Raw genomic sequence first — 40830 nt, 5'->3', positions numbered from 1 at the left:
GCCCCGGTCTGCCCGGGAGCCTCCGCGAGCCCGTGTGCCGCGCGCACCACGACCGGGGCCGCCCTTCTGCCCGCCGTCACCACTCCGCTGAGGTTTCCGCGCCGCGTTTCGCGACTGCTCCGCTCCCGACATGCGTCCCCTCTGCGATCCTGTTCCTCGCCCGCGCCTGCCGCGTCCGCGCGATGCGGTAACCCGCCCTGGAAGAGCCTTCATTGTCCCTTACTCCGGGACCGCCGGTTCTTCCGGGTCCGCCGCCGCCAGGATGACGGGAAGGCGGGGCGGCACGCCATGGCGCTGATGAGGACGAGTCGGACGGGGCCCTTGGTTCTGGCGGGACGCCGGGGAAACGAACCCGCACCCGGCTACAGCGGCACGATGTCCGGCGCTCCCAGCCGTGCGGCGTCCGCCGTCTGGTCGTCGGGCTGGCGCTGGGACTCACGCTCCGCCTCGACCCGCTTCTCGTAGTGCTCCACCTCCCTCGCGATCTGGTCCTCGCTCCAGTCCAGGACTCTGGCCATCAGTTCTGCGCACTCGCGGGCGCAGCGGGTGCCCCGGTCGAAGGTCTCGATGGAGATACGGGTCCGGCGGGTGAGGACGTCGTCCAGATGGCGGGCGCCCTCGTGGGAGGCGGCGTACAGGACTTCGGCACGCAGATAGTCGTCCGCGCCGGTGACGGGCTCGCCGAGGCCCGGGTCCTCGGTGACCAGGTCGAGCAGCTCCTCGGTCAGGGAGCCGTACCGGTTCAGCAGGTGCTCGACCCTGGCGACGTGCAGCCCGGTCCGCGCGGCGATGCGGGCGCGGGCGTTCCACAGGGCCCGGTAGCCCTCGGCGCCCAGCAGGGGGACGTCCTCCGTGACGCAGGGAGCGACACGTGTGTCCAGCCCGTGCACGGCCTCGTCCACGGCGTCCTTCGCCATGACCCGGTAGGTCGTGTACTTGCCGCCCGCGACGACGACGAGCCCGGGGACGGGGTGCGCGACGGTGTGCTCCCGGGACAGTTTGCTGGTCGCGTCGGATTCCCCGGCCAGGAGGGGGCGCAGGCCGGCGTACACGCCCTGGACGTCGTCGCGGGTGAGGGGTACGGCGAGGACGCTGTTCACATGATCCAGCAGGTAGTCGATGTCGGCGCTGGACGCGGCCGGGTGGGCCTTGTCGAGGTCCCAGTCGGTGTCGGTGGTGCCGATGATCCAGTGGCGTCCCCAGGGGATGACGAAGAGCACGCTCTTCTCGGTGCGGAGGATCAGCCCGGTCGTGGAGTGGATGCGGTCCTTGGGCACGACCAGGTGGATGCCCTTGGAGGCGCGGACGTGGAACTGGCCGCGCTCGGCGATGAGGGCCTGGGTGTCGTCGGTCCACACACCGGTGGCGTTGACGACCTGTCGGGCGCGGACCTCGTACGTGCCGCCCGCGTCGACGTCCTGGACCCGGGCGCCGACGACCCGCTCCCCCTCACGGAGGAAACCGACCACACGGGCACGGCTCGCCACCTGCGCCCCGTAGCCCGCGGCCGTACGGACGAGGGTGGCGACATAGCGGGCGTCATCCATCTGGGCGTCGTAGTACTGCAGGGCGCCGACGAGGGCGCCCCTGCGGAGGGCGGGGGCGACGAGCAGGGCGCGGCGCCGCGACAGATGCCGGTGCACGGGCAGACCGCGGCCGTGGCCCGAGGACAGGGACATCGCGTCGTACAGGGCGACGCCGGAGCCCGCGTACAGGCGCTCCCAGGCGCGGTGCTGGAGCGGGTACAGGAACGGCACGGGTTTGACCAGGTGGGGGGCGAGCCGCTGGAGCAGCAGCCCGCGCTCCTTCAACGCCTCCCGCACGAGGGCGAAGTCGAGCATCTCCAGGTAGCGCAGGCCCCCGTGGATGAGCTTGCTGGAGCGGCTGGAGGTCCCGGACGCCCAGTCGCGCGCCTCGACGAGGCCGGTGGCGAGGCCGCGGGTGGCCGCGTCGAGAGCGGTGCCGGCGCCGACGACCCCGCCGCCGACGACCAGCACGTCCAGCTCGCGTTCGGCCATGGCCGCGAGGGACTCCGCCCGCTCCCGGGGCCCCAGTCTGGCTGTCCTCACCGCTACCTCCCGTAGCCCGTCGCCTTCAGTCGTCGTGCTTCTGCCCGTGCACCCTCCGTCGCCCTCCGTGTGGCCGGGCTCACTGACTCGATTCTGTCCCCGCTCACTCACATCGGCCACCGGCCCCGCCCGGCCTGTGGACAACTCCCGGTTCGCCACGTCCACCCAATACGACATAACGGTCATATTTACGCCTAGTCTGACATTGCGTTCGCCTGTGTCTTCTCCAGGGCGGGCGCACCTCGTCCCCTCCGGCTCCAAGGGAAGGACGGCTCACCCCCATGCCCGCAGACCTCGCCGTCATCGGCCTCGGCCACCTCGGACTGCCCCTCGCCCACGCCGCCACCGCCGCCGGTGTCGCCACCATCGGCTACGACACCGATCCCCGCCCGGTCGCGGAACTCGCCGCCGGGCGGGTCCCGGTCGACGGGGCGCTCACCCCGCCCGAGGTCCGCCGGATGCTGTCACGCGGCTTCCGTCCCACCACGAACCCCGCCGAGCTGGGGCGCGTCCGCACGGCCGTCATCTGCGCCCCCGCGCGCCCCGGCGCCGCCCGCACGGTGGATCTCTCGGCCGTCACCGACGCCGCCCACGCCCTCGCCTCACGGCTGCGTCCGTACACCACGGTGCTGCTGGAGTCTCCCGTACCGCCCGGGACCACCGAGAACATGGTGCGTCCGCTCCTGGAGGAAGGGTCGGGGCTGCGGGCCGGACGGGACTTCCACCTCGCGTACTCCCCCGCCCGCCTGGACCCGGGCAACCGCTCGTACGACCACGCCCACACCCCCAAGGTCATCGGCGGGCTCACCCCCGCCTGCACCGAGTCGGCCGCCGCGTTCTACGGACGGCTCACCGACAAGGTCGTACGCGCGCGCGGCATCCGCGAAGCGGAGATGACCCACGTCCTGGAGACCAACTACCGGCACGTCAACATCGCCCTCGTCAACGAGACGGCGGTGCTCTGCCACGAGCTGGGCGTCGACCTCTGGGACGTGATCCGCTGCGCCGAGACCAAGCCGTTCGGCTTCCAGGCGTTCCGCCCCGGCCCCGGTGTGGGCGGCCACGGCCTGCCCCTCGACACGATCGGCCCCCACCGCACACTCCGCCTGGTCGAACTGGCCGGACAGATCAACGAACGCATGCCGCAGTACGTGACCGCCCGCTGCGCCACGCTCCTCAACGAGCACGGCAAGTCCGTGCGCGGCGCGCGCGTACTGCTCCTCGGCGTCACCTACAAGCCGGACCTGGCCGACCAGGAGGGCTCACCCGCACCGGAGATCGCCCGCCGGCTGATGGGCATGGGCGCGGCGGTCAGCTACCACGACCCGTACGTCCCGGTCTGGCGGGTGGCCGACGTACCGGTTCCCCGCGCGGACTCCCTGTACGAGGCGGCCGCCGCGGCGGACCTGACTATCCTGCTCCAGCACCACCGCACGTACGACCTCCAGGGCCTGTCGGTCAAGGCCCAGCTCCTGCTGGACACCCGTGGGGCCACGCCCACGGGGGCGGCGCACAGGGTGTGAAGGGAGCGCGTGGGACAGGGCAGGGCCCAGGGCCGGTGGCACACAGCGCCACCGGTGCGGGACGAACAGGCGGAGCCCGGCAGCGGTCTCCTGGAACCCAGGCAGAGCGTCCGCCCCGCCTTCCCGGGGCGGCCGCTCACTTCCCGCAGATCCGCAAGATCCGCCTCCTCCGGCGCTTCACGGTCCGCAGGCGGATCCGGTCCCGGCGGGTGGGCCGGCGGCGACGGCCCACGGGCACGCCCCCTTCCACGACGCCATCGGCCCGGCAGGCGGTCCGTCCGGATCGGGCCGGGCCCCGGGGGCCCGGGTCCGGAACGTCTGCCTGGAAGAGGGCGGCCCGGAGAGCGGGGTCGCCGGGAAGATCGCCGGTGCCCCCGGACACGGCCCCTCACGCGTTCCGCCCGAAGGCCACCGCGCGCCCCTCCCCCGGCACGACGCGCCCCACCGGGTCCACTCGGGCGAGCCCCGGGGCACACGAAGAGGCCCGGCCCACCTCACCGGTGGCCGGGCCTCTCACCTGTTCATACCGAGCACAGCGGCTGCGCTCTCACCGCCGGTGCTGCGACTCCGCGACGGTCACCTCGACGCGCTGGAACTCCTTCAGCTCGCTGTAGCCGGTCGTGGCCATCGCGCGGCGCAGGGCGCCGAAGAAGTTCATGGAGCCGTCCGGGGTGTGCGACGGGCCGGTGAGGATCTCCTCCGTGCTGCCGACGATGCCCAGGTCGACCAGCTTGCCGCGCGGCACGTCCTCGTGGACCGCCTCCATGCCCCAGTGGTGGCCCTTGCCGGGCGCGTCCGTGGCGCGGGCCAGCGGGGAGCCCATCATCACGGCGTCGGCACCGCACGCGACGGCCTTCGGCAGGTCACCGGACCAGCCGACCCCGCCGTCCGCGATGACGTGCACGTACCGGCCGCCCGACTCGTCCAGGTAGTCCCGGCGGGCCGCCGCCACGTCCGCCACGGCCGTGGCCATCGGCACCTGGATGCCCAGCACGTTGCGGGTGGTGTGCGCGGCGCCGCCGCCGAAGCCCACGAGCACGCCCGCCGCGCCCGTCCGCATCAGGTGCAGGGCCGCCGTGTAGGTGGCGCAGCCGCCGACGATGACCGGCACGTCCAGCTCGTAGATGAACTGCTTCAGGTTCAACGGCTCCGCGGCGCCCGACACGTGCTCGGCGGACACCGTCGTGCCGCGGATGACGAACAGGTCGACACCCGCGTCCACCACGGCCTTCGAGAACTGCGCGGTGCGCTGCGGCGACAGCGCGGCGGCGGTGACCACGCCCGCGTCGCGCACCTCCTTCAGGCGCTGCCCGATCAGCTCCTCCTTGATCGGCGCCGCGTAGATCTCCTGCAGACGGCGGGTCGCGGTCTCCTCGTCCAGCTCGGTGATCTCGTCGAGCAGCGGCTGCGGGTCCTCGTGCCGGGTCCACAGGCCCTCGAGGTTCAGAACGCCCAGGCCACCCATCCGCCCGATGCGGATCGCGGTCTCCGGGGAGACCACGGAGTCCATGGGCGCGGCCAGGAACGGCAGCTCGAAGCGGTAGGCGTCGATCTGCCAGGCGATCGAGACCTCCTTCGGGTCCCGGGTGCGCCGGCTCGGTACGACGGCGATGTCGTCGAACGCGTACGCCCTGCGGCCGCGCTTGCCGCGCCCGATCTCGATCTCAGTCACGATGTGTGGCCTTTCCGGTTTACGTCTGCGCCTACCAGTATCACCGACGCATACCTGAGGGGCGGCTCGGGCGCTCGTCCGCGCCCGGGCCGCCCCCACACGCGCGTGCTACCGCTTGCTGTTGCTGTAGTTCGGCGCCTCGACCGTCATCTGGATGTCGTGCGGGTGGCTCTCCTTGAGCCCCGCGGAGGTGATGCGGACGAAGCGGCCCTTGGACTCCATCTCCTCGACGGTGGCGGCGCCCACGTAGCCCATGGTCTGGCGCAGACCGCCCACGAGCTGGTGCAGGACGTTGGCCAGCGGACCGCGGTAGGGCACCTGGCCCTCGACGCCCTCGGGCACGAGCTTGTCGTCGGAGGCGACGTCGGCCTGGAAGTAGCGGTCCTTCGAGTACGACCTGGCCTGGCCGCGGGACTGCATGGCACCGAGCGATCCCATGCCGCGGTACGACTTGAACTGCTTGCCGTTGATGAAGAGCAGCTCGCCGGGCGACTCCTCGCAGCCCGCGAGGAGGCTGCCGAGCATCACGGTGTCGGCACCGGCGGCCAGCGCCTTGCCGATGTCGCCGGAGTACTGCAGACCGCCGTCACCGATCAGCGGGACACCGGCCGGGCGGGCCGCGAGCGAGGCCTCGTAGATGGCGGTGACCTGCGGGACACCGATGCCCGCGACCACGCGGGTGGTGCAGATCGAGCCGGGACCCACGCCCACCTTGATGCCGTCCACACCGGAGTCGATCATCGCCTGCGCGCCGTCGCGGGTGGCGACGTTCCCGCCGATCACGTCGACGTTCACACTCGACTTGATCTTCGACATCCAGCTCAGGGCGTTGCTGTTGTGGCCGTGCGAGGTGTCGACGACCAGGAAGTCGACACCGGCCGCGGCGAGCGCCTGGGCGCGCTCCAGCGCCTCGGGGCTGGCACCCACGGCGGCGCCGACCAGCAGGCGCCCCTCGGTGTCCTTGGCGGCGTTCGGGTACTGCTCCGCCTTGACGAAGTCCTTGACGGTGATCAGGCCCTTGAGGATGCCCGCGTCGTCGACCAGCGGCAGCTTCTCGATCTTGTGCTTGCGCAGCAGCTCCATGGCCTCCACGCCGGAGATGCCGACCTTGCCGGTGACCAGCGGCATCGGAGTCATGACCTCGCGCACCTGGCGGCTGCGGTCGCTCTCGAAGGCCATGTCACGGTTGGTCACGATGCCCAGCAGCTTGCCGGCCGGGTCGGTGACGGGCACACCGCTGATGCGGAACTTGGCGCACAGCGCGTCGGCCTCCGCGAGCGTGGCCTCCGGGTGCACCGTGATCGGGTCGGTGACCATGCCCGACTCGGACCGCTTCACCAGGTCGACCTGGTTGACCTGGTCCTCGACGGACAGATTGCGGTGCAGGACCCCGACGCCGCCCAGTCGGGCCATGGCGATCGCCATGCGCGCCTCGGTGACCTTGTCCATGGCGGCGGACAGGAGCGGGATGTTGACCCGGACGTTCCGGGAGATGCGGGACGAGGTGTCGACCGCGTTGGGGAGCACCTCGGACGCGCCCGGCAGCAGCAGCACATCGTCGTAGGTCAGCCCGAGTGTCGCGAATTTTCCGGGCACTCCGTCGACGTTGGCAGTCATGACACCTTCCCCAATGGCCTTGATCGGTGCAGATGTCCATGCTAACGGCCCGAGGCGGTGTCTCATTCCACGAGCAAGATCACTCGCAAGCTTTGGAGCTTCACACGTATGACATCCGCCATACGCCTGCGGGGACCGGGGCGCCCGGCACACGGCTCCGGGGTCGGCCGCTACTGCTCCGCCAGCGCCCGCAGCCGGCTCAGCGCCCGGTGCTGGGCCACCCGGACCGCGCCCGGGGACATGCCGAGCATCTGGCCGGTCTCCTCCGCGGTCAGCCCCACGGCGACCCGCAGCAGCAGCAGTTCACGCTGGTTCTCCGGGAGATTGGCGAGCAGCCGCCGGGCCCATTCGGCGTCGTCGCTGAGCAGCGCGCGCTCCTCGGGCCCCAGAGAGTCGTCGGGCCGCTCCGGCATCTCGTCGGACGGTACGGCCGTGGAACCCGGGTGCCGCATGGCGGCCCGCTGCAGGTCGGCGATCTTGTGCCCGGCGATGGCGAAGACGAACGCCTCGAAGGGGCGGCCCGTGTCCTTGTAGCGGGGAAGGGCCAGCAGGACGGCGACGCAGACCTCCTGCGCGAGGTCCTCGACGAAGTGACGGGCGTCTCCCGGCAGCCGGTTGAGCCGGGTCCGGCAGTAGCGCAGCGCCAGCGGGTGCACATGAGCGAGCAGATCGTGCGTGGCCTGCTCGTCGCCCTCGACGGCAAGGTGCACGAGTGCGCCGATGGACCCCGGCCCCGGTGCGGGGGCGGGGGGTGCCGGCGTCTGGTCGTCGTGCATCGGTCCATGGTGCCTTGACCGTGTCCGCTCCGTGGCACCGCGTCCCGCCTTGTGCACCGAAGCGTTATGAGCAGGTGCGCCGGAACTCATCCCCTGCGCCCTCCCCTCCCGCTCGATCGACTCGTCCCCGAGGAACTCCACCCCTCAAGGATGCGGCATCGCGCCGGAAACAGACATCGAGCCCGCGCCACCCCGTCCGCCGTGCGGCGGACGGGGGTCTCCCCGGCCGTCACAGCCAGGGGTCGGGGCAGCGGGGAGGTCCACCGGACACGGCCTAGCGCACCAGGCCCCAGCGGAAGCCGAGCGCCACGGCGTGCGCCCGGTCCGAGGCGCCCAGCTTCTTGAACAGCCGCCTCGCATGGGTCTTGACGGTGTCCTCGGAGAGGAACAGCTCCCGGCCGATCTCCGCGTTCGAACGGCCGTGGCTCATCCCCTCCAGCACCTGGATCTCGCGGGCGGTGAGGGTGGGCGCCGCACCCATCTCGGCGGACCGCAGCCGACGCGGGGCGAGCCGCCAGGTGGGGTCGGCGAGGGCCTGGGTGACAGTGGCGCGCAGCTCGGCGCGCGAGGCGTCCTTGTGCAGATAGCCCCGGGCACCGGCGGCGACGGCGAGCGCCACGCCGTCGAGGTCCTCAGCCACGGTGAGCATGATGATGCGGGCGCCGGGGTCGGCGGAGAGCAGCCGCCGGACGGTCTCCACGCCGCCCAGTCCGGGCATGCGTACGTCCATCAGAATCAGGTCCGAGCGGTCCGCGCCCCAGCGGCGGAGGACTTCCTCGCCGTTGGCCGCGGTCGTGACGCGCTCGACACCGGGCACGGTCGCGACGGCGCGGCGGAGCGCTTCTCGGGCAAGCGGGGAGTCGTCGCAGACGAGGACGGAAGTCATGACCGCCCTCCGCAGCTGATGCGCGTCACCTTGGGCCTCCAGGCTGGTTACGAATCGTCACCTGTGCGGTTGACGCTCTCGGACACCTGCCCGAGCGCTTTGTGTTTCAACCGCCTCGACACTCTCAACGACGGTCACCCGAAAGAGTTACGGGTTCGGCCACCTCCTTCGACACGCTGCGTAAGGAAGCGCATACGGAGGAGAGCGCCGCAGGTCACCGCCGTCCCGCGACGGCCCCGCGACAGCCTCGCGACGCCCCCGCAGGGAACTCACTCAGAGCTATGCCCCATTTAGCGCCTTTTCCTTCCCTTTGCTGGTGTCTGTGGCTAGATTCGCAATGAGTCATATTTACATCTACTGCGACAAGACGTCCGCTCAACGAGCCCCTCGGCGGGCTCAGGTACCGACTCGACCGGTCACAAGGGGACATGCGCCATGGCAGATTTCTCCCGCCTTCCCGGACCCAACGCCGACCTATGGGACTGGCAGCTGCTGGCAGCCTGCCGCGGGGTCGACAGTTCACTCTTCTTCCACCCGGAGGGGGAGCGCGGCGCGGCACGGAGTGCGCGCGAGAACTCGGCGAAGGAGGTCTGCATGCGGTGCCCGGTCCGCGCGGAGTGCGCGGCCCACGCACTGGCCGTGCGGGAGCCGTACGGAGTATGGGGCGGCCTCACCGAGGACGAGCGCGAGGAGCTGATGGGGCGAGCGCGCACCCGGCTGGTCACCACGTCCGCGGCACCGGCGGGCAAGCACTGAGCACCCGTCAGGAGCGGCCGGGGCGGAGAAGACTGAAGGAACGTTTCAGCGGGAACCGGCGGCGCCCCGCCGCCCGGCCGGTGCGCCCGGCGTCACGCGCGCGCGGCGGCGGCCTCCAGCTGGTCCAGGGTGGCCGCGACGGCCGGGACCTGGGCCAGGTCCGGCAGGGTGAGCGCGACGATCTCCCGCTCCACGCGCGGCTCGACCACGACCGTCCGGGCGCCCCGGGGCCTTACGGACGCGATGGCCAGCTCCGGGAGCACGGCGACCCCCAGACCCGCGCCGACCAGGCCGACGACGGCCGGGTAGTCGTCGGTCGCGAAGTCGATACGGGGGGTGAAGCCCGCACTCTCGCACACGTCCACGAGTTGGCGGCGGCAGCGCGGGCACCCCGCGATCCACGGCTCGTCGGCCAGCTCCGCGATGGCCACGGCCCCCGCGCCCGCGAGCCGGTGCCCCTCCGGGACGAGGCCGACCAGCCGGTCGCCGAGCAGGGGCCGTACGACCAGGTCGGCCCACTCGGCCTCGGCCGCCGCCCCGTCCCCGTACCGGAAGGCGAGCGCGATGTCGCAGTCGCCCTCGCGGAGCATCTCGACCGAGCGCGGCGGCTCGGCCTCGACGAGCGAGACGCGGGTACCGGGGTGGGCGGCACGCAGGGCGGCGAGAGCGGTGGGCACCAGGGCGGAACTGCCGCTGGGGAAGGAGACCAGGCGGACGCGGCCCGCCCGCAGGCCCGCGATCGCGGCGACCTCCTCCTCGGCCGCGGTCAGCCCCGCCAGGATCCCGGCGGCGTGCCGCACAAGGGCCTCGCCCGCCTGGGTGAGCCGCATCTCGCGGCCGGTGCGGATCAGCAGCGGCGTGCCCGCGGACGCCTCCAGGGCCTTCATCTGCTGGCTGACCGCGGGCTGGGTGCAGCCGAGTTCGCGGGCCGCCGCCGAGAAGGAGCCGGTGGCGGCGACGGCGCGCAGGACGCGGAGGTGGCGGGCTTCGATCACCCTTTGAATATAAGACCATCTTGGGAAGAACACCGAATACTCGATGGCTGCTTTGAGGCGCCGGCGAGGGTTACTGTGCGCACCATGACAGACATGGGGAGCAGCGCGGGCGCGCTGGTGCTGACGGTGAACGCGGGGCGGGCGAAGCAGGCGGACTACACCGACGCGCCTGCCGGGACCGGGATCGACAAGCGCCCGGTGGACGGTCCGGTACGGGTGAGCGACCCGGGGCCCAAGGGGACGGGCGGCAGCGGGGTGGCGGGTGACACCATCTGCGAGCTGCGCCACCACGGGGGAACCGACCAGGCCGTGTACGCCTTCGCGCGCGAGGAGCTGGACTTCTGGGAGCGGGAGCTGGGGCGGCCGCTGACGAACGGCGTCTTCGGGGAGAACCTGACGACCTCGGGACTCGACGTGGACGGGGCGCTGCTCGGGGAGCGGTGGCGGGTAGGGCCCTCGCTGGTGCTGGAGGTGACCAGGGGGCGGGTGCCGTGCCGGACGTTCGCGGGGTGGCTGGGCGAGCGGGGCTGGGTGAAGCGGTTCACGCAGCGGGCGGCGCCGGGGGCGTATCTGCGGGTGATCGAGCCGGGTGAGGTGCGGGCCGGGGCTCCGGTGGAGGTGGTGCACCGGCCGGACCACGGGGTGACGGTGTCGCTGGCGTTCCAGGCGGAGACGACACGGCGGGAGCTGTTGCCGGGGATTCTGGAACTGGGGGACGCGGTGCCGCACCCGGGGCTGGTCAGGGCCGCACGCCGGTACGCGGCCCAGCAGGCGGGAGGCCGGGAGGTCTGACGGGGGCGGCAGACCGCTGCCCCCGTCGACGCGCGCTCCCTCTCCGAGCTCCTGGGGGGGGTGGGCACGCACGGCGCTCGCCCCCACGGCGCGGCCGGGGCGTGGGCGCCCACGCCCCGCCTCGGCACGGGGCACTAACGTGCCCGTATGACGAGTGCACTGATTACTGGCGCGACCGCGGGCATCGGGGCCGCGTTCGCGCGCCGCCTCGCGGCGGACGGCCACGATGTGGTCCTGGTGGCCCGCGACGCGGAACGCCTCCGGGAGCAGGCGACCGAGCTGCACGACCGGCACGGCGTGGAGGCGGAGGTGCTCTCCGCCGACCTGGCCGAGGAGGAGGGCATCGCCGCCGTCGAGGCGCGGCTGTCCCACCCGAAGCGGCCGGTCGACCTGCTGGTCAACAACGCCGGGTTCGGCAACAAGGGCCGTTTCCTGGACGTGAAGATGGCCGACGAGCTGCGCATGCTGAAGGTGCACTGCGAGGCGGTCCTGCGGCTGACCTCCGCCGCGACGGCCGCCATGCGTGAGCGCCGCCGCGGCGGGGTCGTGAACGTGGCGTCGGTCGCCGCGTTCGTGCCGCGCGGCACGTACGGCGCGTCGAAGGCGTGGGTCGTGCAGTTCACCCAGGGCGCGGCACGGGACCTGGCGGGCAGCGGGGTGCGGATGATGGCACTGTGCCCCGGCTTCGTACGGACGGAGTTCCACGAGCGGGCCGGGATGGGCACGGACAACATCCCGGGGTGGATGTGGCTGGACGCCGACAAGGTCGTGTCGGACGCGCTGGCCGACCTGGGGCGAGGACGCACCCTGTCAGTGCCGGACCCGCGCTACAAGGCGCTGATGGGCGTGGTGAAGCTGGCGCCGCGCGGGCTGCTGGGCGGGGTGACCTCGAAAGCCGGGCGCAAGTACGGCCCGAAGTGACGGCTGAGGCCCGGTGCCCCTCCAGGGGCGCCGGGCCTCAGTGCTGAACATCCGTCAGGACGTCAGGGACGTCGGTGCGTCACACCTCAGTGGGCGTGGCCGTGACCGTGGCCGTGGCCCGCCTCGGCCGGCTCCTCTTCCTTCTTCTCCACCACGAGGGTCTCGGTGGTGAGGAGGAGGGAGGCGATGGACGCGGCGTTCTCCAGGGCGGAGCGGGTGACCTTCACAGGGTCGATGACGCCGGCCTTGACCAGGTCGCCGTACTCGCCGGTGGCGGCGTTGTAGCCGCTGCCCTTCTCCAGCTCGGAGACCTTGGCGACGATGACGTAGCCCTCCAGGCCCGCGTTCTCCGCGATCCAGCGCAGCGGCTCGACGGCGGCGCGGCGGACGACGGCGACACCGGTGGCCTCGTCGCCCTCCTTGCCGAGGTTGCCCTCCAGCACCTTGACGGCGTGGACCAGGGCGGATCCACCACCGGAGACGATGCCCTCCTCGACCGCGGCGCGGGTCGCGGAGATGGCGTCCTCCAGGCGGTGCTTCTTCTCCTTCAGCTCCACCTCGGTGGCGGCGCCGACCTTGATGACGCACACGCCGCCGGCCAGCTTCGCGAGGCGCTCCTGGAGCTTCTCGCGGTCCCAGTCGGAGTCCGTGGCCTCGATCTCGGCCTTGATCTGGGCGACGCGGCCCTCGACGTCCTCGCGCTTGCCGGCGCCGTCGACGATCGTCGTGTCGTCCTTGGTGACGGTCACGCGGCGGGCGGTGCCGAGCACCTCCAGACCGGCCTGGTCGACCTTGAGGCCGACCTCTTCGGAGATGACGGTGGCGCCGGTGAGGACGGCCATGTCCTGGAGCATCGCCTTGCGGCGGTCGCCGAAGCCGGGGGCCTTCACCGCGACGGCGTTGAAGGTGCCGCGGATCTTGTTGACGACGAGGGTGGAGAGGGCCTCGCCCTCGACGTCCTCGGCGATGATCAGCAGCGGCTTGGAGCCACCGGTCTGGATGATCTTCTCCAGCAGCGGCAGCAGGTCCGCGATGGCGCCGATCTTGCCCTGGTGGATCAGGATGTACGGGTCGTCGAGGACGGCCTCCATACGCTCCTGGTCGGTCACCATGTAGGGGGACAGGTAGCCCTTGTCGAAGGCCATGCCCTCGGTGAAGTCCAGCTCCAGACCGAAGGTGTTGGACTCCTCGACGGTGATGACACCGTCCTTGCCGACCTTGTCCATGGCCTCCGCGATCAGCTCACCGACCTGCTGGTCCTGAGCGGACAGCGCGGCGACGGCGGCGATGTCGGACTTCTCCTCGATCGGGCGGGCCGTGGCGAGCAGGTCCTCGGAGACGGCGGCGACGGCGGCGTCGATGCCCTTCTTGAGGGAGGCGGGGGAGGCGCCGGCGGCGACGTTGCGCAGACCCTCCTTGACGAGGGCCTGGGCCAGCACGGTGGCGGTGGTCGTACCGTCACCCGCGATGTCGTTGGTCTTGGTCGCCACCTCCTTCACCAGCTGGGCGCCGAGGTTCTCGTACGGGTCCTCGACCTCGACCTCGCGGGCGATGGTGACACCGTCGTTGGTGATGGTGGGGGCGCCGAACTTCTTGTCGATGACGACGTTGCGGCCCTTGGGGCCGATCGTCACCTTGACCGTGTCGGCAAGCTTGTTGACGCCGCGCTCAAGGGCGCGACGGGCGTCCTCGTCGAACTTCAGGATCTTCGCCATGGGAGCGGTTCAGCCCTCTCGGAAATGGTGGAAAGAACCTGCGCCCCTGGCCGCCCGCGGAGAAACCAGGGGGTCAGGGGCGCAGCTCAAAGCATCTGGCTCAGGTGCCTTGGAGACTTACTTCTCGATGATCGCGAGGACGTCGCGAGCCGAGAGGACGAGGTACTCCTCGCCGCTGTACTTCACCTCGGTGCCGCCGTACTTGCTGTAGAGCACGACGTCGCCGACCTTGACGTCGAGCGGCAGACGCTCGCCGTTCTCGAAGCGGCCCGGGCCCACGGCCAGGACAGCGCCCTCCTGGGGCTTCTCCTTGGCGGTGTCAGGAATGACCAGGCCAGAGGCAGTGGTCTGTTCGGCGTCGAGCGGCTGGACCACAATGCGGTCCTCGAGCGGCTTGATGGCAACCTTGGAGCTGGTGGTCGTCACGATCCGACCTCCCCCTTCGGAGATCTCACGGGGTCTTCTGTCTGAGGTGGCGACCAGGTCGATCCGTCGTCGCGGGTGCCGGACCTGCCCGTCGCTGTATTGGCACTCTCCTGCGGGGAGTGCCAGAGCCGAGACTATGACCGCGATTAGCACTCGGTCAAGCGGAGTGCCAATTCCACGCCGGATGCCGTGTTGCCGCACCACCCGGACCGCACACGCGTGCGGGACAGGGGCGGGGCGGCGCCCTTAGAGTGCGTCCATGCCCGCCGACGACCCCGAACGCCCCGCCGGGACCGGAGCCCGGTACGGGTATCCGGAGTATCCGCGCCTCGGGCCCGCCGTCCGCGGGCCCCTGCTTGTGATCGTCCTGCTCGCGCTGGACGCCGGGCTGATCCGCGGCGCGCTGGCCCTGACGTTCGCCGCGGCGTTCGGGCTCCACGGCGGGGAGGTCTTCCTCGCCGCGCACGGCCTGACGGCGGGTCTGATCACTCTCAGCGCGTACGTCCTGCGGCGGCGGGGCCGGCCGTTCATCGCGGCCCTGCAGTACGCCGTGGGGGCCGGCGTGGCCGTGTGGGTGCTGTACGTCCTGTGGGCGGGGTGACGGCCGGGTTCAGTCCCTCGACGGCGGAGCCGTGAACCGGGCGGGGCCGGGAAGGCCCGGGAGAGGCCCCTCACCGGACGGGTCTAACCCACGTAGTCCTCCAGGCGGGCCACCGCGTAGCCCTTGGCGGTGATGGTGTCCATGGCGCGGCGGATCATGTCGGCCATGCTGCCGTTCCACAGGGTGCGGCCCCGGAAGTGGGTCAGCACGATGTCGCCCGGGTGCAGGTCGCGGTCCCATTCGCGCCACTCCATCCGGTCGGGGAACGCCTCCGCCGCCCACAGCGGCACGGCCTTGATGCCGCAGGACCGGGCGGCCCGCAGGGTGTCACGGTTGTAGGCGCCGTACGGCGGGCGGAACAGCGTCGGCCGCTTGCCGAACGTCCGCTCCATGGTGTCCTGCTGGCCGCAGATCTCGCGCTTCTGCGTCTCGTACGGCAGAGCCCGCAGATAACGGTGGTTGAGCGTGTGGTTGCTGAGCACCACGCCCGCGTCCCGCATCCGCTTGAAGTAGCCGTAGTCCTCCCGCACGAGATAGTCGCTGAGGAAGGCGCTGTACGGGATGTCCAGCTCGGCCATCATCCGCAGCAGTTCGGGGTCCTTCTCGGCGCCGTCGTCGATGGTGAGGAACACGACGCGGTCCTTGGTCGGGACGGTCGTGAAGACCGGCGGGAGGCTGTCGTCCCCGACCTCGAAGCCCGGCCGGAAGGTGATCTCCGGCTTCTCCTCCGGCGGTGCCGGTGCGAGCAGCGGCGTCTGCTTCAGGCCCCACTTCCTCGCCACCGCCGCCCGCACGGCCTGCGCGTGCCGGAACCGATCGACGTACGCGGCGATCGCACCCGACGGGGTCAGCTGCCGGGCCTGCTGCCCGCCCGGGCCCAGCGCGGCCTCGCCGAGCCCGCCGCCGCGGCCCGGGTCGCGCGTGCCGCAGGCCGTGACGAGCGCCGCGACGAGCAGCGCGGCGGCGACCAGCCGGACACGCATCCGCCGCGGACCGCGAGCCGCACATGACTGCGATGACCCTCTTTGTCGTACTAGCTGCATGGCGCCGCATCCTGTCAGCGCGGCGTCCCCTCGCCCGTACGACACCGCCGCGCGCCCGGCACCATCCCCCGCCCGGCCCACAGCGGCGGGCCGCGCCCCGCCCGGCACGGCCTACACGTAGTCCTCCAGACGGGCCACGGTGAAGCCCTGCTCCTGGATACGGCGGAGCATGGCCGCGGTCATCTCGGTCATCGTCGCGCCCTTGAGGTCCTTCGGGCCGCGGAAGTGGGCCAGGATGATGTCGCCGGGGCGCAGTTTCCGGTCGCCGCGCTGGTACTGCATGTCGTGGATCTGCATGGACTCGCGCCACAGCACGATCGCGTCGATCCCGCACCGGCCCGCGGCGGCGCGGGTGGCCTCGTTCCAGTTGCCGTAGGGCGGACGGAAGAGGCGGGGGGCCGTGCCGTAGGTGTCCTTGAGCCTGGCCTGCTGGCCGCAGATCTCCTTCTGCTGGGCGTCGGCGCCCAGGGTGCGGAGGTCTGGGTGGGTCAGGGTGTGGTTGGCGACACCGTTGCCGAGGGCGGCGAGCGGCTTGAAGTAGCCGTAGTCGCTCCGTATCTCGGAGTCGGTGAGGAACATCGTGAAGGGGACCTTCAGGTCTCGCATCATCGTGACGAACTCCGGGTCCTTCTCGACGCCGTCGTCGATGGTGAGGAAGACGACCTTGTCCCCGGTCGGTATCCCGCTGATGACGGGGACCTCGCCGGCGCCGGTGCGCGGCGTCCTGACCGGCTTCGTCCCGGGCGGGGCGGGCCGTTCGGGGAAGGGCCTGAGGCCCCACTTCCGGTACGCGGCCTCCGCGCGCTCCCGTTCACCGGCCGCACCGGGGGCGGGTGAGACGGGGTCAGGGGAGCGGCCCCGCGACGCGCCCCCGCCCGAGCCGGCCGCGGCCGGGGAACCTGCGGGCGCGGAGGGCTCCCCGGGGGGCGCCGCACCCGCGCCCGTACCGCCGCCCTCCCCCGCGGTACAGCCGGATATGAGCCCCGATGCGCAGAGGGCGGCCAGCGCGGCCGCCGCGACGTTCAGCGTCGTCTTCTTCACGTGTCTGAGGGATGCGCGAAAAGCTCCGTCGGTTCACCCGTCCGCGTGTGACACGGCCGTGCGTGAAGCCGCCCCGCGCCGCCACGGCAGGACCACGCCTGCGGCGCTCGCCGCCCGGACCGGCGCCGTCCGCCACAGGGGCGGCTCCAGCCCCGCGGCGGCGGCCGGCGCGGCCGGGGCCGGGGCGGCGGCCCCGGCCCAGCCCTCGGCTGGGCAGCGGACGCCCTGGAGGAGGAGGCCGGCACGCGTCCCGGGCCCTAACTCAGGCCGTGCGAGGTGAAGCGCCAGCGGTGGACGGGACGGGTGAGCAGGCCGGCCGGGGGCTCCGGCAGTTCGGGCAGGTCATCGGCGGCGTCCCCGTCCCACCAGGTCAGGACCAGGACCCGGTCCTGGTCCGCCGTGAAGGTCTCGCGGCGCAGCGGCTGGGCCGGCAGCCGCTGGGCCCGCGCCCACTCCAGCAGTTCCCCGCCCCGGCCGTGCACCGCCCGGGCCTCCCACATCAGCGTGAGCGTCACGAGTACAGGTTCCCCTTGCTGATCTCGTGCAGATGGTCGTGGTCGTGATCGCCCGGCACATGGGGATCCGTCACCGGCAGCGACGAGTCCGCCGACAGCCCCAGGTCGGACACCGGCCGGTTGCGGGCCACCATCTCCGCGCCGAGTGCCGCGACCATCGCCCCGTTGTCGGTGCACAGCCCCGGACGCGGCACCCGCAGCCGGATACCGGCCCGCTCGCAGCGCTCCTCCGCCAGGGCCCGCAGCCGCGAGTTGGCCGCGACACCGCCGCCGATCATCAGATGGTCGACGCCCGCGTCCTTGCAGGCCCGCACGGCCTTGCGGGTCAGGACGTCCACGACCGCCTCCTGGAAGGACGCCGCCACGTCCCGGACCGGCACGTCCTCACCTGCCGCGCGCTTCGCCTCCACCCAGCGGGCGACGGCCGTCTTCAGCCCGGAGAAGGAGAAGTCGTACGCCGCGTCGCGCGGTCCCGTCAGTCCGCGCGGGAACGCGATCGCCGCCGGGTCGCCCTCCCTGGCCAGCCGGTCGATGACGGGCCCGCCCGGGAAGCCCAGGTTCAGCACCCGCGCGATCTTGTCGAACGCCTCGCCCGCCGCGTCGTCGATCGTCGCGCCCATGGGCCGTACGTCCGCCGTGATGTCCGGGGCCAGCAGCAGCGACGAGTGACCGCCGCTCACCAGCAGCGCCATGGTCGGCTCGGGCAGCGGCCCGTGCTCCAGCTGGTCCACGCAGATGTGCGAGGCCAGGTGGTTCACCCCGTAGAGCGGCTTGCCCAGGGCGTACGCGTACGCCTTCGCCGCGGAGACGCCGACGAGCAGCGCGCCCGCCAGACCCGGCCCCGCCGTGACGGCGACGCCGTCCAGGTCGCGGGCCGAGACACCGGCCTCCGCGAGGGCCCGCTCGACGGTCGGGATCATGGCCTCCAGGTGGGCGCGGGAGGCGATCTCGGGGACCACGCCGCCGAACCGGGCGTGGTCGTCGACGCTGGACGCGACGGCGTTCGCGAGCAGGGTCGTGCCGCGGACGATGCCGACGCCGGTCTCGTCGCAGGAGGTCTCGATTCCGAGGACGAGGGGTTCGTCAGCCATGGCTCTCACTCTGTTCAACGGTGTCTTGTACGGCGTCTTGTACGGTCAGGCGCATCACGAGCGCGTCCACGTTCCCGGGCTGGTAGTAGCCGCGCCGGAAGCCGATCGGCGCGAAGCCGAAGCGCTCGTACAGCCGCTGTGCGCGCGCGTTGTCGACCCGCACCTCGAGGAGCACCTCCTGGCACTCGAAGTCCGTGGCGTACCGGAGCAACTCGGTCAGCAGCCGGGCGCCGAGCCCGCTGCCCCACCGGTCGCGGGCGGCGGCGATGGTCTGCACGTCCCCGAGCCCGCCGGCCGCGGCCAGCCCGGCGTACCCGACGATCCGCCCGCCGTCCCCTTCGGCGACGACATACCGGCGGGTCGCGGCCGGGCCGCGCGCATGGGCGAGTTCCGACCAGAACATGCCCTCCGACCAGGCGTCGTCGGGGAACAGCTCCCGCTCCAGGTCCAGTACCGGCGGGATGTCCCACCACCGCATCTCGCGGAGGACCACCTCGGCGCTCACTGCGGCGTGACCACCTTGTAGTTCTTCGGCACCTGCGCGTCCGGCCGCCGCAGGTACAGCGGCAGCGGGTCCAGCAGGGTCTCGCCCGCCGCCAGCCGCTCCGCCGCCAGTCCCGCCAGCGCGGCGGCCGACTGGTGCTCGGGCTCCCGGGCGTCCGGGAAGACCTCGCCGTACAGCCGCGCCCCGGCGCCGACAGCGGGGAGCCCGGCGACCAGGTCCGCGATGTCGGCGGGCCGGTCCACGGCGGGCTCCGTCACCCGGGTGCGGGCGTCGTCGTACCGCGCCCAGTAGACCTCCTTGCGGCGGGCGTCGGTCGCCACGACGAACGGCTCGTCGAACCCGGAGGCGTACGCGAGCCCGTCGAGCGTGCACAGCCCGTGGACGGGGACGCCGAGTGCCGAGCCGAAGGTCGCGGCGGTGACGAGTCCGACGCGGAGCCCCGTGTACGGGCCGGGGCCGACGCCCACCACGAGGTCCGTGACGGCGTCCAGGCCGAGCCCGGCCTCGTCGAGGACCCGGTGGACGGCGGGCAGCAACAACTCCCCGTGCCTGCGGGCGTCGACCTGACTCGACTGGGCGACGACGGACTGCCCGTCGTGGAGGGCGACGGTGACGGCGGGCGTGGCGGTATCCATGGCGAGCAACAGCACGCGAACAGCCTACGGCTCCCGCGAGGTGGGGCACGGCGGCCCCGTGGCGCCCCGGGGCTGCTGCTACCGTCACATCCCGACAGTCGTACGAGAGGTGGGGCAGCGTGGCAAGGAGCAGCTCGGGATTCGTGGCCGGGCTCACCGCGGCGGCACTGGCGACAGTCGGTTTCCTGGCCTACCAGGCGTCCGCGACCGCCCCCGAGACACTCCGGGGCGGTACGCACGGCGCGTCGTCCAGCTCCCCGTCGCCGTCCCCCTCCCCGTCGGCCGGCACGTCCGGCACCGGCCCCGCGCCCGGCTCGTCGGCGCCCGCCGAGCCGTCCGGTTCGGCGGAGCTGCCCGCGGACTCGGGCTCTGGCGAGCGGGTCGTGTACGGGCTGAAGGACCGGCGGGTGTGGCTGGTGGACGCGGACGGCGAGGTCGTACGGACCTTCGCGGTCATGCCCAGCACGGTGCACCCCGCCCCCGGCTCGTACTCGGTGACGTCCCGCTCGGGGGCCGTGACGGGGTCGGACGGGGCGCAGGTCGAGCACGTGGTGCGGTTCACGACGGTGGGCGGGGTGACGGTCGGCTTCAGCGCGGCGGTCGACGGCTCCACGCCCAGCCCGGACCCGTCGCGCCGGACGGGCGGTGTCCGCATGACCCGCGAGGACGGCGGCGAACTGTGGAAGTTCGCGCAGGTCAACTCGAAGGTGGTCGTGGTCCCGTAGCAGGGTCTCCGCCCCTCCCCGAACCCGGGGGCTCCGCTCCTCGCACGCCGGAGGGTCCCGGTGCGGGCGCCACCGGCAGGCGAGCGGGAGGGAGAGCCGCCGGGCACGGTTCGGCCCGCCCGGGACGTTGAGGGCGGGCCCCGTCCAGGCACCGTCCACGCCCGCCCGCCGCTCGCTGCCGACACCGGTCAGGCGTCTCAGCAGCCCGCCAGAGGGCTGCGGCCGGGCGCCGCGGCACGGTTCACCCCACCGGCACTCACCCTCAGGCGCCCTCCGGGCTCCGTTCAGGCGCGCGGGCGGGGTCCGGGAGGCACCCCCGGTTCCGAGGGGGAGCGGGGGGAGAAGGCCCGGCACCTACGCGGCAGCGCGACGCGGCGGCCGCTCACGGCCCTCGGTCCCGGTCGCGTCGGCCGCCTCCGCGGCCTCGGCCTCGGGCGTCGGCGGCGTGCACACCGCGTCCGCCGCCGCGGCCACCGCCAACAGCTCCCGCACCGACACGGCCCGTGGGCGTTCCGGCTGCTCCCGCTCCCGCATGGCGGCCTCCCGGCTCAGGCGAACTTAGGCAGACCTAACCAAGGTCTGGCCCCCATGTCACCACGCCTGGGACGTACCCCGCAAGCATTTACCGACACCTTGTCGGAACGTACGGGCAGGCACGGGCCCGCGCCCTACCCCACGACCCCGGCCAGCCCGGCGTCGGCCCACCGCTCCCCCACCCCGGTGAGCGCGACCTCCCGCCGGTCGTCGTCCGTGGCTCCCACCACCCGGTGGATCACCACGTGCAGCCGGTCCTCCGTCAGGTCCTCGACCTTGCCGTCGCCCCACTCCACGACGACCACCGACTCCGGCAGCGAGACGTCCAGGTCCAGGTCCTCCATCTCGTCCAGTCCCCCGCCCAGCCGGTAGGCGTCCACGTGCACCAGCGCGGGTCCGCCCACCAGAGAGGGATGCACGCGCGCGATGACGAAGGTCGGGGACGTGACGGCCCCGCGCACCCCCAGCCCCTCGCCCAGGCCACGTGTCAGGGTCGTCTTGCCCGCACCCAGCTCGCCGGTGAGCATCACCAGGTCTCCGGGGCGCAGCAGTTTCGCCAGGGCACGGCCCAGCTCCTGCATCTCCTCGGGCGAGTGAACGGTGACACGGGCGGTGACGGCGGGGGTGGAGGCCCCCGGGAACTGCGCTGCTTCCATACAGCAAACCTAACCGCTCGCCCGCGGCTCCAGCCCCGCCCGCGCGAGCAGCGCCTCCACCGCCTCCGTCACCGCCTCCGGGTGCTCCAGCATCACCAGGTGCCCCCCGTCGGGCACGACGACCAGCTCCGCGTCCGGCAGCACCGCGGCCAGCGCCTCCGTGTGGGACCGCGGCGTGACCAGGTCCCGCTCCCCCGCCAGAGCCAGTACCGGAACGCCCGCCAGGACACCCGCCACCGCGTCCGCCTTGTCGTGCTCCGCGAACGCCGGGTAGAACTCCGCGACCACGTCGACCGGCGTCGCCTCGATCATGCGCTCCGCGAACCGGGCCACCAGCGGGTCCACGTCCCGGGACCCGAAGCTGTAGCGCTTGATGATCCCCGCGAACAGGTCGGCCGTCGCCCGCCGCCCGCGCTCCACCAGCTCCGCCCGCGACCCGAGGGCCCGCAGCACGCCGGGCAGGACCCGCCGTACGGCGTTGACGCCGACCGCCGGCAGGCCGTAGCTGACCTCGGCCAGCCGCCCCGCCGAGGTCCCGACGAACGCGACCCCGGCGACCCGCTCCCGCACCAGCTCCGGATACTGCTCCGCCAGCGCCATGATCGTCATCCCGCCCATGGAGTGCCCCACCAGCACCAGCGGCCCCTCGGGCGCGGCGGCGTCCAGCACCGCCTTCAGGTCCCGGCCCAGCAGGTCGATGGAGACCGGCTCCCCGTCGGGCCCGGACTGGGCCGCCCCGCGCGCGGAACGGCCATGGCTGCGCTGGTCCCAGAACACCGTCCGGACCCGCCCGCGCAGCGCGGCGCGCTGGAAGTGCCAGGAGTCCTGGCTGAGGCAGTAGCCGTGGCAGAACACCACGGTGGCGGGGGCGCCGCGTCCGTGAGGTGCCACCTCGTCGATCTCGTACGAGAGCGCCGTGCCGTCCTCCGCGAGCGCCGTACCCGGGGTGCCGCGCAGCTCGCCGAACGGTCCGGCCACGTCCAGGGCGAGCCGCGCCTCACGCCGCATGGAGCGGCCCACCGTGAGCCGCTCCACGGCGACCCCGGCCGCCGCGCCCACCGCGACGACCCCTATGGCCGCCCCGGCGATCCCGGCGCGGCGCCAGCCGCCGCTCCCCGCACCCCCGGCTACGGCGTCCGCCGCGTCCATGCCGACCCCCTAGGCGTCCGTCTCACCCACGTAGACGCGCGGGACCCGCTGCCCGATCCGGGTGACGATCTCGTACGCGATGGTGCCGGCGGCCCGTGCCCAGTCCTCGGCCGTGGGCTCGCCGTCGTCGCCGGGCCCGAACAGCACGGCGCGGGCACCGGGGTCGACGGTGTCGGCGCCCAGGTCGAGGACGAACTGGTCCATGGCGATCCGGCCCGCGACCGTACGCACCGCCCCGCCCAGGAGGACCGGCCCGCGCCCGGAGGCCTGGCGCGGGACCCCGTCGGCGTACCCGACCGGCACGAGAGCCAGGTTCGTCTCGCGGTCCGTGACGTAGTGATGGCCGTAGCTGATGCCGAGGCCCGCCGGGGCCTGCTTGACGGACGCCACACGGGCGGACAGCCGCATCACGGGCCGCAGCCCGTAGTCGGCGGGGGTGCCCAGCTCCGGGCTGGGCGAGATCCCGTACATGGCGACCCCGGCCCGCACGAGGTCGAAGTAGGAGCCCGGGAGGGTGAGCGTGGCGGGCGAGTTGGCCATATGCCGCACCTCGGGCCGGACGCCTGCCTTCTCGGCGTGCTCCAGCATGTCCTGGAACCGCGCCAGCTGCTCGGCGATGGAGGGGTGGCCGGGCTCGTCGGCACAGGCGAAGTGCGACCACAGCCCGGTGACCCGCACCAGCCCCTCGGCCTGCGCGGTCAGCGCCTCGCTCACCAGGCGCGGCCAGTCGGCGGGCAGACAGCCGTTGCGGCCGAGCCCGGTGTCGGCCTTCAGCTGCACGCGCGCGGGGCGCCCGGCGGCGCGGGCGGCCTCGGTGACCTCGTCCAGCGCCCACAGCCCGCTGACCGTCACGTCCACGTCCGCGTCGATCGCGGCGCGCCAGGGCCCGCCCGGCGTCCACAGCCAGCACAGCAGCGGTGCGTCGATCCCGGCGGCCCGCAGCGCGAGCGCCTCGTACGGGGTGGCGGTGCCGAGCCAGGTCGCCCCGGCCTCCAGCGCGGCGCGCGCGCACGGCACGGCCCCGTGCCCGTACGCGTCGGCCTTCACCACGCCCATGACCTGCGCGCCACCCGGCGCGACCCGGGCCCGCAGCGCCCGCACGTTGGCGCGCAGCGCGGCGAGGTCGATCTCAGCGGAGGCCCGGGCGGTGCCGGGGTGCGGTGTCGTACTCATCGGGCCCAGTGTGTCAGGTGGGCCCCCCGGCCCACTCAGGCCCGTCCCCCGGTACCCCTCCGGGGGAGTACCGAGGGCGGGCGCCGTTCTGCGGACACCCGCCGCCGAACAGCTCGCGGGAGCGGCGCCGGGGCGCGCCCCCGCGCGGCGGGCACCGCCGGGAAGGGACGGGAGCAGGGAGGACGCCCTCCGGAGGCCTACTCCCGCCCGGTGCCGCCCACCACGTCCCGCCACGCCCCCGCCAGGGCCTCCCCCACGTCGTACGCCGCCACCGGCGCCCCCCGCGCGGCCCGCCTCGCCGCCAGCCCGTGCAGGTACGCAGCCGCGGACGCCGCGTCCCTCGGCACCAGCCCCGCCGCCAGAAGCGACCCCGCCAGCCCCGACAGCACGTCGCCGCTCCCGGCCGTCGCCAGCCAGGACGTCCCGGTCGGATTGACCCGCACCGGGAGCCCGCCCGAGGGGTCGGCCACCAGGGTCGTGGACCCCTTCAGCAGCACCGTCGCCCCGTACCGCCCCGCCAGCTCCCGCACCGCGTCCAGCCGCCGCGCCTCGACCTCCTCGCGGGCCACGCCCAGCAGCGCCGCCGCCTCTCCCGCGTGCGGGGTCAGCACGGTCGGCGCGGACCGGTCCCGCACGGCCCCGGGGTCCAGCAGCCGCAGCCCGTCCGCGTCCACGAGGACGGGCACCTCGGAGGCGAGCACCTCCTCCGCCCCGGGCGTGTCCCCCAGCCCCGGCCCGACGACCCACGCCTGGACACGCCCCGCCTTGCGCGGTGACCCGTCGTGCACCAGCGTCTCCGGGTGCCGGGCCAGCACGGCGTTCCCGGCGGGCCCCACGTACCGCACGGCCCCCGCTCCGCCCCGCAGTGCCCCCGTCACGGCGAGCACGGCGGCTCCCGGGTACCGCGCCGACCCGGCGACCAGCCCGACCACGCCCCGCCGGTACTTGTCGCTCTCCGCCCCGGGCACGGGCAGCAGCCGCGCCACGTCCGCGTGCTGGAGCGCCTCGAGTTCCGGTACGTCCGGCAGGTGCGGGCCCAGCCCGATGTCGACGAGCCGCAGCGCGCCCGCGTACTCCCGCGCCGGGTCGACGAGCAGCCCCGGCTTGTACGCGCCGAAGGTCACCGTGGCGTCGGCCCGTACGGCCTCCCCGTCCACCGTGCCCGTGTCGGCGTCCACACCGCTCGGCAGGTCCACGGCCACCACGACCGCGTCCGAGCCGCGCGCGGCCCGCACCACGGGCACGGCGCCGGGCCGCAGCCCGCCGCTGCCGCCGATGCCGGTGATGCCGTCCAGGACCAGGTCCGCGCGGGTCAGCACCGCGAACGGGTCCTCCGCGACCCGCCCGCCCGCACGCCGCAGCGCGTCCAGCCCCGCCTCATGGGCCCGCGCCCCCAGCAGCACCGCCGCCACCCCGGCGCCACGCCGCGCCAGCCGGGCGCCCGCGTACAGGGCGTCACCCCCGTTGTCGCCGCTGCCGACCAGCAGGACCACCCTGGCCCCGTACACCCGCCCGAGCAGCCCGGCACAGGCCCCGGCCAGCCCCGCGGCGGCCCGCTGCATCAGGGCCCCGTCCGGCACCCGCTCCATCAACGCGGCCTCGGCCGCCCGCACGGTCTCGACACGGTATGCAGTACGCACCAGCTCATCCTCCTCGTCAGCGGCCGTTCCAGCCCGCCAGGCGTTCGGGGGCGGGGTCTCGGCCCCCGCCTCACCCCTCCGCGATCACCACCGCCGACGCCACTCCCGCGTCATGGCTGAGCGACACGTGCCAGTGCCGCACCCCCAGCTCGGCGGCACGCTCCGCGACCGTCCCCCGCACCCGCAGCCGCGGCTGCCCGCTCGGTTCCACGTACACCTCCGCGTCCGTCCAGTGCAGCCCGGCCGGCGCGCCCAGCGCCTTCGCGATCGCCTCCTTCGCGGCGAACCGTGCCGCGAGTGACGCGACTCCCCGCCGCTCCCCGCTCGGCAGCAGCAGCTCCCGCTCCACGAAGAGCCGTTCGGCCAGATGCGGGGTGCGCTCCAGCGCCGCCGCGAACCGGTCGATCTCCGCGACGTCGATCCCCACCCCGATGATCATTCGACGGTGACCGACTTCGCCAGGTTGCGCGGCTGGTCCACCTCGTTGCCCCGGGCCGTGGCCAGCTCGCAGGCGAAGACCTGCAACGGCACGGTGGAGACGAGCGGCTGAAGGAGTGTCGGAGTCGCGGGAACGCGGATCAGGTGGTCGGCGTACGGGACGACCGCCTCGTCGCCCTCCTCCGCGATGACGATGGTCCGCGCGCCCCGGGCACGGATCTCCTGGATGTTGGAGACGATCTTGTCGTGCAGCACGGACCGCCCGCGCGGCGAGGGCACGACCACGACGACCGGCAGGTCCTCCTCGATCAGGGCGATCGGCCCGTGCTTCAGCTCGCCGGCCGCGAAGCCCTCGGCGTGCATGTACGCGAGTTCCTTGAGCTTCAGCGCGCCTTCGAGCGCCACGGGGTAGCCGACATGACGGCCCAGGAACAGCACGGTGTCCTTGCCGGCCAGCGACCGCGCCAGCTCGCGTACCGGCTCCATGGTGTCGAGCACCCGCTCGACGTCCTCCGCGATCCGCGCCAGGTCCCTGATGACGGCCCGGATCTCGTCGCCCCACTTGGTGCCGCGCACCTGCCCCAGGTACAGCGCCACCAGGTAACAGGCGACGAGCTGGGTGAGGAACGCCTTGGTGGACGCGACCGCGACCTCGGGTCCGGCGTGCGTGTAGAGAACCGCGTCCGACTCCCGCGGGATCGTGGACCCGTTCGTGTTGCAGATCGCCAGCACCCGGGCGCCCTGCTCGCGCGCGTGCCGCAGCGCCATCAGCGTGTCCATGGTCTCGCCGGACTGCGAGATCGCGATGACCAGCGTCCGCTGGTCGAGGATCGGGTCCCGGTAGCGGAACTCGCTGGCGAGCTCCACCTCGCAGGGGATGCGGGTCCAGTGCTCGATCGCGTACTTGGCGATGAGCCCGGCGTGGAACGCGGTGCCGCAGGCGACGATGACGACCTTGGTGGCCTGGCGCAGCACGGTCGCGGGGATCCGCACCTCGTCGAGGGTCATCGACCCCTCCGCGTCGATCCTCCCCAGCAGGGTGTCGGCCACCGCCTTCGGCTGCTCCGCGATCTCCTTGAGCATGAAGTAGTCGTAGCCGCCCTTCTCGGCGGCGGAGGCGTCCCAGTCGACGTGGTACGACCGCACGTCGGCGGGCGCCCCGTCGAAGTCGGTGACCGTGACGTTCTCCCGGCGCAGCTCCACGACCTGGTCCTGGCCCAGTTCGATCGCGGACCGGGTGTGCTCGATGAACGCGGCGACGTCGGAGGCGAGGAAGCTCTCGCCCTCCCCGACACCGACGACGAGCGGCGAGTTGCGCCGGGCCCCGACGACCACGTCGGGCTCGTCCGCGTGGACGGCGACGAGGGTGAAGGCCCCGTCGAGCCTGCGGCACACCTGCCGCATGGCCTCGGCCAGGTCGCCGGTGGACGAGTGGGTCTCGGCCAGCAGATGGGCGACGACCTCGGTGTCGGTCTCCGACTCCAGGGTGTGGCCGCGCTCGGCCAGCTCGGCGCGCAGCGCGGCGAAGTTCTCGATGATGCCGTTGTGGACGACCGCGACCCGCCCCGCGTTGTCCATGTGCGGGTGCGCGTTGGCGTCGGTGGGGCCGCCGTGGGTGGCCCACCGGGTGTGTCCGATCCCGGTGGACCCGCTGGGCAGCGGGCGGCCGACCAGCTCCTTCTCCAGGTTGACGAGCTTCCCGGCCTTCTTGGCCGTGGCCAGCCCGCCGTCCGCGAGCACGGCGACGCCCGCCGAGTCGTAGCCCCGGTACTCGAGCCTCTTGAGGCCTGCGATCACCACATCGAGCGCCGACTGTCCGCCGACGTATCCCACGATTCCGCACATGGCGGCAGCCTACGACTCCGGCGGGCGCCGGTGTGTCAGCCCTGCTTGGCGAGCTTCTCGACCTGGGCGGTGGCGAGGGCGGCCGGGAAGTCGCTGTCCTTGCCGGTCACTGCGGAGCCGAGGTTGAGCGTGGGGAACGCGGCGAGCGTGCTGCCCTGCCGGACGAGCCCGGCGTGGTACGGCATCTTCTCGCCGTCGACCTCGGTCGTCACGACCCAGCCGGTGGCCTCGTCGCCACCCGACACCTTCAGCTCCTCGACCTTGGTGACCTTGGTCGTCTCGGCGCCGACGGTGTACGTGAAGCCGTCGGCGCATGCGCCTCCGGCGGTGCGGACGGACGCCAGGGTCTCCTCGGCGCCCTTCCCCTCGTACGAGGAGAGGCCGATCATGGTCGACTTCATGTCGAAGAGGTTCTTCTTGTCGAGTTCGGCCGTCGCCTGAGTGGCGGCGGTCGCGGCGGGCTCACCCAGCTTGAAGGAGATGACGAGGCGGGCGAGCGGCTCGCACTCGGCCTTGTCGGTGGTGACGCTGCCCGTCTCCAGCATCTTGAGCGCGGCGTCCATCGGCTTCTTGACCTTGAAGCCCTCGACGTCGCCCTGCACGACGAGCGCCTTCTCCAGCTCGTCGGCGGACAGGACCTCGGCCGCGGGGGCGGGCGCGTCCGCGGCGGGCGCGGAGGAATCGGCCTTCGCCGTCTCCTCGGGGGCGGCGTCGTCCTTGGCCTCACCACCGCACGCGGTGACCAGCAGGGCGAGGGAGACCGCGGTGGCGGCGACGGCGGAACGGCGGACGAACTTGGAGCGGCGCATCGGCTTTTCTTTGATCCTTCTGTGTGTAGTTGTAAAGAACACTAAACGCCGCCACCGACACCCCTTCTGGTCAGGTCCATGACGCGATCAGACCGTGACGACACCGTGATCGCCAAACGCCCGCCCACGCGGTGTCCCGCCGCCGGTAGGCTCGGCCCTCAGCGCCGCACGCGGCACGGAACGGCGGCGCGCGCACGGACAGACGGAGGGAAACAGGGATGAAGGTCCTGATCGCCGGAGGAGCCGGATACATCGGCAGCACCGTCGCCTCGGCGTGCTCCGACGCGGGCATCGACGTCGTGGTCCTGGACAGCCTGGTGACCGGCCGCCGTGAGTTCGTGGCCGACCGCCCCTTCTACGAGGGCGACATCGCGGACGGCGCGCTCGTCGACCGGGTGTTCCACGAACACCCCGACATCGACGCCGTCGTCCACTGCGCCGCGCTGATCGTCGTACCGGACTCGGTGGCCGACCCGGTGGGCTACTACCGGGCGAACGTGACGAAGAGCCTGGACTTCACCGAGCACCTCCTCCGCAACGGCTGCGGCCGCATGCTCTTCAGCTCCTCCGCCTCCATCTACCGGGCCGAGCCCGACCTCACCGTCACCGAGGACTCGGGCCTGGACCCACAGAGCCCGTACGCCCGGACGAAGGCGGTGTGCGAGGGCATGTTCAGCGACATCGCCGCCACCCGGCCGATCCGGATCCTCTCCCTGCGCTACTTCAACCCCATCGGCGCCGATCCCCGGATGCGCACCGGTCTCCAGCTCCGCCGCCCGAGCCACGCGCTGGGCAAGATGATCGAGGCGTACGAGGAGAAGGCCCCGTTCCGGATCACCGGCACCGACTACGCCACCCGCGACGGCTCCGGCATCCGCGACTACGTCCACGTCTGGGACCTGGCCACCGCCCATGTGGCCGCGCTCCGGCGGTTCGACACGCTGCTGGAACGGGGCAGCACCTCCATCAACCTGGGCACGGGCACCGGCACGACCGTGCGGGAGCTGCTGGACGCGTTCAACAGCGTGGTGGCCGAGCCGGTCGAGGGCGTCGAGGTCCCCCGCCGCCCCGGCGACGTCGTCGGCGCCTACACCCGCAGCGACCGCGCGCGAAAGCTGCTGGACTGGGAGCCCCGCCACTCCGTCGCGGAGGGCATCCGGCACTCGCTGGAGTGGGCGGCGCTCCGCGACAAGCTGCTGACCCCGTAGCCGGTCCCCCGACCCCGTACGGCGGGGCCACGTGACCGACCCCACCCTCCACGCCGCCCCCGTACGCACGACAATGGCAGTGTGATCACTTCGCCGCCACGGAGCAGCACACCCCAGCCGCCCAACGGCAACGGCGCCGGACGGGCGCGGGCCGAGTCGACCCCCTACGTCGACCTCACCCGCGACCAGTGGAGCGCGTTGCGCGACAAGACGCCGCTGCCGCTCACCGCCGACGAGGTGGAGCGGCTCCGCGGTCTCGGGGACGTCATCGACCTGGACGAGGTGCGGGACATCTACCTGCCGCTGTCCCGGCTCCTCAACCTCTACGTCGGCGCCACCGCGAACCTCCGCGGGGCGCTCAACACGTTCCTGGGCGAGACCGGCGCCCAGCGCGGCACGCCGTTCGTGATAGGCGTCGCCGGATCCGTCGCGGTCGGGAAGTCGACCGTCGCCCGGCTCCTCCAGGCACTGCTGGCGCGCTGGCCGGAGCACCCGCGCGTGGAGCGGGTCACGACCGACGGGTTCCTGCTGCCGATGAAGGAGCTGCAGGCACGGGGGCTGATGTCCCGGAAGGGCTTCCCCGAGTCGTACGACCGCAGGGCCCTCACCCGGTTCGTCGCGGACATCAAGGCGGGCAAGGACGAGGTGACCGCGCCGGTCTACTCGCACCTCATCTACGACATCGCGCCCGGCCGGCAGCTCACCGTCCGCCGCCCCGACATCCTGATCGTCGAGGGCCTGAACGTCCTTCAGCCCGCCCTGCCCGGCAAGGACGGCCGCACCCGCGTCGGGCTGGCCGACTACTTCGACTTCTCCGTGTACGTGGACGCCCGCACCGAGGACGTCGAGAGCTGGTACCTGAACCGCTTCCGCAAGCTGCGGCAGACCGCGTTCCAGGACCCTTCCTCGTACTTCCGCAAGTACACGCAGGTCGGTGAGGACGAGGCGCTCGACTACGCCCGCACGATGTGGCGGACCATCAACAAGCCGAACCTGCTGGAGAACATCGCCCCGACCCGCAGCCGCGCCACCCTGGTCGTCAGGAAGGGACCGGACCACAAGGTCCAGCGCCTGTCACTCCGCAAGCTGTGACAGAACCCGCCCCCGTACGAAGAAGGAGACGCCCCGCGAGCCCGTCACGGACCAGCGGGGCGCCCCACCAGAGCATCTGATCCGGCGTCAGCCCAGCGTCGCCTTCACCGCGTCCGCGAGCCGGCTGGCCACCGCGCGGGCCTGCTCGATGTCGGCGGCCTCCACCATCACGCGCACGAGCGGCTCCGTGCCGGACGGCCGGAGCAGCACGCGGCCGGTTGTCCCCAGCGCCCGCTCGGCCTCCGCGACGGCGTGGCCCAGTTCGGCGGAGGTCCGCACGCGCGACTTGTCGACGTTCTTGACGTTGATCAGCACCTGCGGCAGCCGCTCCATGACCCCGGCCAGCTCGGCCAGCGTCCGCCCGGTGGCCGCGACACGCGCGGCGAGCAGCAGACCGGTGAGGGTGCCGTCCCCGGTGGTGGCGTGGTCCAGGACGATCACGTGCCCGGACTGCTCACCGCCCAGCGCGTACCCCTTGTCCTTCATCTCCTCCAGCACGTACCGGTCACCGACCGCGGTCTGGACGAGCTTCAGTCCCTCGCGCTCCATGGCCAGCTTGAAGCCCAGGTTGGACATGACGGTGGCGACAACGGTGTCACCGCGCAGCGTGCCCGCCTCGCGCATCGCGAGGGCCAGCACGGCGAGGATCTGGTCGCCGTCGACCTCCGTACCCGTGTGGTCCACGGCCAGGCACCGGTCGGCGTCCCCGTCGTGGGCGATGCCCAGGTGGGCGCCGTGCTCGACGACGGCGGCGCGCAGCATGCCGAGGTGCGTGGAGCCGCACCCGTCGTTGATGTTGAGCCCGTCGGGGGCGGCACCGATGGTGACGACCTCGGCCCCGGCCCGTTCGAAGGCGGCGGGCGACACGTGCGAGGCGGCGCCGTGCGCCTCGTCCAGGACGACCTTCAGCCCGTCGAGCCGGTTCGGCAGCACGGACAGCAGATGACCGATGTACGCCTCGGCCCCCTCCGCGTAGTCCTTGACCCGTCCGACACCGGCGCCGGTGGGCCGGTCCCAGGGCTCTCCCCGCCGGTGCTCCTCGTACACGGCCTCGATGCGGTTCTCGAGGTCGTCGGGGAGTTTGTGGCCGCCGCGCGCGAAGAACTTGATGCCGTTGTCGGGCATGGCGTTGTGCGAGGCGGACAGCATGACGCCCAGGTCGGCGCCGAGCGACCCGGTCAGATAGGCGACCGCGGGCGTCGGCAGCACGCCGACCCGCAGCACGTCGACCCCGGCGCTGGCGAGGCCCGCGACGACCGCGGCCTCCAGGAACTCTCCCGACGCGCGCGGGTCCCTGCCGACCACGGCGGTCGGCCGATGGCCTTCGAAGGTTCCCGCCTCGGCGAGCACATGCGCCGCCGCCACCGACAGGCCGAGCGCCAGCTCCGCCGTCAGATCCGCGTTGGCGACACCGCGCACGCCGTCCGTGCCGAAGAGTCGTCCCACAGCTGTCCTCCATTGCTTTCCACGGGCGTCCCCATCGACACCCGCCACGGGGCCGGACCGGAACACCGGCCCCAAAAGGGGCGCGCCCCGGCGGCACATTCTGCATGTGCCGCCGGGGCGTACCTTACGAGCCTGTCGCGCAGGTCTCGCAGACCGAGCAGGCGCGGGATTAGCGCTTGCTGTACTGCGGGGCCTTGCGGGCCTTCTTGAGACCGGCCTTCTTGCGCTCGACCGCGCGGTCGTCGCGGCGGAGGAAGCCGGCCTTCTTCAGGGCGCCGCGGTTGTTGTCGACGTCCGCCTCGTTCAGCGCACGGGCGACACCGAGGCGGAGCGCACCGGCCTGACCGGAGACACCGCCACCCGCGATGCGGGCGACGACGTCGTAGCGGCCCTCAAGCTCCAGGACCTTGAACGGCTCGTTGACTTCCTGCTGGTGCACCTTGTTGGGGAAGTAGTCCTCAAGGGTGCGACCGTTGATCTTCCACTTGCCGGAGCCGGGGATGATCCGGACACGGGCGATCGCGTTCTTGCGACGGCCCAGGCCGGCGGCCGGCTGCGGCTCGCCGAAGCGGGAGGCGAGCGACTCGGAGGTGTACTCACCCTCCACGACGGCCTCGGTCTCGGTGGTGTACTCCTCGACGCCCTCGAACTCGTCGACGGGGGTCTCAGGGGTGGTCTCGGCCACGATGCTCCTCAGATTCTTTTCGTCTTAGGGGGTGGCCGGACTTACTGCGCGACCTGGGTGATCTCGAACGGGACCGGCTGCTGGGCGCCGTGCGGGTGGTTCTCGCCCGCGTAGACCTTCAGCTTCGAGAGCATCTGGCGGCCCAGGGAGTTCTTCGGGAGCATGCCCTTGACGGCCTTCTCGATGGCCTTCTCGGGGTTCTTCTCGAGGAGCTCGTCGTAGCGGACGGAGCGCAGACCACCCGGGTAGCCGGAGTGGCGGTACGCCATCTTCTGGGTCCGCTTGTTGCCGGACAGGTGCACCTTGTCGGCGTTGATGATGATGACGAAGTCACCAGCGTCAACGTGCGGCGCGTAGATCGGCTTGTGCTTGCCCCGCAGGAGGGTCGCGGCAGTGGAGGCCAGACGGCCCAGGACGACGTCCTGGGCGTCAATGACGTGCCACTGGCGGGTGACATCGCCGGGCTTGGGGCTGTACGTACGCACGGTCGTAGCCTTCGCTTCTTCAGTGAGTGGGTCCTGTCAAGGCCACCACGGACGATCACGACAGCCAAGACCACACGTCGGTGACGCAAACCGAGTGCAGGTCGCTGGTCATCGGCCCGGTGGACCGGCGTAACGGCCTCTCACGTGAGATAGAGCAAGCCAGTACGCATAACGAACCAGAAGAATACGCGGGCGACACGCGATGGGTCAAAACGACGAGGGCGGCTCCCGGGGCCGGGGGCCTCGCGCCCCGGCCCCGGGGACCAGGGGCGTCGCCCCCCCCGGCCCCCTCAGCGCTCCCGCGCCACCCTCCGCTCGTCCCACACCGGCTCCGCCGTCTCCCGCACGACCCCGTCCGCACCGAACACCAGGAACCGGTCGAAGGACCGGGCGAACCACCGGTCGTGCGTCACGGCCAGCACCGTCCCCTCATACGCCTCCAGCCCGGTCTGCAGAGCCTCCGCCGACTCCAGGTCCAGGTTGTCCGTCGGCTCGTCCAGCAGCAGAGCCGTCGTCCCCGCCAGTTCCAGCAGCAGGATCTGGAACCTGGCCTGCTGACCGCCCGAGAGCTTCCCGAACGGCTGGTCCCCCTGCCGCTCCAGCTCGTACCGGCGCAGCACGCTCATCGCCCCGCCCCGGTCCTTCGCGTGCTCGGCCCACAGGATGTCGGCCAGTGTCCGGCCCTCCAGCTCGGGATGCGCGTGCGTCTGCGCGAAGTGCCCGGGTACGACCCTGGCCCCCAGCTTCCAGGCCCCGCTGCGCGCCACCGACGCGTCCCCGGCCAGCAGCCGCAGGAAGTGCGACTTCCCGGACCCGTTCGAGCCCAGCACGGCGACCCGCTCCCCGTAGAAGACCTCCAGGTCGAACGGCTTCATCAAGCCGGTCAGCTCCAGCCCCTCGCAGGTCACGGCCCGCACCCCGGTGCGCCCGCCCCGCAGCCGCATGCGGATGTCCTGCTCCCGCGGCGGCTCCGGCGGCGGCCCGGCCTCCTCGAACTTCCGCAGCCGGGTCTGCGCCGCCCGGTAGCGGGACGCCATGTCGGGGCTGTTCGCCGCCTGCTGCCGCAGCCGCAGCACCAGCGCCTTCAGCCTGGCGTGCTCCTCCTCCCACCGGCGCATCAGCTCCTCGAACCGGGCGAACCGCTCCCGCCGCGCCTCGTGGAAGGTCGCGAAGCCGCCGCCGTGCACCCACACGTCCGACCCGGCGGGCCCCGGTTCCACCGCGACGATCTTCTGCGCCGCCCGCGCCAGCAGCTCCCGGTCGTGTGAGATGAACAGCACGGTCTTCCGGGTCTCCGCGAGCCGTTCCTCCAGCCACCGCTTGCCCGGCACGTCCAGGTAGTTGTCCGGCTCGTCCAGCAGCAGCACCTGGTCGGGCCCCCGCAGCAGCGCCTCCAGCACCAGCCGCTTCTGCTCCCCGCCGCTCAGCGTGCGCACGTCCCGGAACTGCGCCCGCTCATAGGGGACGCCGAGCGCCGCCGTCGTGCACATGTCCCACAGCGTCTCGGCCTCGTACCCGCGCGCTTCCGCCCAGTCGCTGAGCGCCTGCGCGTACCGCAGCTGCGCGGCCTCGTCGTCGACCGTCATGATCAGGTGCTCGGCCTCGTCGACCGCCCGCGCGGCCGCCCGGATCCGCGGCGGCGCCACCGACACCAGCAGGTCCCGCACGGTCCGCTCGTCCCGCACGGATCCGACGAACTGCGGCATCACCCCGAGCCCGCCGCTCACCGTCACGGTCCCGCCGTGTGGCTGGAGCTCCCCCGCGATCAGCCGCAGCAAGGTCGTCTTCCCGGCCCCGTTGGCGCCGACGAGGGCCACCACGGCCCCCTCCCCCACCCGGAACGACGCGTCCGCCAGCAGGGCCCGCCCGTCCGGCAGGCAGTACTCAAGATGTGCGACCTCGACATGCCCCATGGGGCGCATTCTGACCGCCCGACCGGCACGCCCCCAACTGGTTTATAGGATGCGCGGCATGAGCTTTGGGGGACCGCAGTGGCCGCAGGATCCGCAGCAGCAGGGCGGCGGGGGTTTCGGCCCGCCCACGCACGGAGACCCGTACCAGCCGTACGGGGAGCAGCCCGCACAGCCGTACGCGCAACAGCAGCAGCCCGCCCGGCCGGAGACCGACTCCCACACCCCCGACTGGGGCGCCCTCGCCGACGCCTCGGCCGCCCGTCATCGCCGCAAGCGCTGGCTCCTCGCGGGCGGCGGCGTCCTCGCGACCGGCGCCATAGCGACCCTCGTCGCGGTCGCCGTCATCTCCACCAGCAAGAACGACGCGGACCGGGCGGGCACCACCACCGGCAGCGGCGCGGCCACGGCTCCCGCCGACGACGGCCTGCCCGCGGACCCGACGGCCCCCGCACCCTCCTTCTCCTCGGTCGCTCCCCCGCCCCCGCCCAGCCCGATGGAGTTCCTCACCACGGAGGAGAAGGACAGGGCACCCCTCGACCCCGGGGATCTCTTCCCCGGCAAGAAGCTCACCATGGGCGACCGCGTCTACCAGAAGGGCGCCCTCACCTCCACCACGAACTGCGCCGCCGTCGGCAAGGACGGCCTGGGCGCGGTCCTCCAGAAGCACGGCTGCACCCGCGTCATCCGCAGCACGTACACGAGGGACGGCGTGGCGGTCACGGTCGGCGTCGCCCTGTTCAAGGACGAAGCGGCGGCGCAGAAGGCCAAGGAGGAGGCCCGGGGCGGCATCCTCCCGCTGGCCGGCGCGGGCGTGAACGACTTCTGCCGCGCCACGGTGTGCCTGCGCCGCTCCAACGCGCTGGGCCGCTACGCGTACTTCACCCAGGCGGGCTTCGCGGACGGCCGGAAGGTCACCAAGGAGGACGCCACGGTCTTCAAGACCAGCGACGACCTGGGCACCTTCACCTTCAACCAGATCTACGCCAGGGGCCGGGCCCAGGCGTCAGCAGCAGCCACCGCCCCCGCCACCGGCGGTCAGTGAGCGCTTGTTGCGGGCCTCCCGGTTCCGGGCGGCCAACAGCTCGTCCGCCGGGTATCCGACCTCTTCGAGGGTGAGCCCGTGGGGCCGTACGACATGGACGGCCGAGTCCCGCACTCCTGCGGCCAGCACCTTCCCGGGCCAGTCGACGGGCCGGTGCCCGTCCCCCGTGAACAGCAGCGCGCCGACCAGCGACCGCACCATGTTGTGGCAGAAGGCGTCGGCCCGGACGGTCGCCTCCAGCACCCCGCTCGGCAGCCGCTCCCACCGCAGCTCCTGCAGGGTGCGGATGGTGGTGGCCCCGTCCCGCTTCTTGCAGTAGGCGGCGAAGTCGTGCTCGCCGAGCAGCCTCTCCGCCGCGGCGTTCATGGTGTCGACGTCCAGCGGCCAGTCGTGCCAGAGCACGTGGCCGCGCAGCAGCGGGTCGACACCGCCCGGGTTGTCGGTGACGCGGTAGGCGTACCGCCGCCAGATCGCGGAGAACCGCGCGTTGAACCCTGCGGGAGCCTCGCCCACCCGCCAGATCCGCACGTCGTGCGAGAGCCGCCCGGCCAGCCGCCGCAGCAGCTTCTCCCGGTGTTCCGCCCACACGGCCTCAGGAAGATCGACATGGGCGACCTGTCCGCGCGCGTGCACCCCGGCGTCGGTCCGCCCGGCGACGGTCAGCTCGTAGGTCTGCGAGGAGCGGGTCACGGTCCGCAGGGCGTCCTCGATCTCCCCCTGCACGGTGCGCTGCCCACCGGCCTGCTTGGCCCAGCCGTGGAACTCCTTGCCGTCGTACGACAGGTCCAGCCGCACCCGTACGAACCCGGGCTGCACTTCATCGCTCACGCGACGATCCTCTCAAACGGGAGACAATGGGGAACGGGCCCGCCCCCAGAGGGAACGGGCCCGTCCGTCGGCCGTGGCCGTCAGAACGCTCAGGCGTCCTTCGGCTCCTCGGCCGGAGCCTCGGCGGCCTCGTCGGCCTCCTTCACCGCGCGCTTGGTCGCGGCCTCGGCCTCGGCGACGGTCGCCTTCTTGGCGATCTCGCCCTCGACCAGCTCGATGACCGCCATCGGGGCGTTGTCGCCACGACGGTTGCCGATCTTGGTGATGCGGGTGTAGCCACCCGGGCGCTCGGCGTAGCGGGGGGCGATCTCGGTGAAGAGCGTGTGGACGATGCCCTTGTCCGTGATCGTCTGCAGCACCAGGCGACGGTTGTGGATGTCGCCCTTCTTCGCCTTGGTGATCAGGCGCTCCGCGACCGGGCGCAGGCGGCGGGCCTTGGCCTCGGTCGTGGTGATGCGGCCGTGCTCGAAAAGCGCCTTCGCGAGGTTCGCGAGAAGAAGCTTCTCGTGCGCGGCGCTGCCGCCCAGACGGGCACCCTTGGCGGGCTTCGGCATGGTGTTTCTCCTTGTGATCTGCACCGGCCGTATCAGGTACCGGTGTCAGGACCCCGCAGGCGGACGCCTACGGGCAGCTATCGCGTCGAGCCCTGCGGCTCAGGACGGCTCAGTACTGCTCGGTCTCGACGAAGCCGGAGTCGGCGTCGTCGTCCGTGCCGAACGTGTCGGCGGCGGAGGTCGGGTCGAATCCGGGCGGGCTGTCCTTCAGGGCCAGGCCCATGCCGGCCAGCTTCGCCTTGACCTCGTCGATCGACTTCGCGCCGAAGTTGCGGATGTCGAGCAGGTCGGCCTCGGAGCGGGCGACCAGCTCACCCACGGAGTGGATGCCCTCGCGCTTGAGGCAGTTGTAGGAGCGGACCGTCAGCTCCAGCTCCTCGATCGGCAGCGCCAGGTCGGCGGCCAGGGCGGCGTCCGTCGGGGACGGGCCCATGTCGATGCCCTCGGCGTCGATGTTCAGCTCGCGGGCGAGGCCGAACAGCTCGACCAGCGTCTTGCCGGCGGAGGCCATGGCGTCACGCGGACGCATGGCCTGCTTGGTCTCGACGTCGACGATGAGCTTGTCGAAGTCGGTGCGCTGCTCGACTCGGGTGGCCTCGACCTTGTAGGTCACCTTGAGGACGGGCGAGTAGATGGAGTCGACCGGGATGCGGCCGATCTCCTGCCCGACCTGCTTGTTCTGGACGGCGGAGACGTAGCCGCGACCGCGCTCGACGGTCAGCTCCATCTCCAGCTTGCCCTTGCCGTTGAGGGTGGCGAGGACCAGGTCCGGGTTGTGCACCTCGACACCGGCCGGGGGCGCGATGTCGGCGGCGGTGACGAGACCCGGGCCCTGCTTGCGCAGGTACATCACGACGGGCTCGTCGTGCTCGGAGGAGACGACGAGCTGCTTGATGTTGAGGATCAGGTCGGTGACGTCCTCCTTGACGCCCGGCACGGTGGTGAACTCGTGCAGGACACCGTCGATGCGGATGCTGGTGACAGCGGCACCGGGGATGGAGGAGAGAAGGGTCCGACGGAGGGAGTTGCCGAGCGTGTAGCCGAAGCCCGGCTCCAGCGGCTCGATGACGAACCGCGAGCGGTACTCGTCGACGACCTCTTCGGTCAGCGAAGGACGCTGAGCGATCAGCATGGTGGTGTTTCCTTCAGTCGTGGGCGCCCGCTATTTGACGCCCTCGGATACTGCAAGGGTACGGGCGGCACGCCTGAAAAGAGACGTACCGCCCGAACCCGTCAAGCAAAGCGGCGACGCATGGACGTCGCGCGGCGCGCAGCCTCAGACGCGGCGGCGCTTCGGCGGACGGCAGCCGTTGTGCGGGGTCGGCGTGACGTCCTGGATGGAGCCGACCTCGAGGCCGGTGGCCTGGAGGGAGCGGATCGCGGTCTCGCGACCGGAGCCCGGGCCCTTCACGAAGACGTCGACCTTGCGCATGCCGTGCTCCTGGGCGCGACGCGCGGCGGACTCGGCGGCCATCTGCGCGGCGAACGGAGTCGACTTACGCGAGCCCTTGAAGCCGACGTGGCCGGCGGAGGCCCAGGAGATCACGTTGCCGGTCGGGTCCGTGATGGACACGATCGTGTTGTTGAACGTGCTCTTGATGTGCGCGTGGCCGTGAGCGACGTTCTTCTTTTCCTTGCGGCGCACCTTCTTGGCAGCGCCCTGACGTCCCTTGGGGGGCATCTCTTAACTCCTACGGGAGGTGGTCGGTCCTACAGCGAAGACCGTGGACAGATCGTCCGCTGCGGACTACTTCTTGCCCGGCTTCTTCTTACCGGCGATGGCGCGACGCGGGCCCTTGCGGGTACGAGCGTTCGTGCTGGTGCGCTGACCGCGGACCGGCAGACCACGGCGGTGGCGCAGACCCTGGTAGCAGCCGATCTCCACCTTGCGGCGGATGTCGGCCTGGATCTCGCGGCGGAGGTCACCCTCGGTCTTGATGTTGTTGTCCACGTACTCGCGGATCTTGACCAGGTCCTCCTCGGACAGGTCACGAACGCGGGTGTTGGGGTTCACACCGGTGGAGGCGAGGGTCTCCTGCGCCAGGGTGCGGCCAATGCCGAAGACGTAGGTGAGTGCGACCTCCACGCGCTTGTCGCGCGGGATGTCGACACCGGAAACGCGTGCCATTCAATGGCTCCTGTGTGCTCGGGGGTCTTCCGCAGCGCCGATTCCCGACCGCCGTATGAGGAACGGTCCGGGTCCCCGGCCCCCGCCGGAGGTGTCACCAGCCGGCCTGAACCGGCCCGGTGGGCACTGCGTATGTACATATGAAATTCGCGTCGCGCGTGATCTGCGAGATGCAGGTCGGTCGGCGTGCGTCAGCCCTGGCGCTGCTTGTGGCGCAGGTTGTCGCAGATGACCATGACCCGGCCGTGACGGCGGATCACCTTGCACTTGTCGCAGATCTTCTTGACGCTCGGCTTGACCTTCATGGGATGTGAGGTTCTCCGGGTCAGTGCCAGCACCCACCCCACGGGAGGGCGCGGACAAGATCTACTTGTAGCGGTAGACGATCCGCCCGCGCGTCAGGTCGTACGGAGAGAGCTCCACGACGACCCGGTCGTCCGGAAGGATACGGATGTAGTGCATCCGCATCTTGCCGGAGATGTGCGCGAGGACCTTGTGACCGTTCTGGAGCTCCACCTTGAACATCGCGTTCGGCAGGGACTCGATCACGGTGCCCTCAATTTCGATGGCACCTTGCTTCTTGGCCACGCTTCGCCCTTCGAATCGGCTACCTTGATCGACTCTTGCGGTGGCATGTGGACATGCAGGTACACGAGAGCCGACGCATCAGTCTACGCCACGCCCCCCGAAATGACGAATCTGCCCACCCCTCAAGATCCCTACTCCATCACCGGGGCCCTGCGGGGCCTGTCGGCTACCGGCCGTCGGGGCGCGCCCGCTGTGGGCAGCCGTCCGGCCCGGGGGTTCCGCTGCGCGGAGCGCTCGGAGGAGGAACAGGCGGGCACGTCGGGCACCGACCCGCCGGCCACGGGAGCCGCGGCCGGCCCGCGGCCCCCCGCGC

43 protein-coding genes are annotated in these 40830 nt (G+C 72.3%); 10 read left to right on the top strand and 33 right to left on the bottom strand.

Annotated features, from left to right (window positions below; all coding sequences use genetic code 11):
• Positions 1-362 precede the first annotated feature (362 nt).
• Positions 363-2069 carry a glycerol-3-phosphate dehydrogenase/oxidase gene (locus tag I3F58_RS23400; RefSeq protein ID WP_240110641.1) on the bottom strand — a complete coding sequence of 569 codons (1707 nt, stop codon included), beginning with the start codon at positions 2067-2069 and terminating at the stop codon, positions 363-365.
• A gap of 281 nt (positions 2070-2350) precedes the next feature.
• Here I3F58_RS23400 and I3F58_RS23395 point away from each other — a divergent pair, with 281 nt between their 5' ends.
• Positions 2351-3592, top strand: a complete 1242-nt coding sequence (locus I3F58_RS23395) for a nucleotide sugar dehydrogenase (RefSeq protein ID WP_240110640.1) — start codon at positions 2351-2353, stop codon at positions 3590-3592.
• A 547-nt stretch (positions 3593-4139) separates the two neighbouring features.
• On the opposite strand, the gene I3F58_RS23390 is transcribed toward I3F58_RS23395, so the two are convergent.
• The 4 genes from I3F58_RS23390 to I3F58_RS23375 form a co-directional block, all read right to left on the bottom strand.
• Complete coding sequence (locus I3F58_RS23390; protein WP_240110639.1) at positions 4140-5264, bottom strand: GuaB3 family IMP dehydrogenase-related protein; 1125 nt, start codon at positions 5262-5264, stop codon at positions 4140-4142.
• A gap of 108 nt (positions 5265-5372) precedes the next feature.
• Positions 5373-6881: an IMP dehydrogenase gene (gene guaB, locus I3F58_RS23385; RefSeq protein ID WP_240110638.1), complete on the bottom strand. Its 1509-nt coding sequence runs from the start codon at positions 6879-6881 to the stop codon at positions 5373-5375.
• Positions 6882-7051: 170 nt separating this feature from the next.
• On the bottom strand, positions 7052-7657 hold the full coding sequence (locus tag I3F58_RS23380) for a sigma-70 family RNA polymerase sigma factor (protein WP_275678847.1): 606 nt from the start codon (positions 7655-7657) through the stop codon (positions 7052-7054).
• A 274-nt stretch (positions 7658-7931) separates the two neighbouring features.
• A complete protein-coding gene (locus I3F58_RS23375) occupies positions 7932-8543 on the bottom strand; it encodes a response regulator transcription factor (protein WP_003948568.1) in 612 nt (203 codons plus the stop codon).
• 435 nt (positions 8544-8978) lie between these two features.
• Here I3F58_RS23375 and I3F58_RS23370 point away from each other — a divergent pair, with 435 nt between their 5' ends.
• Positions 8979-9299 (top strand): WhiB family transcriptional regulator, encoded by a 321-nt coding sequence (locus I3F58_RS23370; RefSeq protein WP_240110637.1) that lies wholly within the window; start codon positions 8979-8981, stop codon positions 9297-9299.
• A 92-nt stretch (positions 9300-9391) separates the two neighbouring features.
• Here the strand turns inward: I3F58_RS23370 and I3F58_RS23365 are convergent, their stop codons facing one another.
• Positions 9392-10294, bottom strand: a complete 903-nt coding sequence (locus tag I3F58_RS23365) for a LysR family transcriptional regulator (RefSeq protein WP_240110636.1) — start codon at positions 10292-10294, stop codon at positions 9392-9394.
• Positions 10295-10378: 84 nt separating this feature from the next.
• Here I3F58_RS23365 and I3F58_RS23360 point away from each other — a divergent pair, with 84 nt between their 5' ends.
• Both I3F58_RS23360 and I3F58_RS23355 read left to right on the top strand, forming a co-directional pair.
• The gene (locus I3F58_RS23360) at positions 10379-11086 is read left to right on the top strand and encodes an MOSC domain-containing protein (RefSeq protein WP_240110635.1); all 708 of its coding nucleotides are present in this window, start codon (positions 10379-10381) and stop codon (positions 11084-11086) included.
• A gap of 147 nt (positions 11087-11233) precedes the next feature.
• Positions 11234-12007 carry an SDR family oxidoreductase gene (locus I3F58_RS23355; RefSeq protein WP_240110634.1) on the top strand — a complete coding sequence of 258 codons (774 nt, stop codon included), beginning with the start codon at positions 11234-11236 and terminating at the stop codon, positions 12005-12007.
• A gap of 86 nt (positions 12008-12093) precedes the next feature.
• Here the strand turns inward: I3F58_RS23355 and groL are convergent, their stop codons facing one another.
• A complete protein-coding gene (gene groL / locus I3F58_RS23350; RefSeq protein WP_240110633.1) occupies positions 12094-13722 on the bottom strand; it encodes a chaperonin GroEL in 1629 nt (542 codons plus the stop codon).
• Positions 13723-13839: 117 nt separating this feature from the next.
• Positions 13840-14148 carry a co-chaperone GroES gene (gene groES, locus I3F58_RS23345; RefSeq protein ID WP_240110632.1) on the bottom strand — a complete coding sequence of 103 codons (309 nt, stop codon included), beginning with the start codon at positions 14146-14148 and terminating at the stop codon, positions 13840-13842.
• 259 nt (positions 14149-14407) lie between these two features.
• On the opposite strand from groES, the gene I3F58_RS23340 reads away from it, so the two are divergent.
• On the top strand, positions 14408-14749 hold the full coding sequence (locus I3F58_RS23340) for a hypothetical protein (protein WP_240110631.1): 342 nt from the start codon (positions 14408-14410) through the stop codon (positions 14747-14749).
• A gap of 83 nt (positions 14750-14832) precedes the next feature.
• On the opposite strand, the gene I3F58_RS23335 is transcribed toward I3F58_RS23340, so the two are convergent.
• The 6 genes from I3F58_RS23335 to tsaB form a co-directional block, all read right to left on the bottom strand.
• Entirely contained in the window at positions 14833-15732 is a 900-nt protein-coding gene (locus tag I3F58_RS23335) for a polysaccharide deacetylase family protein (RefSeq protein ID WP_240110630.1), read from the bottom strand.
• Between the two features lie 171 nt (positions 15733-15903).
• Positions 15904-16833, bottom strand: a complete 930-nt coding sequence (locus I3F58_RS23330) for a polysaccharide deacetylase family protein (RefSeq protein ID WP_240110629.1) — start codon at positions 16831-16833, stop codon at positions 15904-15906.
• A gap of 257 nt (positions 16834-17090) precedes the next feature.
• On the bottom strand, positions 17091-17333 hold the full coding sequence (locus I3F58_RS23325) for a hypothetical protein (protein WP_275678853.1): 243 nt from the start codon (positions 17331-17333) through the stop codon (positions 17091-17093).
• An 11-nt stretch (positions 17334-17344) separates the two neighbouring features.
• On the bottom strand, positions 17345-18439 hold the full coding sequence (gene tsaD, locus I3F58_RS23320; protein ID WP_240110627.1) for a tRNA (adenosine(37)-N6)-threonylcarbamoyltransferase complex transferase subunit TsaD: 1095 nt from the start codon (positions 18437-18439) through the stop codon (positions 17345-17347).
• Complete coding sequence (gene rimI / locus I3F58_RS23315; protein ID WP_240110642.1) at positions 18432-18917, bottom strand: ribosomal protein S18-alanine N-acetyltransferase; 486 nt, start codon at positions 18915-18917, stop codon at positions 18432-18434. Before rimI ends, tsaD begins: the two co-directional genes overlap by 8 nt.
• A gap of 23 nt (positions 18918-18940) precedes the next feature.
• Complete coding sequence (tsaB, locus tag I3F58_RS23310) at positions 18941-19594, bottom strand: tRNA (adenosine(37)-N6)-threonylcarbamoyltransferase complex dimerization subunit type 1 TsaB (protein WP_240110626.1); 654 nt, start codon at positions 19592-19594, stop codon at positions 18941-18943.
• 104 nt (positions 19595-19698) lie between these two features.
• On the opposite strand from tsaB, the gene I3F58_RS23305 reads away from it, so the two are divergent.
• Complete coding sequence (locus tag I3F58_RS23305) at positions 19699-20304, top strand: L,D-transpeptidase (RefSeq protein ID WP_240110625.1); 606 nt, start codon at positions 19699-19701, stop codon at positions 20302-20304.
• 354 nt (positions 20305-20658) lie between these two features.
• On the opposite strand, the gene I3F58_RS23300 is transcribed toward I3F58_RS23305, so the two are convergent.
• From I3F58_RS23300 to I3F58_RS23265, 8 genes are all read right to left on the bottom strand, one after another.
• A complete protein-coding gene (locus tag I3F58_RS23300; protein ID WP_240110624.1) occupies positions 20659-20838 on the bottom strand; it encodes a hypothetical protein in 180 nt (59 codons plus the stop codon).
• Between the two features lie 134 nt (positions 20839-20972).
• Positions 20973-21494: a tRNA (adenosine(37)-N6)-threonylcarbamoyltransferase complex ATPase subunit type 1 TsaE gene (gene tsaE / locus I3F58_RS23295; RefSeq protein WP_240110623.1), complete on the bottom strand. Its 522-nt coding sequence runs from the start codon at positions 21492-21494 to the stop codon at positions 20973-20975.
• Positions 21495-21503: 9 nt separating this feature from the next.
• Entirely contained in the window at positions 21504-22643 is a 1140-nt protein-coding gene (locus tag I3F58_RS23290; protein ID WP_240110622.1) for an alpha/beta fold hydrolase, read from the bottom strand.
• 9 nt (positions 22644-22652) lie between these two features.
• The gene (gene alr / locus I3F58_RS23285; protein ID WP_240110621.1) at positions 22653-23816 is read right to left on the bottom strand and encodes an alanine racemase; all 1164 of its coding nucleotides are present in this window, start codon (positions 23814-23816) and stop codon (positions 22653-22655) included.
• A 197-nt stretch (positions 23817-24013) separates the two neighbouring features.
• Positions 24014-25456: an NAD(P)H-hydrate dehydratase gene (locus I3F58_RS23280; protein WP_240110620.1), complete on the bottom strand. Its 1443-nt coding sequence runs from the start codon at positions 25454-25456 to the stop codon at positions 24014-24016.
• 70 nt (positions 25457-25526) lie between these two features.
• Positions 25527-25895, bottom strand: coding sequence for a holo-ACP synthase (locus I3F58_RS23275; protein WP_240110619.1), 369 nt, complete (start codon positions 25893-25895; stop codon positions 25527-25529).
• Positions 25892-27739, bottom strand: coding sequence for a glutamine--fructose-6-phosphate transaminase (isomerizing) (glmS, locus tag I3F58_RS23270; protein WP_240110618.1), 1848 nt, complete (start codon positions 27737-27739; stop codon positions 25892-25894). Before glmS ends, I3F58_RS23275 begins: the two co-directional genes overlap by 4 nt.
• Positions 27740-27774: 35 nt before the next feature.
• Positions 27775-28548: a hypothetical protein gene (locus I3F58_RS23265; RefSeq protein WP_240110617.1), complete on the bottom strand. Its 774-nt coding sequence runs from the start codon at positions 28546-28548 to the stop codon at positions 27775-27777.
• A 218-nt stretch (positions 28549-28766) separates the two neighbouring features.
• Between I3F58_RS23265 and galE the strand changes: the two genes are divergently transcribed.
• Complete coding sequence (gene galE / locus I3F58_RS23260; RefSeq protein ID WP_240110616.1) at positions 28767-29756, top strand: UDP-glucose 4-epimerase GalE; 990 nt, start codon at positions 28767-28769, stop codon at positions 29754-29756.
• An 81-nt stretch (positions 29757-29837) separates the two neighbouring features.
• Positions 29838-30848 (top strand): type I pantothenate kinase, encoded by a 1011-nt coding sequence (coaA, locus tag I3F58_RS23255; RefSeq protein ID WP_240110615.1) that lies wholly within the window; start codon positions 29838-29840, stop codon positions 30846-30848.
• A gap of 87 nt (positions 30849-30935) precedes the next feature.
• Here the strand turns inward: coaA and glmM are convergent, their stop codons facing one another.
• The 4 genes from glmM to I3F58_RS23235 form a co-directional block, all read right to left on the bottom strand.
• Positions 30936-32294 carry a phosphoglucosamine mutase gene (gene glmM, locus I3F58_RS23250; RefSeq protein WP_240110614.1) on the bottom strand — a complete coding sequence of 453 codons (1359 nt, stop codon included), beginning with the start codon at positions 32292-32294 and terminating at the stop codon, positions 30936-30938.
• A gap of 169 nt (positions 32295-32463) precedes the next feature.
• Positions 32464-32979 carry a 30S ribosomal protein S9 gene (gene rpsI, locus I3F58_RS23245; protein WP_240110613.1) on the bottom strand — a complete coding sequence of 172 codons (516 nt, stop codon included), beginning with the start codon at positions 32977-32979 and terminating at the stop codon, positions 32464-32466.
• A gap of 41 nt (positions 32980-33020) precedes the next feature.
• The gene (gene rplM / locus I3F58_RS23240; protein ID WP_240110612.1) at positions 33021-33464 is read right to left on the bottom strand and encodes a 50S ribosomal protein L13; all 444 of its coding nucleotides are present in this window, start codon (positions 33462-33464) and stop codon (positions 33021-33023) included.
• Between the two features lie 290 nt (positions 33465-33754).
• On the bottom strand, positions 33755-35386 hold the full coding sequence (locus I3F58_RS23235; protein ID WP_240110611.1) for an ABC-F family ATP-binding cassette domain-containing protein: 1632 nt from the start codon (positions 35384-35386) through the stop codon (positions 33755-33757).
• A 49-nt stretch (positions 35387-35435) separates the two neighbouring features.
• Between I3F58_RS23235 and I3F58_RS23230 the strand changes: the two genes are divergently transcribed.
• The gene (locus I3F58_RS23230) at positions 35436-36419 is read left to right on the top strand and encodes a hypothetical protein (RefSeq protein WP_240110610.1); all 984 of its coding nucleotides are present in this window, start codon (positions 35436-35438) and stop codon (positions 36417-36419) included.
• Here the strand turns inward: I3F58_RS23230 and truA are convergent.
• The 7 genes from truA to infA form a co-directional block, all read right to left on the bottom strand.
• The gene (truA, locus tag I3F58_RS23225; RefSeq protein ID WP_240110609.1) at positions 36381-37247 is read right to left on the bottom strand and encodes a tRNA pseudouridine(38-40) synthase TruA; all 867 of its coding nucleotides are present in this window, start codon (positions 37245-37247) and stop codon (positions 36381-36383) included. The genes I3F58_RS23230 and truA overlap by 39 nt on opposite strands.
• Positions 37248-37336: 89 nt before the next feature.
• Positions 37337-37801 carry a 50S ribosomal protein L17 gene (gene rplQ, locus I3F58_RS23220; protein WP_240110608.1) on the bottom strand — a complete coding sequence of 155 codons (465 nt, stop codon included), beginning with the start codon at positions 37799-37801 and terminating at the stop codon, positions 37337-37339.
• Positions 37802-37910: 109 nt separating this feature from the next.
• A complete protein-coding gene (locus tag I3F58_RS23215; RefSeq protein WP_240110607.1) occupies positions 37911-38933 on the bottom strand; it encodes a DNA-directed RNA polymerase subunit alpha in 1023 nt (340 codons plus the stop codon).
• A 144-nt stretch (positions 38934-39077) separates the two neighbouring features.
• Positions 39078-39482 (bottom strand): 30S ribosomal protein S11, encoded by a 405-nt coding sequence (rpsK, locus tag I3F58_RS23210; RefSeq protein ID WP_003948617.1) that lies wholly within the window; start codon positions 39480-39482, stop codon positions 39078-39080.
• A 66-nt stretch (positions 39483-39548) separates the two neighbouring features.
• The gene (gene rpsM, locus I3F58_RS23205) at positions 39549-39929 is read right to left on the bottom strand and encodes a 30S ribosomal protein S13 (protein WP_175407572.1); all 381 of its coding nucleotides are present in this window, start codon (positions 39927-39929) and stop codon (positions 39549-39551) included.
• Positions 39930-40120: 191 nt separating this feature from the next.
• A complete protein-coding gene (gene rpmJ / locus I3F58_RS23200; protein ID WP_003956441.1) occupies positions 40121-40234 on the bottom strand; it encodes a 50S ribosomal protein L36 in 114 nt (37 codons plus the stop codon).
• A 61-nt stretch (positions 40235-40295) separates the two neighbouring features.
• On the bottom strand, positions 40296-40517 hold the full coding sequence (gene infA / locus I3F58_RS23195; RefSeq protein ID WP_003956442.1) for a translation initiation factor IF-1: 222 nt from the start codon (positions 40515-40517) through the stop codon (positions 40296-40298).
• A 102-nt stretch (positions 40518-40619) separates the two neighbouring features.
• Here infA and I3F58_RS23190 point away from each other — a divergent pair.
• Positions 40620-40830: hypothetical protein (locus I3F58_RS23190; RefSeq protein ID WP_240110606.1), on the top strand; the 211-nt coding region annotated here is incomplete at its 3' end.

Origin of the sequence: Streptomyces sp. MUM 203J (assembly GCF_022414595.1) — a bacterium.
Classification (GTDB): domain Bacteria; phylum Actinomycetota; class Actinomycetes; order Streptomycetales; family Streptomycetaceae; genus Streptomyces.
This window is presented reverse-complemented; position numbering and strand designations above follow the sequence as displayed.

Excerpts from the sequence above, each read along its gene's own strand:
- tsaE (WP_240110623.1), bottom strand. The coding sequence starts at position 21,494 with ATGGAAGCAGCGCAGTTCCCGGGGGCCTCCACCCCCGCCGTCACCGCC.
- I3F58_RS23215 (WP_240110607.1), bottom strand. The coding sequence starts at position 38,933 with ATGCTGATCGCTCAGCGTCCTTCGCTGACCGAAGAGGTCGTCGACGAG.
- I3F58_RS23380 (WP_275678847.1), bottom strand. The coding sequence starts at position 7,657 with ATGCACGACGACCAGACGCCGGCACCCCCCGCCCCCGCACCGGGGCCG.
- I3F58_RS23355 (WP_240110634.1), top strand. The coding sequence starts at position 11,234 with ATGACGAGTGCACTGATTACTGGCGCGACCGCGGGCATCGGGGCCGCG.
- I3F58_RS23235 (WP_240110611.1), bottom strand. The coding sequence starts at position 35,386 with ATGCGCCCCATGGGGCATGTCGAGGTCGCACATCTTGAGTACTGCCTG.
- rpsM (WP_175407572.1), bottom strand. The coding sequence starts at position 39,929 with ATGGCACGCGTTTCCGGTGTCGACATCCCGCGCGACAAGCGCGTGGAG.
- I3F58_RS23300 (WP_240110624.1), bottom strand. The coding sequence starts at position 20,838 with ATGCGGGAGCGGGAGCAGCCGGAACGCCCACGGGCCGTGTCGGTGCGG.
- rplQ (WP_240110608.1), bottom strand. The coding sequence starts at position 37,801 with ATGCCGAAGCCCGCCAAGGGTGCCCGTCTGGGCGGCAGCGCCGCGCAC.
- I3F58_RS23360 (WP_240110635.1), top strand. The coding sequence starts at position 10,379 with ATGACAGACATGGGGAGCAGCGCGGGCGCGCTGGTGCTGACGGTGAAC.
- I3F58_RS23325 (WP_275678853.1), bottom strand. The coding sequence starts at position 17,333 with ATGTGGGAGGCCCGGGCGGTGCACGGCCGGGGCGGGGAACTGCTGGAG.
- I3F58_RS23375 (WP_003948568.1), bottom strand. The coding sequence starts at position 8,543 with ATGACTTCCGTCCTCGTCTGCGACGACTCCCCGCTTGCCCGAGAAGCG.
- rpmJ (WP_003956441.1), bottom strand. The coding sequence starts at position 40,234 with ATGAAGGTCAAGCCGAGCGTCAAGAAGATCTGCGACAAGTGCAAGGTG.
- I3F58_RS23395 (WP_240110640.1), top strand. The coding sequence starts at position 2,351 with ATGCCCGCAGACCTCGCCGTCATCGGCCTCGGCCACCTCGGACTGCCC.
- I3F58_RS23230 (WP_240110610.1), top strand. The coding sequence starts at position 35,436 with ATGAGCTTTGGGGGACCGCAGTGGCCGCAGGATCCGCAGCAGCAGGGC.
- alr (WP_240110621.1), bottom strand. The coding sequence starts at position 23,816 with ATGAGTACGACACCGCACCCCGGCACCGCCCGGGCCTCCGCTGAGATC.
- rpsK (WP_003948617.1), bottom strand. The coding sequence starts at position 39,482 with ATGCCCCCCAAGGGACGTCAGGGCGCTGCCAAGAAGGTGCGCCGCAAG.
- I3F58_RS23275 (WP_240110619.1), bottom strand. The coding sequence starts at position 25,895 with ATGATCATCGGGGTGGGGATCGACGTCGCGGAGATCGACCGGTTCGCG.
- I3F58_RS23340 (WP_240110631.1), top strand. The coding sequence starts at position 14,408 with ATGCCCGCCGACGACCCCGAACGCCCCGCCGGGACCGGAGCCCGGTAC.
- rimI (WP_240110642.1), bottom strand. The coding sequence starts at position 18,917 with ATGCGGTGGTGGGACATCCCGCCGGTACTGGACCTGGAGCGGGAGCTG.
- I3F58_RS23335 (WP_240110630.1), bottom strand. The coding sequence starts at position 15,732 with ATGCGTGTCCGGCTGGTCGCCGCCGCGCTGCTCGTCGCGGCGCTCGTC.
- guaB (WP_240110638.1), bottom strand. The coding sequence starts at position 6,881 with ATGACTGCCAACGTCGACGGAGTGCCCGGAAAATTCGCGACACTCGGG.
- glmS (WP_240110618.1), bottom strand. The coding sequence starts at position 27,739 with ATGTGCGGAATCGTGGGATACGTCGGCGGACAGTCGGCGCTCGATGTG.
- I3F58_RS23290 (WP_240110622.1), bottom strand. The coding sequence starts at position 22,643 with ATGGACGCGGCGGACGCCGTAGCCGGGGGTGCGGGGAGCGGCGGCTGG.
- I3F58_RS23265 (WP_240110617.1), bottom strand. The coding sequence starts at position 28,548 with ATGCGCCGCTCCAAGTTCGTCCGCCGTTCCGCCGTCGCCGCCACCGCG.
- I3F58_RS23370 (WP_240110637.1), top strand. The coding sequence starts at position 8,979 with ATGGCAGATTTCTCCCGCCTTCCCGGACCCAACGCCGACCTATGGGAC.
- tsaD (WP_240110627.1), bottom strand. The coding sequence starts at position 18,439 with ATGGCTGACGAACCCCTCGTCCTCGGAATCGAGACCTCCTGCGACGAG.
- groL (WP_240110633.1), bottom strand. The coding sequence starts at position 13,722 with ATGGCGAAGATCCTGAAGTTCGACGAGGACGCCCGTCGCGCCCTTGAG.
- galE (WP_240110616.1), top strand. The coding sequence starts at position 28,767 with ATGAAGGTCCTGATCGCCGGAGGAGCCGGATACATCGGCAGCACCGTC.